Genomic DNA, 56,904 nt, shown 5'->3' with positions numbered 1-56,904 from the left:
CAACTGGATAGAGCAGCCCCCTCCTAAGGGGCAGGTTACAGGTTCAAGTCCTGTCGGGATCACCATATAGCTTGCAGAACGTTGTTTTTGCTGACTTATATTTACCATTTACTGGTATTTTTCAGATCGTTTACAGCGTTCTGTTCTTGTTCCACCCCAATCACGACCGCCTTTCGATTTGCGGATCGGGTATAGGCTTCGGCTTCCGAGAGACTCGCGTGACCTCCCCAGGCCATGATTGCATGAGCCGACCCGCCCGATTCTGCGATTGTGGAAAGGCGATACTTCCTAAGCCCGTGAAGTGTCTTGCCGTGTTTTCCAGCAGCCACGGCCGCCGCAGTGATGAGGTTCGACAGCCCTTTTGCGGTTCTGGCTTTGCCCAATGACGTTTCGAGCAGGGTAAAGCCGGCAGTTGCCATTGCGATGGCGCGCACCTCTACCCGTTCCGCGTCCCACGCTCTCGCCCATGCAGGCAGGGGTGAGGTCCAGGGCACATGGGCAAGACCGCCGGTCTTCTGTTGGCGGAACGAAATCAGCCCATCGCTTGCGATATGTGATCGGCACATGGTTGCTGCATCACTCACGCGCGCGCCCGTCCATGCGAGAAGCTCGAAGGCGGCACGCTGACGGGTGCCGGGGCGCCAGTGCTCGCGGAACCTGTCCACGTCATGCTGCGACCACGCCGCGTGGCCGGTGCTTTTGGTCTGCGCCTTTTTGATCCCGAGGCTCGGATCGGTCTCGATGGCATTGTCGACCTTTGCCTGCGCAAAGATAAGCCGCCAGCATTTAAGGCTGCCATTGGCGGGATTGGGGTCGAGCGTTGTGAGATCTGCGGCAATGTGTTTCTCGCGCAGACCTTTGACGGGTATGTATGGCAGGGGTCGGGGCGCCGGGCCGGGCCACACAAGGCTTTGGGTGGTGAAGGACAGTGTCAATCCCGATCAGCGGTGCAGGCGCTGGCCTGCGGCGCCGCCAGAGCTATTGTCGGGGGCGACCGGTCGCTGGTCCGGGATCCGCGCGATAGCAGTTGTTCGGGCGGCGGCAATCCGGCGCTGATCACCTCTGATGCGCTGCTCGCCTCCCCGTGGCGTCCGGTTTGGAGGCAAGGGCAATGTTTGTAACACGGGCAGCGACACAGATCCGCGAGTGACATTCCGGTTCGGATCCTGCGCTATGATCTGAGGCCCGCATCCTTTGCGTTGCGCGGGTGGGCCAGAGCTTGCGAATTTGACCGCAAGGATCGGAGTGGGGATGCCGGATGACGGGGTTAATCTGATCCTGTAATGAACAGGACCATGAGGGGCATCATGATGACGACCCGAACTGCATCTGTCGCAACCACTTCTGCGACCGAACAGGATCCGCGCTGGCAGAGCGTGGTGGCGCGTGAGGCGGCGGCGGATGGCCGCTTTGTCTATGCGGTCAGGACCACGGGCGTCTATTGCCGCCCCTCCTGCCCGTCGCGCAGGGCGAAGCCGCAAAATGTGCGCTTCTTCGACCTTCCGGATGAGGCGGAAGCGGCTGGCTATCGCCCCTGTCAGCGCTGCGCGCCGCGCGGGCCCTCGGTGGCCGAGGCAAATGCCGCGCTGGTCGCCGCCGCCTGCCGGCTGATCGAGGCCGCCGACGAGGCGCCGAAGCTGCAGGATCTGGCGGCAAAGATCGGCATGAGCCCCTGGTGGTTCCACCGTCAGTTCCGGGCAGTGACCGGGCTGACCCCGGCACAATGGGCCAGCGCGCATCGCCGGCGGAAGGTCCGGGCCGGGCTGGCAGACAAGGGCAGCAGCGTGACCGGCGCGATCTATGGCGCGGGCTTTGGCTCCGGCAGCCGGTTTTACGAAGGCTCGGACGCGGCGCTCGGTATGACCCCGACCGCATTTCGCAATGGCGGCAAAGATGCCGAGATCCGGTTTGCGGTCGGGGCGAGCAGCCTTGGTGCGATTCTGGTTGCGCAAAGTGACCGGGGGATCTGCGCCATCACCCTGGGCGATGACCCTGAAACGCTGATCCGGGATCTGCAGGACAGCTTTCCCCGCGCCAGGCTGATCGGCGGCGATCCGGCTTTCGAGGCGCTGGTGGCCCGGGTTGCGGGCCTGGTTGAGGCGCCGCAGAGCGGGTTTGATCTGCCGCTCGATATTCGGGGCACCGCGTTTCAGGAACGGGTCTGGCAGGCCTTGCGGCAGATCCCGCCGGGTGAGACCGCCTCTTACGCCGATATCGCCCGCCGCATCGGCGCGCCAAAAGCGGTGCGCGCGGTCGCCCAGGCCTGCGGCGCCAACCGGATCGCGCTCGCCATCCCCTGTCATCGCGTGATCCGCAATGATGGCGCGCTGTCGGGCTACCGCTGGGGCATTGCCCGCAAACGCGCGCTTCTGGAAAAGGAGGGCGGGATATGAGTGGCCTGCCTGAGATCAGCGCATCGCCGGATGTCGTGCCGGAGGTCGCGTCCGGCGCAGCGCCTCATATAACAGACAGGCTGCGCCACTATAACTGGGCCGCCTTTGCGGCCGGGATGGACAGCTTTGGCTGCGCGATTCTGCCGGGGCTCCTTTCACCCGCGGAATGCGCGGATCTCGCCGGGGCCTACGGCGCAGAGGCGCCGTTTCGCAGCCATATCCACATGGCGCGGCATGGCTTTGGCCGGGGCGAATACAAGTATTACCGCTACCCGCTGCCGGATCTGATCGCGGGGCTGCGGAGCACCCTTTATCCGCATCTCGCCGGGCTCGCGAATGGCTGGAGCGCTCGTCTGGGGGCAGGGCGGGTCTATCCGGATCGTCATGAGGATTTCCTGCGCGACTGCCATGCCGCCGGCCAGACACGTCCGACGCCGCTCCTCCTGCAATATGGGCCGGGCGATTTCAATTGCCTGCATCAGGATCTCTATGGCGATCTGGCCTTCCCTATCCAGGTGGCCTTCCTTCTGTCCGAGCCGGGGCGCGATTTCACCGGCGGCGAGTTTGTGCTGACCGAGCAACGCCCCCGGATGCAGAGCCGGGCCGAGGTGGTGCCACTGGCGCAGGGGGATGCTGTCGCCTTTGCGGTGCATAACCGGCCGGTCGAGGGTGCGAGAGGCAGCTACCGCGTCAACCTGCGCCATGGCGTCAGCCGCATCCGCTCGGGGCAAAGGCATACGCTTGGGATCATCTTCCATGACGCCCGGTGATCTGACCAGTGATCCGGCCAGTGATCTGACCAGTGAGCATGCCGCTGCACTGACCATCGGCAGCGTCGCGACCCCGCTGGGTGCGCTGATCATGGTCACAGATGCGACGGGCGGGCTGATGGCATCGGAATACGCAGACCATGAGGACCGGCTGCACCGGCTGCTCTCGCGCCGCATCGGGCCGGTCGATCTGCGGCCCGGCGCGATTCCGCCCAGGCTGGCTGCGGCGGTGGAGGCCTATTTCGCGGGTGATCTGGCAGCGACAGACCGGATCCCGGTCCGGCTGACGGGCAGCCTGTTCCAGAACCTCGCCTGGGCGGCCTTGCGCCGCATCCCGCCCGGCAGGCCGGTGACCTATGGCGAACAGGCGCTCCGGATCGGCAGGCCGGGGGCCGCGCGGGCGGTGGGGCATGCGAATGGCAGCAACCCGTTCAACCTGATCCTGCCCTGCCACCGGCTTGTCGGTGCGGATGGCGCATTGACGGGCTATGCCGGCGGGCTGGAGCGCAAACGCTGGCTCTTGGATCATGAGGCGCGCTTTACCGCGCCAGGGTGATGTCACAGCAAGGCTTCACCTCATCGGCAAATGGCGGCAAGGTCCGCCGGTCAGATTCCCCGACCGCCCGCGCTTTCCGGCAGGCCGCGACAGGGGTCTGCGCCGCAAAGGAGAGCATGATGACCGATAAAAACACCGCCGCGCTGGATTTCCTGGCCACCCGCCTGTCGCAGCCGGCCAAGATGTTTCGCCCGCCGGTGCCGTCGCGGGACGAGCTGACCGCGATGCTGCAGCTGGCGCTGCGGGTGCCCGATCATGGCAAGCTGGAGCCCTGGCGCCTGATCGTGCTGGAGAGATCCGATTTCACCCGCCTCGCCGACCTCGCCGAGGCACGGGCGAAAGAGCTGGGGGCGGATGCGGAAAAGCTTGAAAAAGGTCGCGGCCAGTATGATCGCGGCCATCTGGCGGTGGTGGTGATTTCCGCGCCGAAAGCCTCGGACAAGATCCCTTTGGAAGAGCAGGTTCTGTCTGCGGGCGCGCTGTGCATGTCGCTTTTGTCGGTGGCGACGGCCTCGGGTTGGGGGGCGAACTGGCTCAGCGGCTGGCCGGCACATGATGCGGTGTTCCGGGCGCGGGCCTTTGGCTGCGAGGGCGCCGAGACTGTGGCGGGCATCATCCATATCGGGACAGCCGCCCATGTGTTTCCGGACCGTCCGCGCCCGGATCCCGCGCGGGTGGTGCAATGGGGGCTCGGGCCGAAATGATCCCGGCCTGATCCCCCTCAGACGCTGCTGGCCGCGCTGATTTTTGTCCTGTCTGCGCTGATCCAGGCCGCGCCCGTCATGGGCCTGGCCTGGATCACGTCTGCTTTCCACCGGTTGCGCGCGGTGTGGGCCTGTCAGGATGCCGGCGTTTCCACGCTGTCTTTCGGATCCAGAATGCCCCGGAAATCAAGGTCTTCGATGGTGATGCCTCCCCAGAGGATCACCGCCGCCATCGCCCCCCAGATCACCAGCGCAAAGCCCGTGGCAATCAGGGCCGAGCGGCCGATGTTTTCCTCGGCCGGCGCCCCGGCGGGGGTGCCCGGCACGATCTCGCCCGCCTCGGCCTGGGTCCGGGTGCGCAGCATCAGCACGATGTAAAAGGTCAGAAACCAGGTGACCGCGAAAAGGACGATGCCAGAGGTGAGGTTCATACCTGTTCAAGCTCCACAAGGCAGCCGTTGAAATCCTTGGGATGCAGGAAAAGGACGGGCTTGCCATGCGCGCCGATCTTCGGCTCGCCGCTGCCCAGCACCCGCGCACCCTGCGCCTTCAGCCGGTCACGGGCCGCGATGATATCCTCGACCTCATAGCAGATATGGTGAATGCCGCCCGAAGGGTTCTTTTCCAGAAAGCCATTGATCGGGGAGTTTTCGCCCAGCGGATACAGCAGTTCGATCTTGGTATTCGGCAATTCGATGAAGATCACCGTCACGCCATGATCGGGCTCATCCTGGGGCGCGCCGACTTTTGCGCCGAGCGTATCGCGATACTGACGCGCGGCGGCTTCAAGATCGGGCACGGCAATGGCGACATGGTTCAGACGTCCGATCATCGGCTTCTCCTGCTGCATGTAGGGTCTCCTGGACTTATGCGCGCGGGGGCGGGGCTGGGCAAGGGGGAGAGAGGCCTCTGTTAACGCAAGCTTCACCAGAGTTCTGCGAGGCTGGAGGCCGCGAATCATCCCCGACCGCTGCCGCGAAAGGATCAGCCCCATGGCCAGCCGCCTCCCCGCCAGTCCGGTGGAACTGCCCGGCCTGCTGCCTGTCGCCCTGTCGCTGCCGCTGCGGGGGCTGACGGTGCTCGCGGTGGAAGACAGCCGCTTTGCCAGCGAGGCGTTGCGGCTGATGTGCCAGCGCTCGGGCGCGCGGCTCAGGCGGGCGGAAAGCCTGGCGGTTGCAGCCGCGCATCTGGGGATCTACCGGCCGGATCTGGTGATTGTCGATCTGGGCCTGCCCGATGGGCGGGGCGAAGATCTGATCAGCGGCCTGGGCCGGACAGGCGGGCCGGTGGTGCTGGGAACCAGCGCCGACAGTGACGGCAGGCTGCGGGCGATGCGGGCGGGGGCTGCGGGCTATCTCGGCAAGCCGCTGCCCGATCTTGCCGGGTTTCAGGCAGCGGTGCTGGCGCATCTGTGCGACCGGCATCTGCGCGGCGCGCCTGGAAGCGGGGGAGGCAATGGCGCGGTGGCACCCGACCCGCTGGCGCTGCGTGACGATCTGCGGCTTGCCGAGGCCGCGCTGCAGATTGCCCCCACGGCGCAGGCCACCCGCGACTGGCTGCGCGGATTTCTGTCAGGCCTCGCGCTGCAATGCGGCGATGAGGCGCTGAAATCCGCAGCTGAAGCGGTCAGCCGCAACGGCGATCCCAATCGCATCCGGGCGATCCTGAGCGAAAAGATCCGCCAGATGCCGGCCTTCCTTCCGCCTGGTAAAAGCTCCGGCAGCGCGGGGCAGAGCCGGGTCTGAGGGGGGCGGACATCCGGCGCGGTTTGCTGCGAGAGCGGGGCGGATGAGTGCTGCGGCACTGAACGCCCTTCCGGTTTGGGCGGCACCCCGGGTGGTCTATCGCGCGCCCGCAGACATGTCTGTCGCGGAGCCAGTCCGGCCCCCGCCGCGACACAGTCACTGCCAGGCAGGGCCGGAAAGAAAGCCGAAACAATTGTAAAGCGGCACGGCGTTTCTAACGGCGCGCCGGCTCAACGGCGCTCCGGCAAGAGCGGGATGGAACAGGCGCGCCGCCTGGTGCAGACCTGCCCAGGGGCAGACCTGCCCGACCGGAGCTTTCGCGTTATGCCCCGTCCCGGTTCACAAAAGCCCGGGATCGCGGACTGCCAGCAAAAGACGTGTCAGATCCGAGAGGCGGGTCTTCTGCCGGCCTTCCATGTCGAAATTCGACGGATCAAGCCAGGCCATATGCGCTGCCTCCAGCGCCGGCCATTCCTTGTCGATCACCGAGAGCCAGGCCGTATCGCGGCTGTGACCTTTCACGATCATATGCTGGCGGAAAACGCCCTCAAAGCCAAAGCCCAGCCGCTGCGCCGCGCTGCGCGAGGGCAGGTTCAGCGCGTTGCATTTCCACTCATAGCGACGATATCCGGCGGCAAAGGCCCAGCCCATCATCAGATGCATCGCTTCGGTCACCGCCACCTTGCGCTGCAAAGCGGGCGAAATGCAGATATGGCCCACCTCGACCGATCCGCTGTCCGGGGCGATCCGTAGGAAAGAGGCAACCCCACCGGCCCGTCCGGTCTCCAGATCGCGCAGCACAAGGAAATACGGATCCCTGTCGCCCTCAGAGGCTTCGGTCCAGCGGTGATAATCCGCAGCCGTGGCGAAAGGCCCATAGCCCATATAGTCCCAGAGCCGGTCATGGCCGGCGAAACTGTCATGAAGCTCGGCCGCATGGTGCCAGGCCGAAAGCGGCTCAAGCCGCACGCTCCGCCCTTCAAGCGCGAGACCCGCGGGCAAAGGCGGCGGCGTCCAGTCGGGCAGGGCTTCGCCCCAGACCGGTCCCGTCCTGGTCTGATCATTCTGCATTGCTCGCCCTCCATTGACTGACCAGAGCGACGCTAGGCAGCGTCCTTGCTGCGGGCAAGCGCCCCTGCGATCTGGACTGATTTCCAGCGTGTGACTGGCCTTAGAGTAGCGGAGGGCCGAACCCGTTGAAATCCGCCTCGCTCAGCGCAACACCGGCCGCGCGCAGCCCGGCATAACCAAGCGTGATCTGAAAGAAAAACGACGGCATGCCAAAGAGATGCAGGAAGTCACCGGCCGAAAGATCCAGCAAGATCCCGTTGATCTGCCGCCGGATCCTGCGAGACGGGTCGGGGTCAAATTCGCTCGGCTTCATACCGCCCAGCAAGGCCCGCGCCACCGCAAGACGCGGCCCGAGCGCCTCTGGCAAATCCGGCAGATCACGCCCCGCCAGCGGAAAGCTGATCTCAAGGGAAAGGCCCGCCGCGATGGAAAATCGCTGGCGGGCCGTCATGTCCTGGAAGGGCTGGTCCAGCGCTTCGGGCCCCGCAATCGCCACCATATCCGCAATGCGCGAAAGGGAATGGCGAAAGACGGGGACCGTGGCCTGATACATCATGCGTCCTTCGGGATCACCCTGAGCCGGAGTTCACGCAGCTGATCATTGGTCGGATCAGAGGGCGCGTTCATCAGCAGGTCTTCGGCGCGCTGGTTCATCGGGAACATGATGACCTCGCGGATATTGGTGGTATCCGCCAGCAGCATGACCAGCCGGTCGATCCCCGCCGCACAGCCACCATGGGGCGGCGCGCCGTATTTGAACGCCTTGACCATGCCGCCAAAACGCTTGTCGACCTCGGAATTCGGATATCCGGCGAGTTCAAACGCCTTATACATGATTTCCGGCTTATGGTTGCGGATGCCGCCCGAGATGATCTCATAGCCGTTGCAGGCCAGATCATACTGATAGGCATAGACGTTCAGCGGATCGCCCGACAGCGCCTCAAGCCCGCCTTGCGGCATCGAGAAGGGGTTGTGCGAGAAGTCGATCTTGCCCTCCTCGGTCTTCTCATACATCGGGAAATCGACGATCCAGGCAAAGCGGAAGCTGTTTTCTTCGGTCAGTTTCAGCTCGCGGCCGATCTCGTTGCGGGCGCGGCCTGCAACGGATTCGAACACATCGGGCTTGCCGCCGAGGAAGAAGACCGCGTCGCCGACATCAAGACCAAGGCTGGTGCGGATTGCTTCGGTGCGCTCTGCCCCGATGGCTTTCGCGATGGGGCCGGCGGGTTCGGTCGAGCCATCTTCGGCCTTGCGCCAGAAGATATAGCCCATGCCCGGCAGGCCCTCTTTCTGGGCGAAGGCGTTCATGCGGTCGGCGAATTTGCGCGATCCGCCGGTCGGCGCGGGGATGGCGCGGACCTCGGTGCCCTCATTTTCCAGGAGGCTTGCGAAGATCGCAAAGCCCGAGCCCCGGAAATGCTCCGACACATCGACCATTTTAATCGGGTTGCGCAGATCCGGCTTGTCCGAACCATACCATTTCAGGCTGTCGCGATAGGAAATCAGCGGCCAGTCGGCATAGACCTTGCGGCCCCCCCCGAATTCTTCGAACAGGCCCTGCAGCACCGGCTGTACGGTGGCGAAAACGTCTTCCTGGGTGACGAAAGACATCTCGATATCGAGCTGGTAGAAATCGGTCGGCGAGCGGTCGGCGCGCGGGTCCTCATCGCGGAAGCAGGGCGCGATCTGGAAATAGCGGTCAAAGCCTGCGACCTGGATCAGCTGTTTGAACTGCTGCGGTGCCTGGGGCAGGGCGTAGAACTTGCCGGGATGCAGGCGCGAGGGCACGAGGAAGTCGCGCGCGCCTTCGGGCGAGCTTGCCGTGATGATCGGGGTCTGGAATTCGTTGAACCCCTGGTCCCACATCGCGTTGCGCAGCCAGCGCACGACATTAGAGCGCAGGATCATGTTCTTATGCATCGTCTCGCGACGCAGGTCGAGGAAGCGGTAGGTGAGACGGGTTTCCTCGGGGTATTCGGTCTCGCCAAAGACCGGCAGCGGCAGGTCGCCGTCAACCGAGCCAAGCACCTCGACGCCGGTCGCATAGACCTCGATCTCGCCGGTCGGGATCTTTGCGTTCACGAGGCTTTCGTCACGCGCTTTCACACGGCCATCAATGCGGATCACCCATTCCGAGCGCACCTTGTTCAGCTCGGCAAAAGCCGGGCTGTCGCTGTCGGCCAGCACCTGGGTGATGCCGTAATGGTCGCGCAGGTCGATGAACAACACGCCGCCATGATCGCGCACACGGTGTACCCAGCCCGAGAGACGCACATTTTCGCCGACATTGGCGCGTGCGAGGCCCGCACAGGTATGGCTGCGATAGGCGTGCATCATCAGTCCCCTTTCCGAGGTGTTTTTCCAGGCCCCGGTAAAACGCGCCTCATGCGAAGAAGTCAAGCCCGGCCCCGTTGTCGCGGCCGCATCGGGTGGCAGTCGCGCAGCGCGCGGCGCCAATGAAAAGGCCCGCCGGAGCGGCGGGCCTTTGGGGAGAACCCCGATCAGTTCTGGTTCGGGATGTCGCCGGTGATGCCTTCGACATAGAAGTTCATCGTCGCGAGCACGCCGTCATCGGCCACTTCGCCCTCTGCGAGCCAGGCCGAGCCATCCTGTTTGTTCAGCGGGCCGGTGAAGGGGTGGTAGGTGCCGGCGGCGATATCGTCGCGGACTTTTTCGGCAGCGGCTTTCACCTCGGCCGGGACGGCTTCGGTGATCTCGCCGATCTCGACTTCGCCGCCCGCGATGCCTTCCCAGGCCGCCGATTGCTCATAGGTGCCATCCATCAGCGCGCCGACGCGCTTGATGTAATAGGGCGCCCAGTTGTCGATGATGGCCGAGACGCGGGGGCTGGGCTTGTAGGCCGACATATCCGAGGCCTGACCAAAGCCGATCACGCCCGGAACCTTGGCCGCTTCGGCCAGCGGTGCGGTGGAATCGGTGTGCTGCAGGATCACGTCGACGCCCTGGTCGATCAGGGCCTTGGCGGCATCAGCCTCTTTCGCCGGATCGAACCAGGTATAGGCCCAGACCACCGACATGGCGACATCGGGGTTCACCTTCTTCGCATGGATGAAGGAGGCATTGATGCCCTGGATGACCTCGGGGATCGGGAAGGATCCGATATAGCCGATCTTGTTCGATTTGGTCATATGGCCCGCGATGGTGCCCATGACGGCGCGCCCTTCATAGAAGCGTGCGTCATAGGTCGAGACATTCGGCTGGTCGCGCTTGAAGCCGGTGGCGTGCTCGAATTTGATATCGGGGAACTGGGCCGCGATGGCCTGGGTCGCATCCATGAAGCCGAAAGAGGTGGTGAAGATGATATTACAGCCATCCAGCGCGAACTGGGTGATCGCGCGTTCTGCATCGGCACCTTCGGGGACCGATTCCTGCCAGGCGATCTCGACCTTGTCACCATATTCCTCGACCAGGGCCAAGGCGCCCTGATGGTGCTGATAGGTCCAGCCGCCATCGCCGATCGGGCCGACATAGATGAAGCAGGCCTTCACCTTTTCCAGGCCCTGGGCCATGGCGGCGCCGCCTGACAGCGCGAGGCCAAAGGTGAGGGCGGCAGTTGCCAGCAGGTTTCTGCGTTGCATGGGTAGTCTCCCCGTTCGGGCCGGGGCGGCAGGCCCCGGCAAGAGATGCCTCAGCGTGAGGCGTGAAAATTCTGTCCCAGAGAGGCCGGCGCGCCAAAGCTGCGGCCGCGACCCGAGGACATGATGACAAGCACGATGATCGTGATGACGTAAGGCGCCATCGTCAGATATTCGACCGGAATGGCATAGCCTGCGGCCTGGAGGTTCGGCCCCAGCACCATCAGCCCGCCAAAAAGCCAGGCACCAAAGAGCACGCGTCCGGGCCGCCAGGAGGCGAAGACCACAATCGCCAGTGCGATCCAGCCGACGCCATTGGTCATTTTGTCGGTCCATTGCGGCACCCGCACCAGGCTGACATAGGCACCGCCCATCCCGGCCATGGCGCCGCCAAACAGGATGCAGAACAGCCGGATCCGGTTGACCTTATAGCCAAGCGCATGCGCGGCTTCGTGATTCTCGCCCACCGCGCGGATGATCAGCCCGGCCCGGCTGCGGTTCAGCAGGATCCAGGTGACGAGCACCATGAACAGCGAGAAATAGACCACCCAGTCATGGCGAAAGAGCATCGGGCCGAGGAAGGGAATATCGCGCAAGGGCCCGAGGTCTAAAGGCGTGGTGACCGGCGGCTTGATGCCATTATAGCCCTGACCCGCCAGCGACGAGACTCCGATCCCGAAAAGGGTCAGCGCAAGGCCGGTGGCGACCTGATTGGCCTGGAACACCAGGGTCAAAAGCGCGAAGACCAGCGAGAAGGCGGCGCCGCAGGCCGCTCCGGCGGCAAAGCCCGCCACCGGGCTTTGCAAGGTCACGGCGGCGATAAAGCCGCTGACCGCGCCGATGATCATCATCCCCTCTACACCGAGGTTGAGGACGCCCGAGCGCTCTACCACCGTCTCGCCAAGGGCCGCGAGCAGGATCGGCACCGCGCCCACCATCAGCGAGGCGAGCAGGATCGCCACATCAAGACCACCGATGATCATGCGCCCGCTCCTGTGCGAAGGCTCCGGCCGATGCGGATGCGGTAATTCGTGAGCATATCAACTCCCAGCAGGAAGAAGAGCAGCATGCCCTGGAAGACCTGGATCGAGGCTGCGGGCAGGTTCAGCCGCGACTCGGCCAGGCTGCCGCCGACATAGGTCAGTGCCATCAAAAGCCCGGCCAGGATGATCCCCAGCGGGTTCAGCCGGCCCAGGAAGGCCACGATGATCGCGGTGAACCCGTAGCCGGTGGCGAATTTATCGGTGATCTGTCCGGAGGGGCCGCTGGCCTCGAAGATCCCCGCAAGACCCGCCAGCGCGCCGGCAAGGCCGAGGCAAAAGATCACCAGCCGGGCAGGGCTGACACCGTGGAACCGTGCGGCGCGCGGCGCCTGGCCCGCGAGGCGGATGCGAAAGCCGATGCCGTGGCGGGTCAGCAGCACATAGGCCGCCACCGCCACGCCAAGCGCTGCCACCGCCCCCCAGTGGAACCCGCTGCGCTCGATCAGATCGACATTGCGCGCGGCCGGGTAGGTCGAGAAATTGCGGCTGCCGGGAAAGCCCATGCCGTCGGGATTTCTCAGAAAGCTGAACGCCGCCTTGGCGAGGATTGCCTGGGCGACATAGACCAGCATCAGTGAGACGAGGATCTCATTGGTGTTGAATTTCGTTTTCAGGATGGCCGGGATCATGGCCCAGGCCCAGCCGCCGAAGGCGCCTGCCGCAACCATCACCGGAAAAATCAGCCGGTTTTCTGTCGGGTAGAAGGCGAGGCCAACCGAGGCGCCGATGATCGCGCCCATGATATACTGGCCCTCGGCGCCGATATTCCAGATGCCGGCACGAAAGCCCATGGCAAGCCCGACCGCGATCAGGATCAGGGGAGCCGCCTTGATGAAGAGCTGGGCGCGGAAATAGGCGGCATTGGCCCCCGCGAGCGGCTCCCAGAAAATGGTCCGGATCACGGTAAAGGGGTTCGAGCCGAGGGCTGCAAACAGCAGTCCTCCCGCCAGCATGGTCAGGAAAACCGCCAGAACCGGCGTGAACCACAGCCAGAACTGCGACGGAGTGGCGCGCCGCTCGAGCCTCAGCATGGGACGCCCCCGCCCGCCTGCCGCACCGACCAATTCCTGCACAGGAATTGGCACGATTTCTGTGCAGAAATCGGTCCTCTGGCCGATGCCGGCGCTTCAGGTCGCATGATGCGCCTCCTCCATCCCATGGGCCCCGCCCATCATCAACCCGATCTCTTCGGTGCTCAGCCCCTCGACCGGGCGCGGCACCGAGAGACGGCCCTCATTCAGCACCGCAAAGCTGTCGGCGATCTCCATCAGCTCGTCGAGATCCTGGCTGATCACCACCACGGCCGCGCCATGGCCCGCGCAATCGAGGATCTTCTGCCGGATCGCGCTTGCTGCTGCGGCATCGACCCCCCAGGTCGGCTGGTTGATCACGATGACATCGGCCCCCTGTTTCAGCTCGCGCCCCATCAGGAATTTCTGCAGATTTCCCCCCGAAAGCGCCCGCGCTGCCACATCTGGCCCCGGTGTCCGCACATCATAATCGCGGATCACCTCTTCGGTGAAGGCGCGCGTCCTGGCGCGGCGGATAAAGCCGCGATCCGAGAGGTCCATCCGCACCGATGCGGTCAGCCAGGCATTGTCGACAAGGCTCATATCCGGGGCTGCCGCATGGCCGTAGCGGTCCTCGGGCGCGGCCACGAGCCCCGCCGCGCGCCGCCGGGCCGGGCCGAGCGTGCCGATCCCGGTTCCGCCAAGCCGGATCGCGCCTGCCGGCGCCAGTATTTCGCCCGACAGCGCCAGCAAGAGCTCGTCCTGGCCATTGCCCGCAACCCCGGCGATCCCCAGAACTTCACCCTTTCGCACGCTGAAGCCCACTGCTTTGAGGGAAGTGCCGAAGAGGATCGGCGAGGCCAGAGACAGATCTTTCACCTCCAGCGCAATCTCGCCCTTCTGGCCCTTGCGTCGCGCCGGCACCGCCAGCGAGGCGCCCACCATCAGCTCCGCCATCTCACGCGCCGACCGCTCGCGCGGCGTGCAGGTTGCCACCACCCGGCCACGCCTGAGGATCGTCGCCTCATCACAGAGCGTCCGGATCTCTTCCAGCTTATGGCTGATATAAAGGATCGAGGTCCCCGCCGCCGCCAGCTGCCGGAGCGTGCGAAACAGGATCTCCACCTCCTGGGGTGTCAGAACCGAGGTCGGCTCATCCATGATCAGAAGCTTCGGATCTTGCAGCAGGCAGCGGATGATCTCGACCCGTTGCCGTTCCCCCGCCGAGAGGTCGCCCACATTGCGGCCCGGATCAAGCGGCAGGCCATAGGCTTCGGAAACCTCGCGGATCCGCGCGGAAAGGGCGCGCATCGGCGGCGGATCCTCCATCCCGAGGGCGACATTCTCGGCGACTGTCAGCGCCTCAAAGAGGCTGAAATGCTGGAAGACCATCGCAACGCCAAGACGCCGCGCCTCGGCGGGCCGCGCCGGCGCATAGGGCTGGCCGCGCAGGGTCATCCGCCCCTGGTCGGGCCGCACGAGGCCATAGATCATCTTCACCAGCGTCGATTTTCCGGCGCCGTTTTCGCCCAGAAGCGCGTGAATCTCGCCCGCGCGGATGGTGAAAGACACATCGCTGTTGGCGATGACACCCGGATAGGCCTTGGTCAGACCCTCCAGCCGCAGAAGCTCATCCGAACCGGCTGTCATCCGTGATCCCCGCCCTTTCCACCGCGCCCGACCCGGAGGTCAATCCGGATTCCCGTTTCCGTTTCAATAGTTGCACCGCCACACCAACCGCAATGGCCTGAGGGTGTTTGCCAAGGCTCATATCACCAATCGGCGAGGTGATGCGCGATATTTCAGCCGCACTATGCCCAAGGGCCAGGAGCCTGCTGCGAAACCGCGCTCCTTTCGTCGCCGATCCGATCAGCCCGATTCCCGCCACCTCCTGCCCCAGCAGGAGATGGCAGAGATCGAGATCCAGGGCATGCGAGAAGGTGACGATCAGATGGTCGGCGCCCGGTGGCACGTGACGCACCAGCTGCGCCGGATCCTCCGCCCAGACCGCATCGACGCCTTCGGGCAGGGGGGCCGGAAACCGCGCGCGCGCCGTGTCGATCCAGGTCAGCGCAAAATCCGGAAGCGGTTGCAGCACCGCGACCAGTGCCCGTCCGACATGGCCCGCCCCCCAGATCCAGAGCGGGCTGGCCGCCGGGCTCAGGGGCTCTGCCAGCCATCCGCCGGCGCAGATCGGGCCGCCCTCCCAGCCCTGGCCATTGCGCGCCCGGGCCAGGGCACGACGAACCCGGAAAGGCATCGCGCCCGCTTCCGGACTGAAAGGGCGCGCAACGACCGGGCCGGCCACACCGGCAAGCCGCGTCTCATCCCAAAGCTCGCTGACAAGATCGACCACGCCGCCACAGCATTGCCCGAGGCCCGGCCCAAGCGCATGGCGCCTCAGCCCGCCATTCCCGGCCCCCGCCAACATCTGCCGCGCCCCGCTCACGGCGAGAAATTCCAGCGCGCCGCCCCCGATCGTGCCTTGCTGGCCGCCCTCCCAGACCAGCATCGCCGCCCCGTCCTCGCGCGGGGAAGACCCCTGATGTCCGGCGATCACCACCCGGATCACCGGCCCATGGTCCGCAATTGTTGCCCGCAGGGCGCCTGCGTCAAACATCGCGCCTGACCCTTTCCACCGCTGCCAGCACCGCCTCCGGCGTCGCCGGCGCCGCCAGATCGGGCCAGACCCGTTCATCCCCGCCATCTGCGCCACAGGCCGCCACAGCCGCCGACAAAGCGGCATGGACCGAGATCCCCAGCATGAAAGGCGGCTCGCCCACTGCCTTTGATCGCCCCACCGTCGCTTCACGATTGGGCCGGTTCCACAGCTCCACATTGAAGACAGGCGGGCGGTCGGAACAGGCCGGGATCTTATAGGTCGAGGGCGCATGGGTCATCAGCCGGCCCTTGCCGTCCCAGACCAGTTCTTCGGTCGTGAGCCAGCCCGCGCCCTGAACATAGGCGCCCTCGATCTGGCCGATATCAATCGCCGGGTTCAGCGGCGATCCGGTGTCATGCAGGATGTCGGTGCGCAAAATCCGGTTTTCGCCGGTCAGGCAATCGATCACCACCTCGCTGACCGCAGCGCCATAGGCGAAGTACAAAAACGGCCGCCCCTGGCCCTTCACCCGGTCCCAGGTGATTTTCGGCGTGGCATAGAAGCCGGTCGAAGACAGCGGGATTCGCGCCTGATAGGCCCAGGCCGCGACCCTGGCAAAGGGATATTCCTCGCCCGCCACCCGCACCAGCCCGTCCTGGAACCGCACCGCCTCCGGCGCGACCTGGTGCTTTTCGGCCAGAAACGCGGCCATCCGCCCCCGGATCACCAGCGCCGCCTCGCGCGACGCCATCCCGTTCAGATCCGACCCTGACGAGGCCGCCGTAGCCGAGGTATTGGGCACTTTCGCCGTGTCGGTCGCGGTGATGCGGATATCGCCTGCCTCAAGTCCGAAGACCGCTGCCACCACCTGGGCCACCTTGAGGTTCAGACCCTGGCCCATCTCGGTGCCACCGTGATTGAGATGCACCGAGCCATCCTGGTAGACATGTACCAGCGCGCCCGCCTGGTTCAGCCATGTCAGCGTAAAAGAGATGCCGAATTTCACCGGCGTCAGTGCAATCCCGCGCCTGAGAACCTGTGACCCCGCATTCCAGGCGGCAATCTCCGCCTTCCGCGCCAGATAATCCGAACTCTGCACCAGCCGCGCCACCAGCTCCTGCCCGACGAAGTCCTCAACCGGCATCTGATAGGGCGTGGTCTGAATCTCTCCCTTCCTCTTGAGCGAAATACTCCGGGGGGCCCCGGGGGGCTGGCCCCCCGGCTCCTGGTAAATGCTGCGGGGCTGGCCCCCCGGCTCCTGGTTCATGCCGCGGGGCTGGCCCTCCGTCTCCGCTGCCGCGACAGCCGCCTCGTAGAAATTGACCCGCCGCACCTCCAGCGGCTCGCGCCCGAGGGTAAAGGCGATATGATCCATCACCCGCTCGATCCCGATCATCCCCTGCGGTCCGCCAAAGCCCCGAAAGGCGGTGGCTGAGGCTGTATTGGTCTTCAGCCGATGGCTCTCGATGCGGATATCGCGCAGGAAATAGCAGTTATCGGCATGCAGCATCGCCCGGTCCGCCACCGGCAAAGACAGATCCTGACTCCAGCCGCAGCGGAAGAGATGCGTGACCGAGATCCCAAGCACCCGGCCTTCATCGTCAAATCCCGCCTCGTAGCGGATCTCGAGATCGTGGCGCTTGCCGGTGATGACCATGTCATCATCGCGGTCATAGCGCATCTTGCAGGCCTGGCCGGTCAGGCGCGCGGCCACCGCGCAGGCAATCGCCAGCGCATTGCCCTGGCTTTCCTTGCCCCCGAAACCGCCGCCCATCCGCCTTGTCTCGACCCGGACCGCGGCCATCGGCAGATGGAGCGCATGGGCGACCTTGTGCTGGATCTCGCTTGGATGCTGGGTCGAGGACAGGATATGCATCCCGTCTTCCTGCGGCAGCGCCGCCGCGATCTGGCCCTCAAGGTAGAAATGTTCCTGGCCGCCGACCGGGAAGCGGCCCGCGATCCGCTGCGGCGCCGCTGCGATCGCCGCCGCCGCATCGCCCCGCGCCCAGATCACTGGCCCCTGTTCAAAGCGGCTGTCAGCTTTCAGCGCCTCTTCAATGGTCAGGATCGGGATTTCCTCGTGATAGTCGATGCGGGCCAGCCGCGCCGCCCGCCGCGCCGCGAGATGGCTTTCCGCCAGCACGATGAACAGCGGCTGGCCGTGGAAATGGATCGCATCCGGGCTCAGCAGCGGCTCGTCATGGGTCGAGGGCGAGCAATCCGGCACAGCGCCGAAAGCGGCGATCAGCTCTTGCGCCGTAATCACCCGGACGACACCGGGCGCGGCCAGCACCGGCGCGAGGTCGATGCTTTCAACCCGCCCGCGCGCGATGCCGGCCAGGCCAAAAGCCAGATGCAGCGCGCCTTGCGGCAAGGGGATGTCGTCGAGATAACGCGCGGTTCCCGCCACATGCAAAGGCGCAGAATCATGGGGGAGGGGTTTGCCGATGCTCATGGTGCCACCTTCAGCACCGAGGTTTCCACGCCGGAACGCTCAAAATAGCAACGCAGCAAGAGGTTTTGCGCGACGGTAAGCCGGTAGCCGGCCGAGGCGCGCATATCGGAAAGCGGCTGGTAATCCTCTGTCATGGCCCGCATCGCGCGGCGGATGGTCGTCTCGTTCCAGTCCTGGCCGATAAGCGCTGCCTCCGCCACGCGCGCGCGTTTCGGGATGGCGGCCATGCCGCCAAAAGCAATGCGGGCAGAGGAGATGCGGCCCCCGGTTACCGTGATATTGAAACAGCCGCAAAGCGCGGAAATATCCTGGTCGAAGCGTTTCGAGACCTTGTAGCAGCTCAGATCCGGGGCGGCGGGCAGGGTGATCGCCTCGACAAATTCGCCGGGGCGCCGGTCTTGTTTGCGGTAATCGAGGAAGAAATCCTCAAGCGCGAGGCTGCGGCGGGTGTCGCCCTGGCGCAGATGCAGCATTGCCCCTGCGGCGATCAGCGCGGGCGGGCCGTCGCCGATGGGCGAGCCATTGGCGATATTGCCGCCGATCGTGGCGGTGTTGCGAATCTGGGCCGAAGCGAAGCGGCGCAGGAGCTCTGCGAGGCCGGGGTGGCTGGTTTTCACCGCTTCACGCAGGCGGGTAATGGTGACCATGGCGCCGATTCGCATCCCTTCGGTCGTTGCCGTGATGTCTTGCAGCTCTTTGATCTGGTTCAGGAAAATGACCGGCGAGAGCCTGCGCAGCTGTTTGGTGACCCAAAGGCCGATATCGGTGGCACCAGCGATCAGGGTGGCCTCGGGCGTGGCGGCGTAAAGCGCGGCGAGGGCGTCTGTGGTTGTGGGCGAGAGGGGGGCTGTCTGCCCCCCTCGGCCCGGACGGGCCTCACCCCCCGAGGATATTTCCGGACAGAAAATATTGGCGTCTTCTTCGAGCCATTGCGGGATTTCTGCGGTTTCGGCCGCACGGGCCGCGCGGATGATGGGGGCATAGCCGGTGCAGCGGCAGAGATTGCCGGCGAGGCTGTCATCGTGGTTCCGGTCGCCATTCAGATGGGCGGCTGCCATCGAAGCGATGAAGCCCGGCGTGCAAAAGCCGCATTGGCTGCCGTGATGGGTGATCATGGCCTGCTGGACGGGGTGCATCTCGCCTTTGGGGCCGGTGATGCCTTCGACGGTGCGGATGGCTTTGCCTTTGAGTTGTGGCAGGAAGAGGATGCAGGCATTGACCGCCCGGGCGCCGGTCTCGTCGCGCAGGATGACGGTACAGGCGCCGCAATCGCCTTCGTTGCAGCCCTCTTTCGTGCCTTTCAGCCCGCCTGTATCGCGCAGCCAGTCGAGCAGCGTCCGGGTGGGGCTTTCGGCCTCCGGGATTTGGGTTTCAACTCCGTTCAGCCAGAAACTGATACCGGTCATTCTTCAATCCGCCGCGATACTCCCTGTGGCGGGGTCTGTGCCTGCCGGCCCGATGCGGCGTAGGGCCAGGCGGTGCGCCCCTTTGCTTATGATTTCATCAAGCCGGGCTGCGGATGGGCTGGCAAGAGGAATTATCAATCGGATGATGGAAAGAGTTTATCGCGACAGGCGAAAGCGGCTGCCGGTTTTCCGTGCAGGCCGTCGCGCGCGTCTTTCGACCCTTCCTTGCGCGGCAGGGCGGGGTTAGACTGGCGCCATGTCACGCGCCCCCAAATTCATCCATCTTCGCACCCATACTGAACATTCGCTGCTGGAAGGCGCGATCCCGGTCAAGAAGCTTGTGAAACTGGCGGCAGGCGCCGGGATGCCGGCCATCGCGGTCACCGATTCCAACAATATGTTCTGCGCGCTGGAGTTTTCCAGCCATTGCAAGGATGCCGGGGTCCAGCCCATCGTCGGCTGCCAGGTGGCGCTGGAATATGATCCGGCGGCGCCGGGCGAAAAGCCGCGTTTGCCGGCCTCGCTTGTGCTGCTGGCGCAGACCGAGGCGGGATATGAGAATCTGATGAAGCTGAATTCCTGCCTCTATCTGGGCAAGGCGGGGCAGCTGGTGCAGGTGACCGTGGATCAGCTGGCGGCACATAGCGCCGGGCTGATCTGTCTGAGCGGCGGGCCGGACGGGCCTTTGGGGCGGCTGTTGCAGGGCGGGCAGATGCCGAAGGCGCGGGCGCTGGTGGAAAAGCTGGCGGCGATCTACCCCGACCGGCTTTACATCGAAATGCAGCGCCATCCGGGCGAGGGCGGGCGGCTGCCGCCGGCGGAAGCCCTTTCCGAGCGCGGCCATATCGAGCTGGCCTATGATCTGAACCTGCCGCTGGTGGCGACAAATGACGTCTATTTCCCGAAAACCGACATGTATGAGGCGCATGACGCGCTGATCTGCATCGCGGAAGGCGCCTATGTCGACCAGCTGGAGCCGCGCCGCAGGCTGACGCCGCAGCATTATCTGAAATCCGAATCCGAGATGTGTGCGCTGTTTGCCGATTTGCCGGAGGCGCTGGAAAACACCGTCGAGATCGCGCGCCGCTGTGCCTTCATGGCCTATAAGCGCAAACCTATCCTGCCGGTTTTCGCGGAAGATGAGGTCGAGGAACTGCGTCGCCAGGCCTGGGACGGGCTTGAGAAGCGGCTCGCTGTTATTCCGCTGGCAGCACCGCGCGAGGACTATGAGGAACGGCTGAAATTCGAGCTGTCGATCATCGAGCGGATGGGGTTCCCCGGCTATTTCCTGATCGTGTCCGATTTCATCAAATGGGCGAAGGATAAAGACATTCCGGTCGGGCCGGGGCGGGGTTCGGGGGCGGGCAGCCTTGTCGCCTATGTGCTGCTGATCACCGACCTTGACCCCCTGCGCTATGCGCTGCTGTTCGAGCGGTTTTTGAATCCCGAACGGGTCTCGATGCCCGATTTCGACATCGACTTCTGCATGGATCGCCGCGAGGAGGTGATCCGTTATGTGCAGGACAAATACGGCCATGACAAAGTGGCGCAGATCATCACCTTCGGCGCGTTGCTGTCGAAAATGGCGGTGCGCGATGTCGGGCGTGTGCTGCAGATGTCCTATGGCCAGGTCGACCGTCTGGCGAAGATGATCCCGGTCGAAGGGGTCAAGCCGGTCTCGATCACCAAGGCACTGGCGGATGAGCCGCGTCTGCGCGAGGCGGCGAAAGAAGAGGTTGTCGCGCGGCTGCTGAAATATGCCGAACAGGTCGAGGGGCTCTACCGCTCCGCCGGCACCCATGCCGCCGGGGTGGTGATCGGCGACCGGCCGCTGGACGAGCTGGTGCCGCTCTACCAGGATCCGCGTTCCGACACGCCCGCCACCCAGTTCAATATGAAATGGGTCGAGGCGGCGGGGCTGGTGAAATTCGACTTCCTCGGGCTGAAGACGCTGACGGTGATCAAGGATGCGATCCGCCAGGTGCTCGAGGCCGGGCGGCCTTTGCATATCGGCCCGGATGGCACGCAGCTTTACGAGCCGCCAAAGGGCGCGGAAAACGACATCGGGCATATCCCGCTGGATGACAAACCGACCTACGATCTTTATTCCGCCGCGCGCACGGTTGCCGTCTTCCAGGTGGAAAGCTCAGGCATGATGGATGCGCTCCGGCGTATGAAACCGACCTGTATCGAGGATATCGTGGCACTGGTGGCGCTGTATCGCCCCGGCCCGATGGAAAACATCCCGACCTATTGCGAGGTGAAGAACGGCACCCGCGCGCTGGAATCCATTCACCCGACCATCGATCATATCCTGAAGGAAACCCAAGGCATCATCGTCTACCAGGAACAGGTGATGCAGATCGCCCAGGTCATGGCGGGCTACTCGCTGGGTGGCGCCGATCTGTTGCGCCGCGCGATGGGGAAAAAGATCGCCGAGGAAATGGCGAAAGAGCGGCCCAAATTCATCGAGGGCTGTACCGCCACCCACCAGATCGACACCAAAAAATCCGGCGAGGTCTTTGACCTGCTGGAGAAATTCGCGAATTACGGGTTCAACAAATCCCACGCGGCGGCCTATGCGGTGGTCAGCTACCAGACCGGCTGGATGAAGGCGAACCATCCGGTCGAATTCATGTCCGGCGTGATGAATTGCGATATCCATCTGACCGACAAGCTCGCCGTTTACAAACGCGAGCTGGACCGGATGGAGGTCAGGGTCGTGCCGCCCTGCGTCAACCGCTCGCTCGCGGTGTTTTCCGTCAGGGATCAGCAACTGGTCTACGGCCTTGGCGCGCTGAAGAATGTCGGTGTCGAGGCGATGCGGTCGATCGTCGAGGCGCGTGGCGACAGGCCTTTCGCCACGATCTTCGATTTCGCGCGCCGGGTGGATCTGAAAAAGATCGGCAAGCGCCCGATGGAGATGCTGGCCCGCGCCGGCGCCTTTGACCAGCTGGACCCCAACCGCGCCCGGATGTTCGAGGCGCTCGATGGGCTGGTCGCCTATTCGGCGGCGGTGCATGAGGCGGCGGCTTCCGCCCAGGTCTCGCTGTTTGGGTCTTCGGGCTCGGATATCCCCGAGCCGCGCATCCCCTTCCGCGATGACTGGCTGCCGGTGGAACGGCTGGGCCATGAACATCAGGCGGTGGGCTTCTACCTTTCCGGCCATCCGCTTGATGATTACATGCCGGCGCTGAAACGCCAGAAGGTGAAAACCCTGACCGAGATCACCCGCGAGGCGCTGGCCAAGGGCCCGATGATTGCGAGGATCGCGGGCTCGGTTTCGGCCCGCCAGGAGCGCAAATCGGCCAAGGGCAACCGCTTTGCCTTTGTCTCGCTTTCCGATCCGACCGGGCTTTACGAGGTCACTTGTTTCTCGGATGTGCTGGAGGCCTGCCGCGAGTTTCTGGAACCCGGCTGCAATGTGGTGCTGACGGTCAAGGTCGACCCGGAAGGCGAGGGGGTCAAGCTTCTGGCCAATGGCGTCGAACCCATCGACCGCGTGGCGGCCAAGGCCGAGGCGGCTGACATCCGCATCCATATTGACCGGCCAGAGGCGGTGAATTCCATCGCGCTCCTGCTGGGGAAATCCGAGGGAAGGATGCGCGGTCGCATCACGCTTTGTGTGCCGGATGAAGACGGGCGCGAGATCGACCTCCTGCTGCCCGACCCTTACCCGGTCAGCCCGCAGATACGGGGCGCGATCAAGGCGATGCAGGGCGTGGTGATGGTCGAAGAGGTCTGAGACCTATTCTGCCAGCACCGCCCAGCCCGCATTGTCCCAGAGCTGTGGCCCGATGCGGGTCATGAGATCGGCTGAGAGATTCTGGATGATGATCAGTCGGGGGGGAAATCTGTCGGGTGACGCGGCATGCCGCGCCCAGAGATCGGCCTTGTATCTGGCCTGGACTGCATCGGCGTCCTTTGCGTAGCTCATGGCCCACCCCGTGAGTTGCCGCAGATCGGCAAGATCATTCCCGTCAGGATCCGTGACCCATAAGATCAGATCTGTGCGAGGCATTGCGGCGACGATCCGCGAACCAGGGGCTGCGTTCGACTCCCAGAACGCGTTTTGCAGCATGAGGCTCCAGGCGTCGTCGCCCATAACCATGTAGATACGCCCCCCTTCCAGGATCTGTGCAGACAGGCCGGCTGTCATCGCCGTAAGATTGGCCAGCCCTGCATTGACGGTTTCCCTGCGATTGCAGGTCGAATGTCCGACGCGCCTTTTCAGACATTCAGGCGTAAAATGATAATTGTATCCCTTGTCCGAAATGCGCTGCCACATCCCCCAGTGCACCTGAAACTGTTCCGTGAGGGCTGTGCTGACGCCATTCTTCCTCTTCCAGGGCTTTGCGTCCCAGGCATCAAGGTCACCCTTCAGCATGATCCGGGGCACGATCAGCCCGGGCTGTGGTGGCGTGGGCGCAGGACGGGCCCTGCTGCGGGCGGTGTTCTCCTCGTATTGCTGCAGCAACTCTGACGCGAAGGCCTGTGCCAGCTGTTCGCGCATGGCTCCGTCCGTTTCCTCGCGCAGGCTGACTGTCAGGTCCTGCAACCCGATAATGGGAATTTTTCCAGGAATTATGCGTCGGTTCAGGTTTTCGGCATAGCGCTCCGCCAGATCCGGCGCCTGCTTATGCATCTCATCCAGCACCATCCGCATCATGTGCCGATCATCCAGCGGGCGCGGCAGATCGGCCATGCCGGGGGCGGGCAGGGCGCTGATAAGGAGGGCGAGGCAAAGGAAAAATGGGCGCAGCATGGTTACAATCACCGGATCAGATCACGGGGAGAGCTTTCCGCCCAAATGTGTTAGAATTCAGACCAAAGTTCAGGCCAGAGTTTCAGGCCAGCCGATGTCTGCGCGCCTGTGCCCCCATATGACAATGGCCCGGCAGACCTTCCTGCCCGCAACGCTTTTGCCCGCAATGCTTCTGCACCGGGTCAGCGCAGCTTTCCCCCGCCATCACCAATGCGGCGGCGGCTGGTTCGCGGCCGGGGCCTCGCCCGCCATCTGCTCGCGTTCGGCCTCGCGCTCCATCAGCATATGCACCCGGCGGTTCAGCTGGGTGATCTCGCGATCCTGGCGCGCCACCACATCCGACAGGTCATCCACCGCCCGGATCAGATGCGCGATCCGCTCCTCCACCGCCTCTGTCACTGCCATACCATCCCCCGCTTGTCGCGTCTTGCCCCATCCGCTAGAGGATGCAGCAACTGTCGCCGGGCTGCAATCGCCCGCAAAGGCTCCTCTATCCGAAGGCAAGACCCATGGCTGAAGGCAAGATCCGCCGCCCCCGGGCCGAGACCCCCAAGGGATTTCGTGATTATTTCGGGGCCGAGGTCACCGAACGCAAGGCGATGCTCGACGCCATTGCCGGGGTCTATCATCGCTACGGGTTCGAGGCGCTGGAGACGTCGGCGGTGGAAACCGTCGAGGCGCTTGGCAAATTCCTCCCCGATGTCGACCGCCCGAATGAGGGGGTTTTCGCCTGGCAGGATGAGGACGAGGCCTGGATGGCCTTGCGCTACGACCTGACCGCGCCTCTCGCGCGGGTTGCGGCGCAATATCGCAATGATCTGCCCTCGCCCTATCGCCGCTATGCGATGGGGCCGGTCTGGCGCAACGAGAAACCGGGTCCGGGCCGGTTCCGCCAGTTCTACCAATGCGACGCCGATACGGTCGGCACCGGGTCGGTGGCCGCCGACGCCGAGATCTGCGCCATGCTCTCGGATGCGCTGGAAGTGGTCGGCATCCCGCGCGGCGATTATGTGGTCAAGGTGAACAACCGCAAAGTGCTGAACGGGGTGATGGAGGTCGCGGGCGTTCTCGACCCGTCCGACGCCACCCGGTTCGAGGCCGAGCGCGGCATTGTGCTCCGCGCTATCGACAAGATCGACCGGCTGGGCGATGCGGGGGTGCGCGCGCTATTGGGAGAAGGCCGTAAGGACGAGAGCGGCGATTTCACCAAAGGCGCCGGGCTGTCGTCTGAGCAGGCCGAGGTGGTGATGGGTTTCGTTTCCGCCAAACGCGACAGCGGCGCGGAGACGGTCGCGCGGCTGCGCGAGCTGGTCGGTGCCTCAGCGCTTGGCGCGGAGGGCGTCAATGAACTGGAAACCATCGCGGCGCTGCTCGATGCCCAGGGCTATGGGCCTGACCGGATCGTGCTCGATCCAGGCGTGGTGCGCGGCCTGGGCTATTACACTGGCCCGGTGTTCGAGGCCGAACTGACCTTCGAAATCCTTGATGAGAAGGGCCGCAAGCGCCAGTTCGGCTCGGTCGCCGGCGGCGGGCGTTATGATGATCTGGTGAAACGCTTCACCGGCCAGGCGGTGCCTGCGACCGGCGTGTCAATCGGGGTCGACCGGCTCCTTGCGGCGCTGCAGGCGAAAGGCCGTGTCGCGGCGGATACCACCGGCCCGGTCGTCGTGACCGTGATGGACCGTGACCGCATGGCCGATTACATGTCGATGGTCGCGGATCTCAGGAATGCCGGCATCCGCGCCGAGGTCTATCTCGGCAATCCGAAGAACTTCGGCAACCAGCTGAAATATGCGGATAAACGGCAAAGCCCGGTGGCGGTGATCCAGGGTTCGGACGAGGCGGCGCGCGGTGTTGTGGTGCTGAAAGACCTGATCCTCGGCGCGAAAATCGCCGAGAATGCCACGCTGGAAGAATGGAAGGACCGTCCTGCCCAGGTCGAAACCCCGCGCGGCGATCTCGTCGCGACTGTGCGCAAGATGCTGGGGCAATGATGCTTTCCGCCAGTGACAGGGCCGCCATCCGCGCGGTTGCCGATGAACTTTACACCCGGCTTCTCGCCGCCGGTGCCGTGCCGGTCGAGACCGAGATCCTGCAACCCGCCGGCCCGCTCCTTGATCTCTACGGAGAGGATATCCGCGCCCGCGCCTATGTGACCGCCGATCCGGGCCTTGGCGAAATGATGCTGCGCCCCGATTTCACCGTGCCGGTGGTCGAGGCCCATATGCGCGACGGGGCCGAGCCTGCGCGCTATGCCTATATGGGCGAGGTCTTTCGCCGCCAGGAAGACCCCGATGCCCGCGCCCGCGAATATCTCCAGGTGGGTTTCGAGATTTTTGATCGCGCCGCGCCCGAGGCCGATGCCGAGGTCTTCGCGCTGTTTTCCGACCTGCTGGCGCCGCTGAACCTGCGCCCTGCGACCGGCGATATCGGCATCCTGATGGCCGCCGTGCGCGGGTTATCAACCTCGGACCGGCGCAAGGCGGCCCTCTTGCGTCATATCTGGCGCCCTAAGCGGTTTCGCGCACTGCTCGACCGTTTTGCGGGGCGTGCGGCACCTTCGCCGGCCCGGGCCGCGCTGCTCGATCGCCTGAAATCCGATACGCCAGAGGCGCTGATCGAGGCCGCAGGCCCGCTTGTCGGCCTGCGCTCACCCGAAGATATTGCCGGACGCGCCGCCGCGCTGATCGAAGATGCGGCCACGCCCCCCATCGCCGCGACCGAGGCCGCGCTGCTCTATGACCTGCTGACGCTCCAGGCGCCCTCGCTGGCGGCGCTGGCGCATCTGCGCGGGATTGCGCCCATGCTGCCTGCGATCACCCCGGCGATCGAGCGCTTTGCGGCGCGGCTCGAGGCGCTGAAGGCGCGCGGCGTCAATGTCGAAACCCTGCCTTTCGAGGCCAGCCATGGCCGCACCACGCTGGAATATTATGACGGCTTCGTCTTCACCCTGGCGGCGGCCGATCCCGGCCTGCCGGCAGTGGCCTCGGGCGGGCGCTATGACGCGCTGACGGCGCATCTGGGCCAGGGCGGCTCGATTCCGGCTGTCGGGGGGATCATCCGCCCCGAACTGGTCGCGCGGCTGAAAGGGGCAATCTGATGCTCAAGATCGGGGTGCCGTCCAAGGGCCGGCTGATGGAGAAAACCTTCGACTGGTTCGGTGCACGTGGGCTGAGCATGGCGAAGACCGGGAATGAGCGGGAATATTCCGGCCGGATCGACGGGATCGACGGGGTCGAGCTGGTGATGCTTTCCGCCGGCGAGATCCCGCGCGAGCTGGCGGCGGGCCGCATCCATCTGGGCGTTACCGGATCGGATCTGGTGCGCGACAAGCTGGCGGCGTGGCGCGCCCAGGTGGCCGACTGGCAGCCGCTTGGCTTTGGCCATGCCGATCTGGTGATCGCGGTGCCCCAGGCCTGGGTCGATGTCGATACGCTGGATGATCTGGATGCCGCCGCCAGCGCCTTCCGGGCGCAACACGGGTTTCGCCTCAGGATCGCGACGAAATATCACCGTCTCGTGCGCGAATTCCTGACCGCCAATGGCGTCGCCGATTATGCGCTGGTGGACAGCCAGGGCGCGACCGAGGGCACGGTGAAGAACCTCACCGCTGAGGCGATTGCCGATATCACCTCTTCAGGCGAGACGCTGCGCGCCAACCACCTGAAAATCCTCCCGGAGGGGCTGATCCATCAAAGCCAGGCGACCCTGTTTCTGGCCCGCAATGCGGATTGGGCGCCCGATCAGACTGCGACCCTCACGGCCCTTGCGACCAGGCTGGGTCTCCTGATGCCAGGGATCTGATCTTCCTCTTGACCTAAATACTCCGGGGTGCGGGGTGGAACCCCGCTTTCACCACGAGCCAGGGGCGCGGATAGCGGTATTCCTCGAGATTGCGGCTCTCCCCGATCCGGTCCACGACCGCAAACAGCCCCGGCGCGCCGAGCGGCGTCAGCACCCCGTGCCAGGTGCCGCGATGCAGGTTCACGCCCTGCGCGCCATTGGTCAGAAACGCGCGCGGCACCGCGCCCGGGTCCGTTGCGACAATCACCAGGAAGGGCTGGTCCGACATCGGGAGGAAGGCCTGCGAGCCCTCAGGATGGCGCTCGATCAGGTCGAATTCATAGGGCAGGGCGCGCGGGACCGCGCTGAAAACCGAGATGCCGGCGCGGCCGGGCGGGGCGGTCCCGGCTCCGAAATCCAGACGGGCAAGGTCATGATGGCGCTGGCAGAGCCCGTCATTGATCAGGCGGTGGGGGCCGGTTGCCTCAAGAACGTCGCCGAAGGGGGCGAAGGCGTCCGGTGTCAGGGGGTCTGGGTGGATCTCCATGGCGGCCTTTACGCTTGTGGTGAGCGCCGGGGGCTTTCCGCCCCCAGCCGGCTGGCTTTTTGAACCAATGGCAAAACCAGCTGCTCCCCGAAGGTGTTTTCAGACAGAAAATGCGAGCAGTCAGCGCCCGAAGGCGCCAGGGCCGCGCAGTTTCGCGTGGCGGTTGACGTCCTTGTAAAGCAGGTAACGGAAGGGACCCGGGCCGCCGGCATAGCAGGCCTGGGGACAATAGGCGCGCAGCCACATGAAATCGCCCGCCTCGACCTCGACCCAGTCCTGGTTGAGTTTATAGACCGCCTTGCCCTCAAGCACATAGAGCCCGTGTTCCATGACATGGGTCTCTTCAAACGGAATCACGCCGCCGGGCTGGAAGGTGACGACGGTGACATGCCCATCATGGCGCAGATCGTCGGGCGCGACGAAACGGGTGGTGGCCCAGACGCCACCGGTTTCGGGCATCGGGGTGGGGGCGATATCGCGCTCATTGATCACGATGGGGTCGGGGGGCGTCAGGCCCGGGGCGGGCTCCCACAGTTTGCGGATCCAGTGGAACCGCGCGGGGCTGCGGCCTTCGGCAAACAGCGTCCATGAGGTGCCGGGCGGGATATAGGCATAGGCGCCTGCCTCCATCTCATAACCCTCGCCGTTCAGCGTCAGGGTGGCGAGGCCGCCGGTGAAGAAGAGCCAGCCTTCGGCGCCGGCATCGGGTTCGGGGGTCGCGGAGCCTCCGCCGGGCGCGACCTCCATCACATATTGGCTGAAGGTTTCCGCAAAGCCCGACATCGGGCGGGCGATCAGCCAGAGCTTTGTTTTATCCCATCCCGGCAGGAAACTGGTGAGGATGTCGGAGAAACAGCCCTTCGGGATCACCGCATAGGCATCGGTGAACACGGCCCGTCCGGTCATCAGCCGGGTCTGCGGGGGCAGGCCGCCTTCGGGAGCGTAATAGCTGCGTGTGGTCATGGCAGGAGGTCTTTCAGACGAAGGGTGGCAATGCGTTCCACCTGGGTGCAGGCGGCCTTGAACTCGGTCTCGCTGTCATTGGCGAGGCGGGCCTCAAACGCGGCGAGGATCGAGGTTTTGGTATTGTCACGGACCGCGATGATGAACGGAAAGCCGTGACGCGCGGTATAGGCGGTGTTGAGGCGCTGAAAGGTTTCGCGCTCGGCATCGGTCAGGGCATCAAGCGCCGCCGAGGCCTGTTCGGAGGTGCTTTCCGCCGTCAGCCGTTTCGCGGCGGCCAGTTTGCCGGCGAGATCGGGATGGGCGCGCAGCACCTGAAGCCGTGCCTCGGGGGATGCACGGCGGAAGGCGCGGGCCAGTACAGAGGCCAGCCCCGCAGCACTGTCATGGGCGGGGCCAAGCTCCAGCTCCCAGGCCTGATCCGCGATCCAGGGCGAATGTTCGTAAATGCCGCCGAACCGGGCGACAAATGCCGCGCGCGACATCTGCGAGGGGCGGTCCTGCGCGACCGGTGGATGGATGCGTCGCCAGTGATCGGCAATATCGATGCGGCGGGGGAACCAGACGCCCTCATGACCCTGCGCGTAATCGAGAAATTTCTGCAGGCCGGCAAATTTTCCGGGCCGTCCGATCAGCCGGTTATGCAGGCCTATGGAAAACATCTTCGCATGACCCGCGAGGCCTTCGGCATAAAGCACATCAAAGCTGTCCTTCAGATAGGTGAAGAACTGCTCGCCGGTGATATAGCCCGGCGCAGTGGCAAAGCGCATGTCATTTGCCTCGAGCGTATAGGGGATCACCAGCTGATCATGGTCGCCGGTGGTCAGCCACCAGGGCAGATCGTCGTCATATGTGTCGGAAATCCAGGCGAGGCGCCGGGTCGCGGCGGTCAGCCGCACCGTGTTCATCGAGCAGCGTCCGGTATACCAGCCCGAAGGCGGCGCCCCGGTGACCTCTTCATGCAGGCGGAAAGCCTCGGCAATCGCTGCGGCCTCATCGGCCTCGGGCATATCGCGATGTTCGACCCATTTCAGCCCGTGGCTCGCGATTTCCCAGCCCGCCTCCTGCATCGCGGCCACCTGTTCGGGGTTGCGCGCCAGGGCAGTCGCGACGCCGTAGATCGTGACCGGAATCCCCCGCCGGGTGAACAGGCGGTGGAGCCGCCAGAAGCCCGCCCGCGCGCCGTAATCGTAAAGCGATTCCATATTCCAGTGGCGCAGGCCAGGCCAGGGCTGCGCGCCCGCGATATCCGAGAGGAAGGCTTCGGACCCGGCATCACCATGCAGGATGTTATTCTCGCCGCCTTCTTCATAATTCAGCACCAGCGAGATGGCGATCTTCGCCCCCCCAGGCCAGGCCGCATCGGGAGGATTGGGGCCATAGCCTCGGAAATCGCGGGGGTAGCGGGTCATGAATACGGGCTCCGGCAGTGCTGTCACACAGGAGAATAGCGCGTGGCGGGCGGCAAGGCTTTTCTGTTTTGCGCGAAACTCCTTCCTGGTCTTACGGGTCTTGTTGCAAGAGACTCGCCTGCGCGGCGCTGCCATGCTTTGCTGGCGGCACTGATCAGGAGAGGGGCGGCAGATGGGTGGCAGGCTGACGACACATGTGCTGGACACCGCGCGGGGCCAGCCGGCAGCGGGGCTTGCGATCAGCCTGTGGCGCATCGAAGGGAACGGGCGCGCGCTGCTTGCCCGGGTGGTGACCAATGCGGATGGCCGCTGCGATGCACCGCTTCTGGCGGGGGAGGCGATGCGGGCCGGGGAATATGAGCTGGTCTTTGCCGCGGGCGATTATCTGCGCCAGAGCGGCCAGGCCCAGGGCGATGGGCTGTTTCTTGACCAGATCCCGATCCGCTTTGGCATTGGCTGCGCTGACCAGCATTATCACGTGCCACTGCTGCTGAGCCCCTTCGCCTATTCAACCTATCGGGGCAGCTGACCGCCGGGCCTTTTTCCCTGGATTGCGGCCCTTCCGGATGCTATTTTTGCAGGGCCCGACAAATTACGTAGAATTCCGCCGGTCGGGAAAGGCTGACTTGCAGTCTGCCCCTAACCTTGGCATGTCACTCGCGTAATTGCATTGTTCCGGAGAGATCACATGGCGTTTCTGAGGCATGGCTTTGCCGTTCCCGCAATGGTCGTTCTGATGAGTGGAAGCGCCCATGCGGCGCTGACCGCTGATCAGGTCTGGCAGTCCTGGAAGGACGGCGCCGGCCTGATCGGGCTGACCATCAATGTCGCGACCGAAGCGAATTCGGGCGGCACTCTGACCCTCAACGGTCTGAGCATCGCGCCGGAAGGCGCGCCGGATCCGCTGACCGTCTCGGCGCTGACCCTGACCGAGAACAGCGACGGCACCGTCACCATCACCCCCGGCGACGCGATCGGCTTCCAGACCGGCACCGCCGAAGAAGGTGGCACGGCCAAACTGACCCATGACGGTCTGTCCATCATCGCCCGCGAAGGCGATAATGGTGGCATCATCTATGATTATTCGGCGAAAAAGCTCGATATTGCCTATGATTTCACCACCCCGGGCTTTGCTTATGGCGAAGATGAAACCCCGGCACCGGGCAAAGATAACGGCAACTTCACCTTTGAAGGGCTGAAGGGCAGCTACAGCGATATCCCGGGCACCAACCGCGTGTTCTCGGTGGCGCTTGAGACGGCGAAGCTGATCTATTCGGTCAATTCGGACCAGCCATCGATCGAGACGAAAAGCATCTCGAGCAGCGAATCCGTCGATCTGGCGCTGACCGCTGAATTCACCCTGCCGACCACGATCACCCTTGGCGAGATCCAGTCGCCGGCTGATTTCGGTACCGCGCTGCAACAGGGTCTCCAGCTCAAGCTGAACACCACCAACGGCGCCTCCACGGGCAAATCCAGCGAGAAGTCGATGTTCATGTCGTTTGACATGGATATGAAGGCCGGCCCGGCTACGGCGGATGTGCTGTTCAACAAGGATGTCTTCAGCCTTGCCTCCAAAGGCAATGACGGCATGGAGATCATCGTGACCTCCGAAGGCCTGCCGGCCCCGGCAAAGATCAACATCGCCAATGTCGAGATGAATCTGCTTTCGCCGGTCATGTCGGGGGAAACCGCTGCCGATTACGGCCTGAAGCTGATCCTTGGTCAGCTGACGCTGAATGACGAAAGCTGGGGCCTCTTTGACCCGAATTCCGCGCTGAAGCGTGATCCGATCGATCTGGCGCTTGATCTCAGCGGCAAGGCGAAAGTCGACTGGATCGCGATGGCGGTTGCAGATGAAACCGGCGGTGAGCCGGTGATCCCGGAGCCGGAATCGCTGAACATCACCCAGGCCGCGCTGAAACTGGCCGGTGCCGCCCTTAACGCAACCGGCGCGCTGACCTTCGACAACAGCATCGGCTTCCCGGCTCCGCTGGGCGAAGTGAATGTGAACCTCACCGGGGCAGAGCAGCTGATCAACGGCCTGATCGCCATCGGCGTCATCGCGGAACAGGATGCAATGGGCGCGCGGATGATGATGGGCATGTTCATGGTGCCGGGTTCGGAACCCGACAGCCTGACCTCGAAAATCGAGTTCAAAGAAGGCTTCAGCATCTTCGCAAATGGCCAGCAGCTGCAATAAGCTGAGGCCTTGGCCCGACAATCCGGAACGCGGCCCTTCGGGGCCGCGTTCTGCATTTGCGGGACTGCATTTGCGGGAAAGCGGTTTACAAAAGAGCAGCCGACGGGCCATCGGTCTCGCGCCGGATTGCCTCGCGGATATGCGTTACGATGTAATCGGCAAAGAGCTTCAGCTTCGGGTCTTTCAGCCGCCGGTGCTGCATCAGGATTGCGAGCTGGGTGTCGAGCGGCGGCGTGGCCACCGCCACCGGCACCAGCCGGCCCTCGCGCAGATGCGCCGCCACCTCAAACAGCGGTTTGAGCACAATGCCCCGCCCATCCAGCGCCCAGCCGGTCAGCACATCGCCATCATCACTTTCAAACGGGCCGCTGACGGCGAATTGCTGCGGCCCGTCAGGGGTTTCCAGCGTCCAGCGATATTCGCGCACGCCCGGATAGCGCAGGATCAGGCAGTCATGCCCGTCTCTGATCAGCGCCGCGCCATCCGCCGGCATCCCGCGCCGCGCGACATAATCCGGCGCGGCACAAAGCACCCGCGGCGCCCCTGAGATCAGCCGCATTTTCAGCGAGGAATCCTCGGGCATGCCAAGATGGAAGGCGAGGTCGATCCCCTCGGCCAGGATATCCACCGGCCGGTCCGAAAGCCGCAGCCGCAGCTCGATCTGCGGCCAGAGATCCTTGAAGGCGGGCACATGTGGCGCGATCAGCCGCCGCCCGACCCCCAGCGGTGCCGAGATGACAATGGTGCCGCGCGGATTCTGCGTCGCGGTCATCAGGGCCGCTTCGGCCTCTGCAATCGCCTCAAGCACCGTGAGCGCGCCATCGTAAAACAGCCGCCCGTTCGAGGTCGGTTGCAGCGAGCGCGTGGTGCGGTTGAAGAGCCGGGTGCCAAGATGCTTTTCCAGCTCGGAGATCCTGGACGAGGCGACGGCGGGCGAACAGCGCTGATCCCGCGCCGCCGCTGACATCGAGCCAAGGTCATAGACCCTGACGAACATCCTCAGATTGTTGACATAGCTCATCCTGAAATCCGGATTGGCGCAGAAGCGGAGAGAGTTTGATTGTTCGGCCCTGTTTGAAAGTGCCCAGAGATTATCCCGGTTAACAGGAAAGCCGGCTTCGGTATAGCCTGGCATTCAGGCAGAAGAGGCGACGGCAATGTATGATTTCACAGTACTCTGGGACTGGATGCAACTGGCGGCGCGCTGGCTGCATGTGATCACGGCCATCGCCTGGATCGGATCGAGCTTTTATTTCGTGGCGCTGGATCTGGGGCTGAGGAAATCCCCCGACCTTCCGCCGGGGGCCTATGGCGAGGAATGGCAGGTTCATGGCGGCGGCTTTTACCATATCCAGAAATACCTCGTCGCGCCCGAACGCCTGCCCGAACACCTGATCTGGTTCAAATGGGAAAGCTACGCCACATGGCTGTCGGGTTTCCTGATGCTGGTGCTGGTCTATTACATGGGCGCCGAGCTTTTCCTGATCGACCCCCGGGTGATGGAGCTGCAGGTCTGGCAGGCGGTGGCGATCTCGGTCGGATCGCTCGCCTTCGGATGGCTGGCCTATGATGCGATCTGCCGGGTCTTTGTGAAATCCAATCAAAGCCTTGTCATGCTGGCCTTGTTCGGCGTTCTGGTGGCGATGTCGTATTTCTATGCCTCGGTCTTTTCTGGCCGGGCGGCGCTTTTGCATCTGGGTGCCTTTACTGCGACGATCATGTCCGCCAATGTCTTCCTGGTGATCATCCCCAATCAGAAGATCGTGGTGGCGGATCTGAAGGCGGGCCGCAGCCCCGATCCGAAATATGGCCGCATCGCCAAGCAGCGCAGCACGCATAACAACTACCTGACGCTGCCGGTTTTGTTCCTGATGCTGTCGAACCACTACCCGCTGGCCTTCGCGACCGAATATAACTGGATCATCGCGAGCCTTGTTTTCCTGATGGGCGTCACCATTCGCCACTGGTTCAACGCCCGCCATGCCGGGCGCGGCAATCCGCACTGGACCTGGGGCGTGACGGTGGTTCTGTTCCTGATCATCGCCTGGCTCTCGACCGCGCCCCTGCGGCTGGTGGCCCAGGATGCGGCGCTGAAAGGCGAGGCGCTGCGCTATGCGAGCGCGCCCGGCTTCGGGGATGTGGTCTCGATCGTGCAGGGGCGCTGCTCGATGTGTCACGCGGCGGAACCCGCCTGGGAGGGAATGCTCTGGCCCCCGAAGGCGGTGGTGCTGGAAAGCGAAGCGCAGATCGCGCATGAGGCACGGCGGATCTACCTCCAGGCGGGCGTCACCCATGCGATGCCGCCAGGCAATCTGAGTTTCATGGAAGAGACCGAGCGCCGCCGGATCATCGACTGGTACCGCGCGGCAAGTGTCCGGCCTGATCCGGTGTGACGGGTCCGGCCTGACTTCCGCCGATGCGGCCGGGGCGGGGGATTCCCGTCTCGACAAAGCCAGCCCCTCAAGAAAGACTTGCCGCATCCCTGCCTGATCCCGGGTGCCCGATGCTGCTGAAATCCCTCCTGATCGCTGTTGCCCTGACGCTGCCAGCCGCGGCCGCGCGGGCCGAGCTGCGCCAGCACGGGAACACCATCTTCACCCTGCCCGAAGGCTGGAGCATGGGCCAGCGCGAGGCCAATGGCACCCTGACCCTCTGGTCGCGCCTGCCCGATGACGAATGCGAATTCTGCCGGATGTGGATCGCGCGCTCGCAGGTGAAGACCGGTGCACCGGACAAGCTTCTGGCGCGCAATCTGCGGCTGTTTCTGGACCCGGACGAGCCGGAGCCGGAGCGGATCGGCGAGGTATCGCTTTCGCAGGAGGGCCGCCACAAGGTCGCGATGCAGGCGCTGAAATCGGGGCGCGATGTGCAGATCCTGCTGGCGGTCGAAATCGCGGATCGCACCGAATTCTATGGCTTCGAGGCCGACAGCCGGGATGAGGCGCGGATTGCCGCCAGTATGGAGATTTTCGCCCGCGACATCGTGCCGATGATCCTCACGGCGCGCTATCTGACCGAAGGGGCAGCCCCGCTTCTGGGTGCGCCTGATCCGGGCGGGATCTCCGGCGTCTGGCAGGGCACCGGCACCCGCTGGTCGCTCGGGATCGACATGATGATGAAGATGACGCTTGAAAGCGAGATCTTTGTCTTCTGGAAGGATGGCACATTCTACGATGGCACCCCGCCAGGCGGGCTGCAGAGCTTTGACCGCGCGGCGGCGCTCAGGGCAGGGGATATGTCCTTTGGCAATTACCGGATCCGGGGGGATCAGCTGCTGCTGGACTATGCCGATGGGCAAAGCGACACGCGCAGCATCGCGCAGGGCGATATGGAACAGGGCTTTGACTGCACAGACAGTGCGACCTGCACCCGGGTGCAGACATTGCCCGATGGCACAAAAATCAACGGCAGGATCGAGAGCTTTTCCCATACCGGGTTTTCCCCGGGCAGCGGGATCACCGGCGGCACCACATTTTCCAGCACGCTTTATTTCGCGCCGGACGGGCGCTGGAGCTATGACAGCTTCGGCGGTGCAAGCGCCAGTTTCGAGAGCGGCGGCTATGCCGGCAGCAGCAGCTCGGCGCAATCGGGGCGCTACCGGGTTGAGAATGGCACCGTCATCCGCAGCTTTGAGAATGGCAGCCCGGATCTGGTCCAGATGATCTTTCTCGACGCTGCGGGCAATGTGATGATCGGCGGCGATTACCTGAAAACCGGACCCTGAGGACACGCCCGGGACTGGGTTTCCTGAACGGTGCCGCCGCTGAGGGGCGATGCCCGAGGGGGGGCGGGCCTCAGTTCCCCAGCTTGGCGTGAACCTCGTCAAGATCGACCTCGTCCTTTGGCAACTTGTTGCCGGGATTGTCGAAATCATAGCGGAAGAGCTGGAAGTCGCGTTTGTAGATCTCCCACATCAGATGCATCGAGAGATCGTCGAAATAATCTTCGACCGGGTGCAGGCGTTTCGGCCCGTGACCTTCGGATTCGTTAAAACGCGGGATGGTTTTCAGATCGACGGGATGTGCGACCTCGATCCTGTCGAGCACCGATTGCATGCCTTCGTTGAATTTCTCGGTAAAGACGATGCGGTCATAGCGGCCGCCATTCACGATAAAGGTCGAGACATGGCCGGCCATGGCTGACCAGTGAATATCCGGCTCCATTGGTTTTTTCCAGCGGATGGTGTCGCGCGCGAACAAAAGGAACCGGCGGAAGCTCCTGATCTGGTCGAACTCCTGCTTGCCGTCCTCGCCGCCGACCTCGATCCCGTATTTCTGGATCAGAAGCGGCACCAGATTGCCCCGGTAGCGGCGGCCATTCCTTTGAATGCCGCAGATCTTGTCGAAAAACGACGACAGGATCCGGGTATAGGGATTCCGAACGCAGGTGAAGGCATAGCTCTTATGCGCCTTCACATTGGCCTCGATCTTTGGCTGGCTCGCCTCCAGCGCCCATTTATGCATATCGGCGGTGGCATCATGGATATCGCCGTCAAAGAAGCGGCCATGATCGGAATAGAACATGATCTGACCAATGGTCGAACAGGCGCATTTCGGCACCACGCGGTAAACCACGCTTTCACTTTCGGTCATCCAGGTGCCGGGAAAGCCCATTCACATCATCCTTTTTCCGAACTGCAGCGCGATGCCCCGTTCCGGGCCCACCACAAAAATACCCCTGCGGGCATGCGTGCCAGGTGCCGGGATGTACCACAAGAGCTTCGCCTGGAAAAAGCAAAGAAATCCGACCTTTTCAAGGAAGTATGAAGCCCTTTATCAGATAGTCTGGTAAGAGCGTAGCGCCGGCCCGCAAAGCCGGCGGCACAGTAAGACGAGACCCATGGCGACGATTGCCTATATCCTGTTATGTCACAAAGATCCTGCCGGGATCATCGCCCAGGCAGAGCGGCTGACCGCTGCCGGGGATTGCATCGCCATCCATTTCGACGCGAGCTCGTCGCAGGCCGATTTCGATCAGCTGCGCATGGCGCTTGCCGGCAATCCGCTGGTGGTTTTCGCGAAACGGCGCATCCGTTGTGGCTGGGGTGAATGGAGCCTTGTCGAGGCCACGCTGCTTGCCCTGCGCGCGGCGGTCGCGGCCTTCCCCAGAGCCACGCATTTCTACATGCTCTCGGGCGATTGCATGCCGGTCAAGACGGCGGAATATGCCCATGACGTCCTCGGCCGTGCGGATGTGGATTATATCGAGAGCTTCGATTTCTTCCGCTCGGACTGGATCAAGACCGGCATCAGGGAAGAGCGGCTGATCTATCGCCACTGGTTCAATGAACGCAGCAGCAAGACCTGGTTCTACCGGTCACTGGAATGGCAAAAGCGGCTCGGGCTGGAACGTAAGATCCCCGCCGATCTGGTGATGCAGATCGGCAGCCAGTGGTGGTGTCTGCGCCGCCGCACCGTCGAGGCCTTGCTGGATTTCATGCGCAGGCGCCGGGATGTGATGCGGTTTTTCCGCACGACCTGGATCCCGGATGAGACCTTCTTCCAGACCCTCGTGCATCATATCGTGCCGGAAAACGAGATCCGCACCCGGACCCTGACCTTCCTTCTGTTCACCGATTACGGGATGCCGGTGGTCTTCTATAACGACCATTATGACCTGCTCTTAAGCCAGGATTATCTCTTCGCGCGCAAGGTCAGCCCGGAAGCCACCGATCTGAGGGCGCGGCTTGGCGATCTCTATGCGCAAAAAGGCAAAACCTTTCATATCTCGGATGAGGGGCGCAGTCTGTTCCGCTTCCTGAGCGCGCGCGGCAGGGTGGGGCGGCGCTACGCCCAGCGGTTCTGGGAAACCGAGGCCAGCCTCGGGCGCGAACGCACGCTGATGATGGTCACCTGCAAGAAATGGCATGTGGCAAAACGGCTGGTCGAACGCGCGCGGAATGTCAGCAGCCTCCAGGCCGTGGATTACCTCTTCAATGAGGACAGCACGCCCTTGCCTGATCTGGGGGGCATCCAGTCGACGCTGGAGAAACGCACGCGGCACCGGCGTGCGCTCGTCCGGATGCTGTACGACTATTGGCAGACCGACCGGCTGGTCTTCTGCATCGACCCGGCCTCGGTCGAACTGATGCAGGATTTCTACAATGACAAGGCGCGGGTGAAACTCCTTGAGATCGACTGCGATTTCACCGATGACTATCTGATCGGGCATGCGAAACGGGTGGGGCTGGCTGGGACCAGTTCTCCGCGCGAGACGCTGGAGCGGCTGTTGCCGACCATCCGCTATGACGTGAAATTCGAGAGTGACCGTATACGCGAGAATGACTTCCCCGAATTCCACCGCATCCGCCAGCGCGGCACGGCGGCAGAGAATGCCCGGGTCTTGCAGGATTTCTTCGGCATCCCGCTGAGCGAGGCGGAAGAAATCGCCGGCACATCCTATCTCTTTGTGGACTGAAGATCCGCAATTTTTCCAAACCGGAGCCTGCCCATGAGCTGGAATTACGATCCGCAGAATATTTTCGCCCGCATCCTGCGCGGTGAGATCCCGAACAAGACCGTGGCGGAAAGCGCGCATACGCTGGTGTTTCACGACATCGCGCCGCATGCGCCGGTGCATGTGCTGGCGATTCCAAAAGGCGCCTATGTCAATTTCGACCATTTCGCCGCTGAGGCGCCAGAGGCCGAGATCATCGATTTCCACCGCACGGTCGCGAAAGTGATCGCCGATCTGGGGCTTTCCGGGCCGGAAGGCTACCGCGCCATCACCAATGCCGGCACGTCAGGCATGCAGGAAGTGCCGCATTATCACCTGCATATCCTCGGTGGCCGCGTCCTCGGCCGGCTTGTCGAAAAAGCGTAACCGCTTCACCCGCGCGACCGGAATTTTAAGTAAAATTCCGGGCCGGTTTCTGTGCAGAAACCGGCCTCGTGCCGGGCGCGGCGTCAGGATAGGGTGATCTGTCGCCCGGCCTCTGCGAGGACACCATGCTGATCGGTCCAGGTCATTTTCAGCACAGCGCTTTCGCGCGCTTTGAAGGTGAACTCGATATAGGGATTTTGCGAGATTGCCGTTTCCGGCAACCAGTCCAGCACCAGGGTCTCCCCCAGCCTGGCCTCGAACCGCGTCAGCGTGTCGCGAGGGATCGGGGCGCCTGCCGCATCAAGGCGCAGACCGCTTTCCATGATATGCACGACCTGGGCGCGCACCCGGACGATCTCATCTTTTGCGGGCGTCTCATTGCTCAGCCAGATCCGGGGGGGATTTGCCATCTTATGCCCTCCTTAAAGGCCGCAGCCGCCGGCGGCGACGGTGATCTGGCCGCGGGTGTCGAACACCCGGCCATCCTTCATCCGCGCCAGCGCGCGCACATGCATCGTCTCGATCAGCCGCAGCCTGACCGCCACATCTGCCGCACCACTGGCCTGAGAAAAGCGGAACCGGCAGGCCAGCGGCATCGGGTTCCGCTCGGCCAGCACGATCAGTTCCTCACACCAGCTGTCATCGGTGATTGCTTCCGTTACATGCACCCGCACCGGCACCGCCGAAGGGTTGTCGCCAAGAGCCGGCAGGTCAAGCGCGAGGCCCTCGCTCACCGCGTCCGCCGCGCCGATGAAGTCCGCCGCGATGCGGTCGGATTCGGCGGTATCGGCGCGTGCGGCTGCGGTCGAGCTTTGTGCTGCCGCGGCCGTTCCCAGAAGCGGCGAGACGCCAAGCGCCGCCCCCATTGCTGTCCCCATGATCATCACCTGACGGCGGTTCAGTTCAGCGCAGGAAGTCATTGAACATCCCATCAATCCAGACAAAATCCTCGGCCATGAGATCTGGTGTCCGCACATCGATGTCGATCTGCGTCTGATGTACCAGACCGTCCTGGCCGACCGCATAGGTGAACTCGACCGAGATCGCCTCCTGCGGATCGCCATTCACCAGCATATAGCACAGATTATCGGGCAGTTCCGCCACCACATCCTCGCCCCTGACCCGCTGGCCGATATTCCCGGCCACGATCCGCCCGATATAGTTCGCGACATGGCCCGATTTCGGGTAATGGCCGAAATGCGGGGAAATCGCGCCCATGGAATCCCCGATGATATAGACGCTGTCATCGCCCCGCGCGGTGAAGAAACGTGGATCCATATCGGCCCAGCCGGTCGGCCTGCCGTCTTCACCCTTGCCGATCAGGTCGGCATACCAGACCATGTCTGACGCCTGATGCGGCGGCATGAAGACCGCATCGTCAAAGTCGAAATCCCCGGCCTCGGTCATGATCCGCTTGTTATAGGGATCGACCTCTTTCACCTTCGCATTCGGCACATGGGTGATGATATCGGGGTAAAGCTCCTCAAACGCCGCTTTATAGCCGGCGCCGATCGGCGCGATTTGCGGTTTCGGATCAAGGATGAGGATCTTCGCCGGGATCTTGTTTACCTTGAAATGCCAGGCCATCACGCAGGCGCGCTCATAGGGCGAGGGCGGGCAGCGATGCGGTGGCGGCGGCAGCGTCATCACGATGGTGCCGCCCTTGAAATTGTGGATCTTGTTTTTCAGCGCGAGATGCTCGGAGTTCGGGATATAGGCTGATCCGAAATTCTGGCGGGTATATTCGGCGGCCTGTCGGTCCTCGCCGAACCAGGCCTCATAGGCGTTGCGGATCCCCCCGGCGAGGATCAGGAAATCGTAATCGACCTTGCCCTTTGAAGTATGGACGGTCTTTGCCGCCCGGTCGATATTCGTCACCTCGCATTGCACGAGGGAATAGCCCCATTTCTGCGCCGGGCGCAGCAGGTCCTGGGTCAGGAAGGCGGTATCGACCACGTCGATCAGCCATTTGTTCGACATCGGGCAGGACCAGAAGATCGGGTTCCTCTCCAGCAGGATGATCTCGGCCTCGGGGAGTTCTTCGCGCAGATGGCGCGCGGCAGAAAGCCCGCCCCAGCCGCCGCCACAAATGACGATCCTCGGGCCCTTGCCCTGGCGCGACATCAGGAGCGTCTCGGATGTCAGACCTTCGGGCGCGGCCAGGGCGGCCCCGCCGATCCCGGTCAGAAGCGCCAGTGACGGCGCGGCGGTCAGCAATTTGCGGCGGGTGAAATGCGGGCTTTTTATCATTGGCTGGAACTCCTCCCGAGAGTTGTCTGGCGCATCACAGCCAGACCAGCCACAATCCCCGCGAGAATACCGGCGCTTGCGACCAGACTGGCCAGCGAAAGTGTCGAGACACCGCTCAAAGCTTGCCCGATAGAACAACCCATTGCAAGAACGCCGCCAAAGCCCATCAAAATTCCTCCAAGGGCGGCAATAAGGGAATGGCTTCCCGAGGTGAAACTTTCCAGCGCAAAGCTGCGGGTGACAAGCGCGGTGAGGAAGGCTCCCGCGAGCGTGCCTCCGACCACGGCGAGGCCGAAGGCGACCGCGCGGCCTGAGGACAACATCAGCCACAAAAGCCCTTCGCCCATGGGCGCGACAAAGCTGATGGAAGACAGGATTTTCGGGTCGAACGGGTCATCGGTGGTGAAACTGATCCACCAGCCCGCGACCACGCAAAGCCCGATCAGAAGGGCAGAAAACGCCTCGACCGGCCGTTTGAAAACCGGGCGCGCGAACCAGATCAGGGTCAGCACCGGCAGGCCCGCCGCCAGCATAAGCGCGATCATCGGCGAAAGGCCAAACCCGCGCAGGAGCCCGGTCAGGCTCAGCGCTTCAGGGCTGATCTGGCCCAGTTGCAGCGTCTGGCGCCAGGGGGCTAATACGCCGGTCAGGCTGGCCTGGGCCGCCAGCCCAAGGCATAACAGCACCAGAAGCGACCGCAGATTGCCCCCTGCCAGCAAGACCAGCGCGCGCGCGCCACAGGCATTGGCCAGCACCATGCCCAGCCCGAAAATCGCGCCGCCGATGAAGAGCCCGCCTGCGGCAAACGACCCCCGCAACGGCAGCGAGCGCGACAGATCGGTCAGCCCGAGGAAATTCAGTGCCTGGGTGCCGGAAATCGCCACCGCCAGTGCCAGCGCGAATGCGCGAAGGGGCGAGAGATCCCCCCCGCCCATCAGCCCTTTCATTCCCCGCAGGAGGCAGAACTTCCCCGCCCTGGCCGCGACCCCGAACACAAAGCCGAGACCCAGACCGAGAGTTACCGCATCCATTGAGCCGTCCTTAACCTGTTTATGCCCTCATACCGTACCCCAGGTATCGGCGCTGATCGAGGCATACCAGCCCGCGCCGTAAACCGCTTCGGCCTGGCGGAAGCTGGCATCGGCCTCAAGCGGGCTGACCCCGCCGGAGCCTTCGCGCTCGGCGAGCTTCTCGCCGTCGAAATAATAGACCCCGGCGACCGAGATCCCCCATTCCGGGCCTACAAGGCTGTAACAGGTGTTGACGAAACTCGCCGGCGCCGGCGCGGCGCCTGCCAGATCGGCGATGATCGCGGCGGCCGCGATCTTGCCCTGCGCATTGGCACAGAAACCCGATTTCGGCATGGGGGCGGCGATGGTGGCGTCGCCGACCACATAGATCCCGGGCACCTGCGCAGATTCGAACGTGTTGCCCTTCACCGGCACCCAACCGGTGTCATTGGTGACCCCGGCACGGTCCGCGATCCAGCCAGCTTTCTGCGGCGGCACCACATTCAGCACATCGGCCTTATGTGTCACACCAAATGCGGTCTCCACCGTCAGGGCACCGGCATCGACCTTTGCGACCTTGCCGTCATTATCGGCGCTGATCCATTCGATCATATCGCCGTAAAGCGCCTCCCATCCCTGTTTGAAGAGGCCCTGTTTCGAGAAGGTCTCTTTGCTGTCCAGAAGCAGGATCTTCGATTTCGGCTTGTTGGTTTTCAGGTAATGCGCCACCAGCGAGGCACGCTCATAGGGCCCCGGCGGGCAGCGGAAAGCACCATCGGTGATCGACATCACGAATGTGCCGCCATCCTCCATCGCCTCGAGCTGCGATTTCAGCAGCTGCGTCTGTGGCCCGGCCTTCCAGGCATGCGGCGCGCGGTCTGACGCGGCCTCGTCATAGCCCTCCAGCGCGCCCCATCTGATGTCGATGCCCGGCGACAGGACAAGCCGGTCATAATCCAGCACAGTGCCATCCGAGAGCGTCACTTTCTTCGCCGCGCCGTCGATCTGTTCGGCCCTGGCATGGATGACCCCGATCCCCTCGGCGCTATGAGCGGCGTAGCCATGGGTGATGCTGTCCCAGGTCCGGAGCCCGCCGAGATAGAGGTTCGAGAACGGGCAGGTGACAAATGTTTCCGAGGGTTCGACCAGGGTGATTTTCAGATCGGGGCTGTAGCGGCGCAGGTAGCGCGCCGCCGTGGCGCCGCCAAAGCCGCCGCCCACGACGACGACATGTGCCGAGGCGTTCTGCGCCCGGATCAGGCCAGGAAGCGCGAAAGTGGCGGCGCCGGCGCCAAGGCCTGCGATGAGGGTTCTGCGGGTCGTATTCATCCTTCCACCTCCGCGAAATACTTCGCCAGGGCGGCGATCTGACCGTCATCATAGCCTTTCATATGGCGGGTCATGACGGTGGTGCCCGCGGGCGGGCTGTCGCGAAACGCGGTCAGTTTCGCCGTCAAATCGGCTTCCGTGAGACCGGCGATCGAGGGGATGGCGCCCGGCGACTGGCCGGCGGGGCCGTGGCAGCTGGCACAGGGGCCGGCGAGGATCTGGGCCTCGGATACCGTGCTCTGCGCAAGCGCAAATCCGGGGGCGGCGACTGTGGCAAAGGTCAGGGCGGCAAGCAGCCCTCTCAGGGTGGGGTGCTGGGGGGGCGGAAGCATGGTCGGGTCCTCTTTCCTGGCCATCTGGCTTGGGTATGGGCTGATGCGGGTCTCACGCCGCGCGACACGCCATTCTTGCGGCCATGTCCCTGTCGCGCAAGAAAATATCCCAGGCGCTTCGCAGGGGGCGGGCAGGTGAAATCTGCTCCCATAGTGGGGGGAAAGAGGATTTATCCGGTCTGACGCGATGTGCCAGCGGCCAGCACCAGGTCAATCGCCGCAAGGGTTCGTGCGCTGGCGCCCTGCTGCTGATCGAGGAAGGCCCGGATCTGCGCCGGATCAGTCTGGTCGGGCTGCGACAGCGCGGCGGTCAGCCTGTCCGCAAGTGCGGGGGGCGCGTCGGCCTGGTCGCCCAGACTGACCGCGACCCCGGCAAAGGCGGCCTCTTCGAACGGGAATTCGATGGTCCAGGTCCAGGGGCCGGTGACCACCGGCTTCATCAGCATCAGCGCCTCGGAAATATTATGTGCGCCGCGCGGGTTGAAGCCGCCGCCGACCACGACCCGGTCCGCCGGGGCGAGGCAGAAGAACATCTCGCCCAGGCTGTCGCCGAGAAGGATATCGGTGCCGCTGTAATCACCGCCGGGGAAGGAGGTAAAACCAGCAGGCTCGGGCGGCAATGCCGTGCTGCGACGGATCACCCGCAGCCCGGCCGCGGTCAGCCCGTCACAGACGGCTGAAAAGCGTTCGGGCGCGCGCGGGACATAGATGAAGAACGGGGCCGGGCGGGAGGCGCTTCGCGCTGCGTCCCGAAGACGGAGAATGACATCGGTATAAAGCGGCTCCTCGACCTCGACGCCGCTGGCGATGGTGATGATTTCGCGCCCCTGGCCGATGGCTGCGCGGATGGCGCTTGCGGCTTCATCAAGGCCGGGCGGCAGCGGCTGATCGAACCGCAGCTCGCCGGTGACGGTGATATTGTCGAGGCCGATGCTTTCAAACCGTGATTTTTGCAGGTCGGATTTCACGAAAGCCCCGGCAAAGCCCCGGATTACTCTTTGCCGCAGCCTCAGCCCCTTGCTGTCACGCGCCAGCGAGGGCGAGGGGTATTGCGCATTGCACATGAACAAAGGCACGCCCGCGCGCCGCGCTGCAAAGATCATCGCGGGCCAGATCTCGATCTCCAGGGTCAGCCCGATCCGGGGGCGGCAGGCCCGGAAAAACCGGCGCCAGCACCAGAACATATCCAGCGGCACCCAGACCGCCGCGAGCTGACCCGAGGCGATCTCGGGTGCGAAAAGCCGGGCGGATTCGCGCCTTCCGGCAGGGGTGAAATGGGTCAGTACGACCTGGTCTCCGCGCGCAAGGCACAGGCGGATCAGCGCGGTGGCCGAGCGCGTCTCGCCAAGGCTTACGGCGTGAAACCAGATCGCGCCCTGCGGCAGCGGACGGGAATAGATGCCGAAGCGCTCGGCCAGGTGGCGGGTGTAATCGGGATCGCGGCGCCCGCGCCGCCAGAGATAGACCAGCAAAAGCGGCAGAAGCGGAATCCACAAAAGCCGCCAGAGGATCAGGAAGAGATGCAGGATCATGGGCTGTCTCCGATCAGGGCGACCAGATCGGCGGCGAGCGGCTGCAGCGCGGCGCGGGCCTCGCTGACAAGGGTTTCCGCCTTTGCGGCGGCGTCCGTCAGGGGCGCGGCAAGGGCGGCGCTCAGGGCATCCGGATCGGGCGGCATTTCGGTGGCAAGGCCGGCGGCGTGAAGCCCGGCATAGTCATGGGCGAAATTCGCCACATTCGGCCCGTGGATCACGGGCAGGCCAAGGCAGACCGCCTCCCACGGATTATGACCGCCGGTCTCGCCCATCGCCCCGCCGATAAAGGCGCGGGTGGCGAGGCGATACCAGAGGCCCAGCTCGCCGAACGTGTCGGCAAGCCAGACCCGGGTGGCGGGCCAGGGGGTCTCGCCCAGGCTGCGCCGCGCATGGCTGAGATGCGCCGCGTCAAGCGCGGCGGCGATCTCATCCGCGCGCGCGGGCAGGCGCGGTGCGAGGATCAGCAAAGCGGCAGGATCCTGCGCGGCGATGTCGCGGAAGGCAGGGATCAGCACCGCCTCATCGGCGGGATGGGTCGAGGCGGCGATGATGATGCGGCGCCCCGCCAGCGTGGCCTGCAGCGCGGTCAGCGCATTTAGGTCGACGCCCAGCGGTTCGGCGGCGGGTTTCAGCGAATGGCCTTCGCGTACAAAGGTCGCGCCCAGCTTGCGCAGGTTCGCGGCGCTGCGGGCATCCTGTGCCTCGATCAGGGCGAAACGCGCCATGACATCGCGGTAGAGCCCGCGCAGGCGGCGGCGTTTTTTCAGGCTCCCGTCATTCATCCGCGCATTGACCCAGGCCAGCGGAATGCCACGCCGGGCGGTGTCGCAGATCAGGCCAGGCCAGAGATCCTGTTCCGACCATACCGACAGCGACGGCTGCCAGTGATCCAGAAACCGCGCGCCGAAATCCGGCCCGTCCAGCGGCAGGAACTGATGCTCCGCGCCTTCGGGAAGGTTCTGCCCGATCACCCCCGCCGAAGACCGCGCGGTCGAGGTGATCAGAAACCGCAGATCCGGCGCCAGGCCCCGCATCTGCGCGATCAGCGGGCGCAGAGCCATCACCTCGCCAAGCCCGACCGCATGCAGCCACACAAGGCGGCCCGGCGGGCGGGGCAGGGTGGCTTCGCCCAGTTTCTCGCCCATTCGCTGCGGATCCTCGCGCCCCTGCGCCAGGCGCTTTCGCAGGACCCGGCGCATCAGCGGCTGCAAAAGCGGCCTGAGCCAGAGCCAGAGCCGGAGTTGCCAGCCGTCAGCCTTTGGGCTCTGGTCATTCACGAAGGGCATCAGGCGGGGTCCGGGCTCAGGTCGGGGGCAGGTGAGAGCCACGGCATTGGCTCAGGTCTGGCCCATAGCTTTGGCATAACGCCACCGCCAGTGCCAGCAATCCGCAGCATCCGCCTCAAAGCCCCCATACTGCTCTTGCGGAAAGGTCTTTCGCACTGGCAGAATAACAGCGCTTGAAACCGGACCATGTTCGGCATACAATTGCATACAATAGGCTCGCCGCCGCCTGCCAGAGTTTCTGTGCGAACTTCTGAGAGACCGGTGTTCCAGCTTGTCGCACCATGGAATCGCAGGGATCGTCATGAGCTTGTACACAGACTACCTAACCGAGATCGAAACCCGTAAGACCCAGGGGCTGCACCCCAAGCCCATCGATGATGGCGCGCTGGTGGCCGAGCTGATCACCCAGATCGAAGTGCCGGGCAATGCGTATCGGGACGATTCCCTCAAATTTTTCATCTACAACACGCTTCCCGGCACCACCAGTGCGGCAGGCGTCAAGGCGGCTTTCCTGAAGAAGATCGTGACCGGTGCGACGGTCGTTCCCGAAATCACCCCTGATTTTGCACTGGAGCTGTTGTCGCATATGAAGGGCGGACCCTCGGTCGAGGTGCTGCTGGATGTGGCGCTTGGGACGGACGCCGCCATCGCCGCGAAAGCAGGCGAGGTGCTGAAGACCCAGGTCTTCCTTTATGACGCCGATATGTTCCGCCTGCGCGATGCCTATAAGGCGGGCAATCCGGTCGCGAAATCGGTGCTGGAAAGCTATGCCCAGGCCGAATTCTTCACCAAACTGCCGCCGGTCGAGGATGAGATCAAGGTCGTGACCTTCATCGCCGCCGAAGGCGATATTTCGACGGACCTCTTGTCCCCCGGCAACCAGGCGCATTCGCGGTCTGACCGCGAATTGCATGGTCAGTGCATGATCACGCCGGCCGCCCAGGCCGAGATCGTCGCGCTGCAAAAGGCGCATCCCGATGCCCGCGTGATGATGATCGCGGAAAAAGGCACCATGGGCGTGGGGTCTTCCCGGATGTCGGGCGTGAACAATGTGGCACTCTGGACCGGCAAACAGTCGAGCCCCTATGTGCCCTTCGTCAATTTCGCGCCCGTGGTGGCGGGCACCAATGGCATTTCGCCGATTTTCGCGACCACGGTCGATGTGACCGGCGGCATCGGGATCAACCTGAAGAACTGGGTCAAAAAGACCGATGAGAATGGCAAGCCGATCCTGAACAATGACGGCAACCCGATCCTCGAACAGAAATATTCGGTCGAGACCGGTACGGTTCTGAACATCGATGTCAAAAACCGCAAACTGAAATCGGCTTCGGGCGATGAGCTGGTCGATGTGGCAGGGTCTTTCACGCCGCAGAAGATGGAATTCATGAAGGCGGGGTCGTCCTACGCCATCGTTTTCGGCAAGAAACTGCAGACATTCGCCGCCCAGACCCTCGGCGTCGAGGCGGTGCCGGTCTTCGCTCCGAACAAAGAGATCAGCGTTGAGGGCCAGGGCCTGACCGCGGTTGAAAAGATCTTCAATCGCAATGCGGTCGGCGTCAGCCCGGGCAAGATCCTGCATGCAGGATCTGACGTGCGGGTTAAGGTGAATATCGTCGGCTCCCAGGATACAACGGGCCTGATGACCGCGCAGGAGCTGGAGGCGATGGCGGCGACCGTCATTTCGCCGCTGGTCGATGGCGCCTATCAGTCGGGCTGCCATACGGCATCGGTCTGGGATAAAAAGGCCCAGGAGAATATTCCGAAACTCATGAAATTCATGAACAATTTCGGGGTGATCACCGCGCGCGACCCGAAGGGCGTCTATCACGCGATGACCGATGTGATCCATAAGGTGCTGAATGACATCACCGTGGATGACTGGGCAATCATCATCGGCGGTGACAGCCATACCCGCATGTCGAAAGGCGTGGCCTTTGGCGCAGACAGCGGCACCGTGGCGCTGGCACTGGCGACCGGCGAGGCGACGATGCCGATCCCGCAATCGGTGAAAGTCACCTTCCGGGGCAAGATGAAGCCCTGGATGGATTTCCGCGATGTGGTGCACGCGACCCAGGCCCAGATGCTGAAACAGCATGGCGACAACGTCTTCCAGGGCCGCATCATCGAGGTTCATATCGGCACGCTTCTGGCGGACCAGGCCTTTACCTTCACCGACTGGACGGCCGAGATGAAGGCCAAGGCCTCGATCTGTATCTCGGAAGACGAGACCCTGATCGAAAGCCTCGAGATCGCGAAATCGCGCATCCAGATCATGATCGACAAAGGCATGGACAATGCGGCGCAGGTGCTGGCCGGTCTGATCGCCAGGGCCGATGCCCGCGTCTTCGAGATCCGCTCGGGCGAGAAGCCCGCGCTGACCCCGGATGACAACGCGAAATACTTCGCCGAAGTTCTGGTCGATCTCGACATCATCGACGAGCCGATGATCGCCGACCCCGATGTCAACAATGCCGATGTCTCGCGCCGCTATACCCATGACACCATCCGGCCCGTGTCCTATTACGGCGGCACGAAGAAGGTGGATCTGGGCTTTGTGGGCTCGTGCATGGTGCATAAGGGCGATATGAAGATCGTCGCCAAGATGCTGAAAAACGTCGAGAAAGCAAAGGGTAAGGTGGAGTTTAAAGCGCCTCTGGTCGTCGCGGCCCCCACCTATAACATCATCGACGAGCTGAAGGCCGAGGGCGACTGGGAGATCCTCCAGCGCTATTCCGGTTTTGAATTCGACGACCTGCTGCCGAAGACGAAAAACCGCACCGAATATGAGAATATCCTCTATCTCGAACGCCCGGGCTGCAACCTTTGCATGGGGAACCAGGAAAAGGCCGAGAAGGGCGATACTGTGCTGGCAACCTCGACACGCCTCTTCCAGGGCCGCGTGGTCGAAGACTCCGCCGAGAAAAAGGGCGAGAGCCTGCTGGCCTCGACCCCGGTTGTGGTGCTTTCCGCGATCCTCGGGCGCACCCCTTCGGCCGAGGAGTATAAGGAAGCGGTCGAGGGCATCGACCTGACCCGTTTCGCGCCGCCGCTGGAAAAGCCGGGCCTCGCACGGTCGGTTCATTTCTGACCGGAACCCTGGTCCGCTGAGACAGGGAAGGGCAGTGCCGGTCGCCGGTGCTGCCCTTTTCCTTTGGCTTTGCTCCCGTGGGGCGACGAATAGCATCTGGTTAAGCGGGCCGTTGCGCAGGTCAAATGTCGCGGCCTCGCCCGCGAGGCGCGGCGGCGGGGCAAATGCGACATCCCGGTCATGTGCTTGCCTGATCTCGCCGGTACAGACTTGCGCGGGCAATTGTCATCCGGAAATGTGTCTGCGCCCTGGATCAGCGGGATGCCCCGGACCGCCGATCGCCAAAACCGCGAAAGGATGCGGCGCTTTGGTCAGGAGGCGGGCACCGCGCCGCCAAGATAGGCCTCGCGGATATCCTCGCGGCTGGCCAGATCGGCAGCAAGGCCGGAGATGGTCGAACGCCCGTTCTCGATCACCACCGCATGCAGCGCGTGTTTCAGCGCGACCGAGGAGTTTTGTTCCGCCACCAGGATCGTCAGCCCGGTCTCGCGGTTCAGCCGCGCCAGCGTCGCGAAAATCTCGGCCACCACCAGCGGGGCAAGCCCCATCGAAGGCTCATCGAGCAGGAAAACCGTCGGGCGCGCCATCAGCCCGCGCCCGATGGCGGCCATCTGTTGCTCGCCCCCCGAGGTGAGGCCGGCGCGCGACTGGCGGCGTTCGCGCAGGCGCGGGAAGAATTCATAGACCTGATCAAGGCCCTGGCGGATCGCAGACTGGCACAGACCGGCGCCGATGCCGCCGGTGATCAGGTTTTCCTCGATGGTCAGCGATTTGAAGAGCCGCCGCCCCTCCAGCACCGGAACGAGGCCCTTTCGGATATGGTCATCGGGGCTTTTGCGGGTCACATCTTCGCCCCGGAAGGTGATGCGCCCGCCGGTGATGCGGCCGCGTTCGGCCGGCAAAAGGTTCGATGCCGCTTTCAGCAGCGTTGTCTTGCCCGCGCCATTCGCGCCCAGGAGCGCCGCGATCTCGCCCTGGCGGACTGTCAGGCTGACCCCGCTCAGCGCAGTGATCGAACCGGAATAGCGCACCGATACGTCGTCGAATTGCAAAATCACGTCAGACATGGCGGCACCTTTCGGGAATGGCGGCCCCGGTTATCCGGGGCCGCTTCAGGGTCAGTTCGGGCCGATCACCGTGTCAACATCGGCCTCGGTGCGGATCGTCAGACCTTTTTCTTTGGCATAGGCTTCGGAGGACGCCTCGATGATCGGGCGCAGCAAGGCCCAGTCCGGCGCGATCCAGTCCGAGACCACGTTCCATTTCTTGCCATCCCATTGCTGGAAGGTGACGTAGCCTTCGCCCTCGTGGTTGTCCCAGGTGACGTTGATCGAATGGAACAACCCTTCGGCGCCAAGTTCCTTCACCCGTTCCGGGGACAGCCGGAGATGCTCAAATCCCCAGCGGACCTCGTCACCGGTCAGGGTCCGGTTGCCGAACCTGGCCTGGGCGATGCGGATCGCCTCGACATTCAGGATGCCGTTGACGATGCCGAGATTGTGGTAGACCGAGCCGATCCGCGCCTTGTCCGACAGGTTGCCCTGGCCTTTGTCATAGACCCCGGCGATCACCTCTTTCAGCACCGGATAGTCCTGGCCCGAGGCCTGGGTGGTGATGGCAGTATAGCCAATCGCGGCCTCACCGGCCGGAAGCACGTCTTCCTCGGAATTCGACCAGACATTGCCGATGATCCTGTCGGCGGGGAAGCCGTTCCTCTGCGCCGTGGTCAGCGCCACCGGGTTCATCACGCCCCAGCCGCGCAGCACGACATAATCCGGGCGCTCCCGCCGGATCTGCAGCCATTGCGCCTGTTGCTCGGATCCCGGATGCGGCACCTCGATCTGGATCAGCTGAAAGCCGTATTTCTCGGCCAGCAGCTCATAGATCGGGATGGTTTCCTTGCCATAGGGCGAGCCGTGATAAAGGACGACGATCTTCTTGCCCTTCAGCGCCTCGAGCCCGCCTTCTTTCGCGGCGATGTAATTCACGATGCCCGAGCTTTCCGACCAGGGGTTCAGCAGAAGCGGGAAGACGTAAGGAAAGACGCGGCCATCTGTGGTATCGGTGCGGCCATGGTTCACCGTCAGGAGCGGTACCTTGTCTTCGGTCACGCCGTCGATCATGGCATAGGCGATGCCCACCGAAAGCGGGTTCCAGGCGGCGATGCCGGGGGTGGATTTCAGGCGCTGATAGACCTCGACGCCCTTTTCGACCTCATATTCGGTCTCGCCCTCGGCCCAGGTCAGTCTCACACCATTCACGCCGCCGTCGCGGTCATTGATCAGGGTCAGATAGTCGATGAAGCCACCGAAAAACCCGGTGCCACCGGCGGCATAGGGGCCGACGCGATAGGATTGCAGCGGGAAGAACTGCTCATCCGCATGGGCGGGGGCGATAGCGCCCGTCAGGATGGTTGCGGCCAGGAGGGCAGGCGCGAGGCGACGGAAGAAGGACATGATTGCTCCGGTTTAAAAGGGGACGGGCGCGCGGCTCAGGTGCGGCCCATGAGGCTTCTGACGCGGGCGGTGACCCGGTCGAGAATGGAGGAGAGCCCGTTCGGCTCGAGGATCAGGAAGGTGACGATCGTTGCACCAAGGACGATGCGCTGCGTCAGCTGGACCGAGCCGGCATCCAGCCCGCCGTCAAAGATCCAGGCCGAGCCGCGTGAAAGCAGCAGCGGAAAGACCACGATCAGCCCGGCGCCAAGGAAAGCGCCGCGAAGGGTCGCCAGCCCCCCGATGATCGCGATGAACAGGATCTGGAAGGATCGGTCGAGGTTGAACCCCTCGGGCTCGATGGTCCTGAGATATGTGAAAGACCACAGCACCCCGGCAATCCCGATGATGGCTGAGGACAATGCAAAGGCCGCCAGTTTGGTGCGCAAAACGGGCACGCCGATGACCTTAGCGGCGGTCTCATTGTCGCGCACGGCGATCAGGTTGATGCGGGCCGGGCCGTTCACCAGGCGATGGACGAAGATGGTGATGAGGGTGACAGTGGTCAGCGCCAGCAGGTAGCGGCTTTCGCGGCTGTCAAAGGTGATGCCGGCAAAGCCGAGGACCGGGGCCGAGATCACGCCCGAGGCGCTGTAATTCGAGAACCAGCCGAATTTGTTGAAGAGCCATTGGAGGAAGAACTGCGCCGCCAGGGTCGAGACTGCGAGGTAAAAGCCCTTAAGCCTCAGGGATGGCAGGCCAAAGATCACCCCCACCGCCGCCGCCGTGGTCGAGGCGAAGAGGAAGGTCAGCGGCAAAGGCAGGCCAAGCCGCAGCTGAATGTTGAACGCGGCATAGGCACCGACCGCCATGAAGGCAGCCGACCCCAGCGAGACCTGACCCGCATAGCCCGTGAGCAGATTAAGCCCCAGACCCGCCAGCGAGAGCGCCAGGAACGGCAGCAGGATCGCCTCAATCGTCCAGGGCGAGGCGAAGGCCGGCACGCCAAGGAATGCCAGGGCCAATAGGGCCAGGATCGCCAGTCTCTGGCCAGTGAGAAGCGGGCGCGCGGGCGCCTCAACCGCGAGTGACATGGCTCAGAACCTCTCGGTGATCTTGCGGCCGAAGAGGCCCTGCGGCCGGATCAGCAGCACCGCAAGCGCCACGACATAGGCGAACCAGCCCTCGATCCCGCCGCCGACATAGGGGCCAAGATAGACTTCGGCGAGTTTCTCGGAAGCGCCGATGATCAGCCCGGCGACAATCGCGCCGGGGACCGAGTCGAACCCGCCCAGCACCAGCACCGGCAGCGCTTTCAGCACGACGAGAGACAGCGAGAACTGAACCCCGAGACGCGCGCCCCAGAGAAGGCCGGCGACCAGTGCGACCACGCCGGCCGCGGTCCAGACCGCCGCCTGGATCCGGTTCAGTTTCAGCCCGATGGCAATTGCGGCGAAAGTGTCATCGGCCACGGCGCGGAAAGAAAGCCCGGTGCGGGTGAAGCGGAAAAAGCTCGTCAGGACCACGACCAGCGCCAGCGCAAGTGCCGCCGCCACCAGGTCGAAATTCGAGATGAAGATGCCGCCGATCTCGAAGGGCGCGTTCGAGATGCCAAGATCCAGCGCATGGACCTGGGTGCCCCAGATCAGCTGTGCGCCGCCTTCGATCACCCAGGCCAGCCCCAGCGTCGCCATGAAGAGCGTCATCGGCGAGCGATTGGCCAGCGGGCGCAGCACCGTGCGTTCAATCGCCAGCCCCAGCAGCCCCATGATCAAAAGCGTGATCACAAGGGCAAGGGCAAAGGGCACCCCACGCTCCACCAGGCTCACGAAGGTCAGCGCCGCGAACAGCACCATCGCCCCTTGCGCGAAATTCAGCACGCCCGAGGTTTTGTAGATCAGCACGAAACCGATGGCGACAAGGCTGTACATCACCCCCGACAACAGCCCGCCCACCGCAACCTCGATCACGAAGAGAAATTCATACCAGTCCATCACGCGGCCCCCGCCAGTGGCGCGGCGTCAGGCCCGAGATAGGCCCGGATCACCTCCGGGTCGCGGCGCACCTCATCGGGGCGGCCATCTGCGATCACCTCGCCATGGTCGAGCACGACGATACGGTCGGAAAGCCCCATCACGACACCGATGTCATGCTCGATCAGGATCACCGACAGGCCAAGCCGGTCGCGGATTGCGCGGATATGGGCCGCCATCGCGGCTTTCTCGGTGCCGGTCAGCCCGGCCATCGGCTCGTCCAGCAGCAAAAGCCGCGGATCTGCGATCATGGCGCGGGCCAGTTCCACCTGTTTTTGCAAGCCGAAGGGCAGGGTCGAAACCAGGCGCGGCAGATGTGCCTCAAGCCCCAGGAATGCCGCGATCTCGCGCACCCGGATCGCAGTCGCCCGCCCCTCGCGCCGTGAGGCCGGAAGAAAGGGCAGCCAGGCAAAGGCGGGCCTGCGGAACACAAGGCCGGAGGCGATGTTTTCGGCCACGCTCAGCCCCGGAAACAGCGCAAGATTCTGGAAGGTCCGCGCCACCCCGAGGCCCGGGAGGCGCCCGGGCGGCACATGGGCAAAGCTTTCGCCGCCAAGCACGATCCGGCCAGTGTCGGCGCGGTAGAGCCCGCTGATCACATTGACCAGCGAGGATTTCCCCGCCCCATTCGGCCCGATCACCGCCCGGATCTCGCCGGGGCGAACATCGAAGGACACGTCTTTCAGCGCACGGATGCCACCAAAAGCCAGCGAAATGCCGCTGAGCTGCAAGGCAGGCGCGGCGCTGGCCGTGACCGGCGTCACGGGGGCGATCCGGGACGCAAAGCTGCGCCGCTCCGGCTGCAGGGCCGGTTCGCTCAGGGCAAGGCCTGTCATTTCTGTCTCCGGAGGGAAGGGCGCCGCGTTATTCGGCGGCGAGGGTTTGTTTTTTGCGGGCTTCGATGGCGCGGACGCGGGGGAGGACGTGTTTGCCGAAGTATTCGACCTCTTCCTGGAAATGCAGGAAGCCCAGCAGCACGAGGTCGGCGCCGGCCTCTTTCAGGCCGGTGATGCGTTCGGCGACCTGGTCGGGTGTGCCGATCAGGTTCGGGCGGAAGCCGTCATTATATTGCACGAGGTCCTCGAGTGAGGATTTCGCCCAGTTGCCCTCGCCCTCGGGGCTGGCGCGGCCGGCATTGACCACCTGTCCGGCAAAGCCCCGGACGGCTTCGGGATTGGCCTTCGCGATGATCTCGCGCAGCACCGCCTGGGCCTCGGCTTCGGTCTCGCGCACGATGGCGAAGGCGTTGATGCCGACCTTCACCTTATGCCCGTTGGCCGCCGCTTTGGTGCGGATGTCTTCGACCTGGGCGCCGAGCCCTTCCGGCGTATTGCCATTGGTGAAATACCAGTCCGAGACCCGTGCCGCCATGTCGCGCGCCGCGCGCGACGAGCCGCCCTGGAAGATTTCCGGTTGCGGATCAACGGGTTTGGGCTTCAGGCTATAGTCGTTGAAGCGGTAGAAATCGCCCCGGAAGGTAAAGCTTTCCTCAGACCAGATGCCGCGCAGCGCCCGGATGAATTCCTCGGACCGGCGGTAGCGCTCGTCATGATCCAGCCAGGGCTCGCCGATCGCCGCGAACTCGCCCCTGAACCAGCCCGAGACCACATTGACCGCGATCCGCCCGCCCGAGAGATGGCTGATCGTGGCGATTTGCTTTGCCGCCAGCGCCGGGTTCCAGGGGCCGGGCAAAAGCGCCGCAATCACCTTCAGCCGTTCGGTATGGGCCAGCAGATCCTGGCTGAACGAGACGGATT

At 63.9% G+C, this 56,904-nt stretch carries 50 protein-coding genes and 1 tRNA gene (1 of these 51 only partly in view); 17 read left to right on the top strand and 34 right to left on the bottom strand.

The window, feature by feature from the left end; translation table 11 throughout:
- Nucleotides 1-65: transfer RNA gene (locus JC607_RS11185), tRNA-Arg, on the top strand; it begins 12 nt to the left of the window's first position.
- Between the two features lie 36 nt (nt 66-101).
- On the opposite strand, the gene JC607_RS11180 is transcribed toward JC607_RS11185, so the two are convergent.
- The gene (locus tag JC607_RS11180) at nt 102-935 is read right to left on the bottom strand and encodes a tyrosine-type recombinase/integrase (RefSeq protein ID WP_198837005.1); all 834 of its coding nucleotides are present in this window, start codon (nt 933-935) and stop codon (nt 102-104) included.
- A gap of 372 nt (nt 936-1,307) precedes the next feature.
- Here JC607_RS11180 and ada point away from each other — a divergent pair, with 372 nt between their 5' ends.
- From ada to JC607_RS11160, 4 genes are all read left to right on the top strand, one after another.
- A complete protein-coding gene (gene ada, locus JC607_RS11175) occupies nt 1,308-2,393 on the top strand; it encodes a bifunctional DNA-binding transcriptional regulator/O6-methylguanine-DNA methyltransferase Ada (RefSeq protein WP_304612928.1) in 1,086 nt (361 codons plus the stop codon).
- Nucleotides 2,390-3,163, top strand: coding sequence for a 2OG-Fe(II) oxygenase (locus tag JC607_RS11170; RefSeq protein ID WP_198837004.1), 774 nt, complete (start codon nt 2,390-2,392; stop codon nt 3,161-3,163). The genes ada and JC607_RS11170 overlap by 4 nt, the downstream gene beginning before the upstream one ends.
- Nucleotides 3,150-3,719, top strand: coding sequence for a methylated-DNA--[protein]-cysteine S-methyltransferase (locus JC607_RS11165; protein WP_198837003.1), 570 nt, complete (start codon nt 3,150-3,152; stop codon nt 3,717-3,719). The genes JC607_RS11170 and JC607_RS11165 overlap by 14 nt, the downstream gene beginning before the upstream one ends.
- A gap of 119 nt (nt 3,720-3,838) precedes the next feature.
- On the top strand, nt 3,839-4,423 hold the full coding sequence (locus tag JC607_RS11160) for a nitroreductase (RefSeq protein WP_198837002.1): 585 nt from the start codon (nt 3,839-3,841) through the stop codon (nt 4,421-4,423).
- Nucleotides 4,424-4,557: 134 nt separating this feature from the next.
- Here JC607_RS11160 and JC607_RS11155 read toward each other — a convergent pair whose 3' ends face one another.
- Both JC607_RS11155 and mce read right to left on the bottom strand, forming a co-directional pair.
- Nucleotides 4,558-4,854: a DUF1467 family protein gene (locus JC607_RS11155; RefSeq protein WP_198837001.1), complete on the bottom strand. Its 297-nt coding sequence runs from the start codon at nt 4,852-4,854 to the stop codon at nt 4,558-4,560.
- Nucleotides 4,851-5,255: a methylmalonyl-CoA epimerase gene (mce, locus tag JC607_RS11150; RefSeq protein ID WP_198837049.1), complete on the bottom strand. Its 405-nt coding sequence runs from the start codon at nt 5,253-5,255 to the stop codon at nt 4,851-4,853. The genes JC607_RS11155 and mce overlap by 4 nt, the downstream gene beginning before the upstream one ends.
- Nucleotides 5,256-5,415: 160 nt before the next feature.
- Between mce and JC607_RS11145 the strand changes: the two genes are divergently transcribed.
- Nucleotides 5,416-6,168, top strand: a complete 753-nt coding sequence (locus tag JC607_RS11145; RefSeq protein ID WP_198837000.1) for a response regulator — start codon at nt 5,416-5,418, stop codon at nt 6,166-6,168.
- A 339-nt stretch (nt 6,169-6,507) separates the two neighbouring features.
- Here the strand turns inward: JC607_RS11145 and JC607_RS11140 are convergent, their stop codons facing one another.
- The 10 genes from JC607_RS11140 to xdhA all read right to left on the bottom strand — a co-directional run bounded on the left by JC607_RS11140 (nt 6,508) and on the right by xdhA (nt 19,351).
- Nucleotides 6,508-7,239 (bottom strand): GNAT family N-acetyltransferase, encoded by a 732-nt coding sequence (locus JC607_RS11140; protein WP_198836999.1) that lies wholly within the window; start codon nt 7,237-7,239, stop codon nt 6,508-6,510.
- A gap of 100 nt (nt 7,240-7,339) precedes the next feature.
- Complete coding sequence (locus tag JC607_RS11135) at nt 7,340-7,795, bottom strand: DUF1993 family protein (protein ID WP_198836998.1); 456 nt, start codon at nt 7,793-7,795, stop codon at nt 7,340-7,342.
- The gene (aspS, locus tag JC607_RS11130; RefSeq protein ID WP_198837048.1) at nt 7,792-9,573 is read right to left on the bottom strand and encodes an aspartate--tRNA ligase; all 1,782 of its coding nucleotides are present in this window, start codon (nt 9,571-9,573) and stop codon (nt 7,792-7,794) included. Before aspS ends, JC607_RS11135 begins: the two co-directional genes overlap by 4 nt.
- 167 nt (nt 9,574-9,740) lie before the next feature.
- The gene (locus tag JC607_RS11125; RefSeq protein ID WP_198836997.1) at nt 9,741-10,838 is read right to left on the bottom strand and encodes a BMP family ABC transporter substrate-binding protein; all 1,098 of its coding nucleotides are present in this window, start codon (nt 10,836-10,838) and stop codon (nt 9,741-9,743) included.
- A 50-nt stretch (nt 10,839-10,888) separates the two neighbouring features.
- Complete coding sequence (locus JC607_RS11120; protein ID WP_198836996.1) at nt 10,889-11,818, bottom strand: ABC transporter permease; 930 nt, start codon at nt 11,816-11,818, stop codon at nt 10,889-10,891.
- The gene (locus tag JC607_RS11115) at nt 11,815-12,909 is read right to left on the bottom strand and encodes an ABC transporter permease (RefSeq protein ID WP_198836995.1); all 1,095 of its coding nucleotides are present in this window, start codon (nt 12,907-12,909) and stop codon (nt 11,815-11,817) included. Before JC607_RS11115 ends, JC607_RS11120 begins: the two co-directional genes overlap by 4 nt.
- Nucleotides 12,910-13,005: 96 nt before the next feature.
- Nucleotides 13,006-14,538 (bottom strand): ABC transporter ATP-binding protein, encoded by a 1,533-nt coding sequence (locus JC607_RS11110; protein WP_198836994.1) that lies wholly within the window; start codon nt 14,536-14,538, stop codon nt 13,006-13,008.
- Entirely contained in the window at nt 14,519-15,508 is a 990-nt protein-coding gene (gene xdhC / locus JC607_RS11105) for a xanthine dehydrogenase accessory protein XdhC (RefSeq protein ID WP_198836993.1), read from the bottom strand. The genes JC607_RS11110 and xdhC overlap by 20 nt, the downstream gene beginning before the upstream one ends.
- Nucleotides 15,501-17,945 (bottom strand): xanthine dehydrogenase molybdopterin binding subunit, encoded by a 2,445-nt coding sequence (xdhB, locus tag JC607_RS11100; protein WP_198836992.1) that lies wholly within the window; start codon nt 17,943-17,945, stop codon nt 15,501-15,503. Before xdhB ends, xdhC begins: the two co-directional genes overlap by 8 nt.
- Nucleotides 17,942-19,351: a xanthine dehydrogenase small subunit gene (gene xdhA / locus JC607_RS11095; protein WP_198836991.1), complete on the bottom strand. Its 1,410-nt coding sequence runs from the start codon at nt 19,349-19,351 to the stop codon at nt 17,942-17,944. Before xdhA ends, xdhB begins: the two co-directional genes overlap by 4 nt.
- A gap of 256 nt (nt 19,352-19,607) precedes the next feature.
- Between xdhA and dnaE the strand changes: the two genes are divergently transcribed.
- Nucleotides 19,608-23,096 (top strand): DNA polymerase III subunit alpha, encoded by a 3,489-nt coding sequence (dnaE, locus tag JC607_RS11090; protein ID WP_198836990.1) that lies wholly within the window; start codon nt 19,608-19,610, stop codon nt 23,094-23,096.
- 3 nt (nt 23,097-23,099) lie between these two features.
- Here the strand turns inward: dnaE and JC607_RS11085 are convergent, their stop codons facing one another.
- Nucleotides 23,100-24,116, bottom strand: a complete 1,017-nt coding sequence (locus JC607_RS11085) for a hypothetical protein (RefSeq protein ID WP_198836989.1) — start codon at nt 24,114-24,116, stop codon at nt 23,100-23,102.
- 204 nt (nt 24,117-24,320) lie between these two features.
- Nucleotides 24,321-24,521 carry a SlyX family protein gene (locus JC607_RS11080; protein WP_198836988.1) on the bottom strand — a complete coding sequence of 67 codons (201 nt, stop codon included), beginning with the start codon at nt 24,519-24,521 and terminating at the stop codon, nt 24,321-24,323.
- A 104-nt stretch (nt 24,522-24,625) separates the two neighbouring features.
- On the opposite strand from JC607_RS11080, the gene hisS reads away from it, so the two are divergent.
- Genes hisS through hisG form a run of 3 tightly spaced genes read left to right on the top strand, consistent with a single transcriptional unit; the run spans nt 24,626 to nt 27,920 of the window.
- Nucleotides 24,626-26,110 (top strand): histidine--tRNA ligase, encoded by a 1,485-nt coding sequence (gene hisS / locus JC607_RS11075; RefSeq protein ID WP_198836987.1) that lies wholly within the window; start codon nt 24,626-24,628, stop codon nt 26,108-26,110.
- Complete coding sequence (locus JC607_RS11070; RefSeq protein WP_233092860.1) at nt 26,107-27,216, top strand: ATP phosphoribosyltransferase regulatory subunit; 1,110 nt, start codon at nt 26,107-26,109, stop codon at nt 27,214-27,216. The genes hisS and JC607_RS11070 overlap by 4 nt, the downstream gene beginning before the upstream one ends.
- Complete coding sequence (hisG, locus tag JC607_RS11065; protein WP_198837046.1) at nt 27,213-27,920, top strand: ATP phosphoribosyltransferase; 708 nt, start codon at nt 27,213-27,215, stop codon at nt 27,918-27,920. The genes JC607_RS11070 and hisG overlap by 4 nt, the downstream gene beginning before the upstream one ends.
- Nucleotides 27,921-27,933: 13 nt before the next feature.
- On the opposite strand, the gene JC607_RS11060 is transcribed toward hisG, so the two are convergent.
- The 3 genes from JC607_RS11060 to puuE form a co-directional block, all read right to left on the bottom strand.
- Nucleotides 27,934-28,446 (bottom strand): ureidoglycolate lyase, encoded by a 513-nt coding sequence (locus JC607_RS11060; RefSeq protein WP_198836986.1) that lies wholly within the window; start codon nt 28,444-28,446, stop codon nt 27,934-27,936.
- A gap of 120 nt (nt 28,447-28,566) precedes the next feature.
- Nucleotides 28,567-29,409, bottom strand: coding sequence for a bifunctional allantoicase/(S)-ureidoglycine aminohydrolase (locus JC607_RS11055; RefSeq protein ID WP_198836985.1), 843 nt, complete (start codon nt 29,407-29,409; stop codon nt 28,567-28,569).
- Nucleotides 29,406-30,821 (bottom strand): allantoinase PuuE, encoded by a 1,416-nt coding sequence (gene puuE, locus JC607_RS11050; protein ID WP_198836984.1) that lies wholly within the window; start codon nt 30,819-30,821, stop codon nt 29,406-29,408. The genes JC607_RS11055 and puuE overlap by 4 nt, the downstream gene beginning before the upstream one ends.
- Nucleotides 30,822-30,993: 172 nt before the next feature.
- On the opposite strand from puuE, the gene uraH reads away from it, so the two are divergent.
- Both uraH and JC607_RS11040 read left to right on the top strand, forming a co-directional pair.
- Complete coding sequence (uraH, locus tag JC607_RS11045) at nt 30,994-31,350, top strand: hydroxyisourate hydrolase (RefSeq protein ID WP_198836983.1); 357 nt, start codon at nt 30,994-30,996, stop codon at nt 31,348-31,350.
- A gap of 159 nt (nt 31,351-31,509) precedes the next feature.
- Nucleotides 31,510-33,024, top strand: a complete 1,515-nt coding sequence (locus JC607_RS11040; protein ID WP_198836982.1) for a DUF2125 domain-containing protein — start codon at nt 31,510-31,512, stop codon at nt 33,022-33,024.
- Between the two features lie 85 nt (nt 33,025-33,109).
- Here JC607_RS11040 and JC607_RS11035 read toward each other — a convergent pair whose 3' ends face one another.
- Nucleotides 33,110-34,045: a LysR family transcriptional regulator gene (locus JC607_RS11035; protein ID WP_198836981.1), complete on the bottom strand. Its 936-nt coding sequence runs from the start codon at nt 34,043-34,045 to the stop codon at nt 33,110-33,112.
- Nucleotides 34,046-34,181: 136 nt separating this feature from the next.
- Between JC607_RS11035 and JC607_RS11030 the strand changes: the two genes are divergently transcribed.
- A complete protein-coding gene (locus tag JC607_RS11030; protein WP_198836980.1) occupies nt 34,182-35,417 on the top strand; it encodes a urate hydroxylase PuuD in 1,236 nt (411 codons plus the stop codon).
- A 110-nt stretch (nt 35,418-35,527) separates the two neighbouring features.
- Nucleotides 35,528-36,748 carry a hypothetical protein gene (locus JC607_RS11025; RefSeq protein WP_198836979.1) on the top strand — a complete coding sequence of 407 codons (1,221 nt, stop codon included), beginning with the start codon at nt 35,528-35,530 and terminating at the stop codon, nt 36,746-36,748.
- Nucleotides 36,749-36,818: 70 nt separating this feature from the next.
- Here the strand turns inward: JC607_RS11025 and JC607_RS11020 are convergent, their stop codons facing one another.
- Entirely contained in the window at nt 36,819-37,637 is an 819-nt protein-coding gene (locus tag JC607_RS11020) for a sulfotransferase family protein (protein ID WP_198836978.1), read from the bottom strand.
- A 226-nt stretch (nt 37,638-37,863) separates the two neighbouring features.
- On the opposite strand from JC607_RS11020, the gene JC607_RS11015 reads away from it, so the two are divergent.
- A complete protein-coding gene (locus JC607_RS11015) occupies nt 37,864-39,441 on the top strand; it encodes a DUF5928 domain-containing protein (protein ID WP_198836977.1) in 1,578 nt (525 codons plus the stop codon).
- Nucleotides 39,442-39,474: 33 nt separating this feature from the next.
- Nucleotides 39,475-39,846: an HIT domain-containing protein gene (locus JC607_RS11010; protein ID WP_198836976.1), complete on the top strand. Its 372-nt coding sequence runs from the start codon at nt 39,475-39,477 to the stop codon at nt 39,844-39,846.
- A gap of 83 nt (nt 39,847-39,929) precedes the next feature.
- Here the strand turns inward: JC607_RS11010 and JC607_RS11005 are convergent, their stop codons facing one another.
- From JC607_RS11005 to JC607_RS10970, 8 genes are all read right to left on the bottom strand, one after another.
- On the bottom strand, nt 39,930-40,256 hold the full coding sequence (locus JC607_RS11005) for a thiosulfate oxidation carrier complex protein SoxZ (RefSeq protein WP_198836975.1): 327 nt from the start codon (nt 40,254-40,256) through the stop codon (nt 39,930-39,932).
- A 12-nt stretch (nt 40,257-40,268) separates the two neighbouring features.
- Nucleotides 40,269-40,766: a thiosulfate oxidation carrier protein SoxY gene (locus tag JC607_RS11000; RefSeq protein ID WP_198836974.1), complete on the bottom strand. Its 498-nt coding sequence runs from the start codon at nt 40,764-40,766 to the stop codon at nt 40,269-40,271.
- Nucleotides 40,750-42,096 (bottom strand): FAD-dependent oxidoreductase, encoded by a 1,347-nt coding sequence (locus tag JC607_RS10995; protein WP_198836973.1) that lies wholly within the window; start codon nt 42,094-42,096, stop codon nt 40,750-40,752. The genes JC607_RS11000 and JC607_RS10995 overlap by 17 nt, the downstream gene beginning before the upstream one ends.
- Nucleotides 42,093-43,127, bottom strand: coding sequence for a YeeE/YedE family protein (locus tag JC607_RS10990; RefSeq protein WP_198836972.1), 1,035 nt, complete (start codon nt 43,125-43,127; stop codon nt 42,093-42,095). The genes JC607_RS10995 and JC607_RS10990 overlap by 4 nt, the downstream gene beginning before the upstream one ends.
- 27 nt (nt 43,128-43,154) lie before the next feature.
- Nucleotides 43,155-44,435, bottom strand: coding sequence for an NAD(P)/FAD-dependent oxidoreductase (locus JC607_RS10985; RefSeq protein WP_198836971.1), 1,281 nt, complete (start codon nt 44,433-44,435; stop codon nt 43,155-43,157).
- The gene (locus tag JC607_RS10980) at nt 44,432-44,767 is read right to left on the bottom strand and encodes a c-type cytochrome (RefSeq protein WP_198836970.1); all 336 of its coding nucleotides are present in this window, start codon (nt 44,765-44,767) and stop codon (nt 44,432-44,434) included. Before JC607_RS10980 ends, JC607_RS10985 begins: the two co-directional genes overlap by 4 nt.
- A 170-nt stretch (nt 44,768-44,937) precedes the next feature.
- The gene (locus tag JC607_RS10975) at nt 44,938-46,299 is read right to left on the bottom strand and encodes a 3-deoxy-D-manno-octulosonic acid transferase (RefSeq protein ID WP_198836969.1); all 1,362 of its coding nucleotides are present in this window, start codon (nt 46,297-46,299) and stop codon (nt 44,938-44,940) included.
- Nucleotides 46,296-47,588, bottom strand: a complete 1,293-nt coding sequence (locus JC607_RS10970) for a 3-deoxy-D-manno-octulosonic acid transferase (protein ID WP_198836968.1) — start codon at nt 47,586-47,588, stop codon at nt 46,296-46,298. The genes JC607_RS10975 and JC607_RS10970 overlap by 4 nt, the downstream gene beginning before the upstream one ends.
- 301 nt (nt 47,589-47,889) lie before the next feature.
- On the opposite strand from JC607_RS10970, the gene JC607_RS10965 reads away from it, so the two are divergent.
- A complete protein-coding gene (locus tag JC607_RS10965; RefSeq protein ID WP_198836967.1) occupies nt 47,890-50,679 on the top strand; it encodes a bifunctional aconitate hydratase 2/2-methylisocitrate dehydratase in 2,790 nt (929 codons plus the stop codon).
- A 311-nt stretch (nt 50,680-50,990) separates the two neighbouring features.
- Here JC607_RS10965 and JC607_RS10960 read toward each other — a convergent pair whose 3' ends face one another.
- From JC607_RS10960 to sfnG, 6 genes are all read right to left on the bottom strand, one after another.
- Nucleotides 50,991-51,746 (bottom strand): ABC transporter ATP-binding protein, encoded by a 756-nt coding sequence (locus tag JC607_RS10960; protein WP_198836966.1) that lies wholly within the window; start codon nt 51,744-51,746, stop codon nt 50,991-50,993.
- Between the two features lie 51 nt (nt 51,747-51,797).
- Entirely contained in the window at nt 51,798-53,135 is a 1,338-nt protein-coding gene (locus tag JC607_RS10955; RefSeq protein WP_198836965.1) for an ABC transporter substrate-binding protein, read from the bottom strand.
- A 35-nt stretch (nt 53,136-53,170) separates the two neighbouring features.
- Nucleotides 53,171-54,208 (bottom strand): branched-chain amino acid ABC transporter permease, encoded by a 1,038-nt coding sequence (locus JC607_RS10950; RefSeq protein ID WP_198836964.1) that lies wholly within the window; start codon nt 54,206-54,208, stop codon nt 53,171-53,173.
- Nucleotides 54,209-54,211: 3 nt separating this feature from the next.
- Entirely contained in the window at nt 54,212-55,108 is an 897-nt protein-coding gene (locus tag JC607_RS10945; protein ID WP_198836963.1) for a branched-chain amino acid ABC transporter permease, read from the bottom strand.
- Nucleotides 55,108-55,983, bottom strand: a complete 876-nt coding sequence (locus JC607_RS10940; RefSeq protein ID WP_198836962.1) for an ABC transporter ATP-binding protein — start codon at nt 55,981-55,983, stop codon at nt 55,108-55,110. Before JC607_RS10940 ends, JC607_RS10945 begins: the two co-directional genes overlap by 1 nt.
- A 28-nt stretch (nt 55,984-56,011) precedes the next feature.
- Nucleotides 56,012-56,904: dimethylsulfone monooxygenase SfnG (gene sfnG, locus JC607_RS10935; RefSeq protein WP_198836961.1), on the bottom strand; the 893-nt coding region annotated here is incomplete at its 5' end.

It is taken from the genome of Paracoccus sp. IB05, from assembly GCF_016405985.1.
In the GTDB taxonomy this organism is placed as follows: Bacteria; Pseudomonadota; Alphaproteobacteria; order Rhodobacterales; family Rhodobacteraceae; genus Pseudogemmobacter.
The sequence above is the reverse complement of the archived record's forward strand: the minus strand, read 5'-3'. Positions and strand labels throughout refer to the sequence as shown.

Bases quoted from the DNA above. Each gene is read 5' to 3' on its own strand.
- JC607_RS11125 (WP_198836997.1), bottom strand. From the start codon at position 10,838: ATGCAACGCAGAAACCTGCTGGCAACTGCCGCCCTCACCTTTGGCCTC.
- dnaE (WP_198836990.1), top strand. From the start codon at position 19,608: ATGTCACGCGCCCCCAAATTCATCCATCTTCGCACCCATACTGAACAT.
- JC607_RS10955 (WP_198836965.1), bottom strand. From the start codon at position 53,135: ATGTCCTTCTTCCGTCGCCTCGCGCCTGCCCTCCTGGCCGCAACCATC.
- JC607_RS11160 (WP_198837002.1), top strand. From the start codon at position 3,839: ATGACCGATAAAAACACCGCCGCGCTGGATTTCCTGGCCACCCGCCTG.
- JC607_RS11060 (WP_198836986.1), bottom strand. From the start codon at position 28,446: ATGGAGATCCACCCAGACCCCCTGACACCGGACGCCTTCGCCCCCTTC.
- JC607_RS10975 (WP_198836969.1), bottom strand. From the start codon at position 46,299: ATGATCCTGCATCTCTTCCTGATCCTCTGGCGGCTTTTGTGGATTCCG.
- puuE (WP_198836984.1), bottom strand. From the start codon at position 30,821: ATGACCCGCTACCCCCGCGATTTCCGAGGCTATGGCCCCAATCCTCCC.
- JC607_RS11055 (WP_198836985.1), bottom strand. From the start codon at position 29,409: ATGACCACACGCAGCTATTACGCTCCCGAAGGCGGCCTGCCCCCGCAG.
- JC607_RS11110 (WP_198836994.1), bottom strand. From the start codon at position 14,538: ATGACAGCCGGTTCGGATGAGCTTCTGCGGCTGGAGGGTCTGACCAAG.
- JC607_RS11020 (WP_198836978.1), bottom strand. From the start codon at position 37,637: ATGGGCTTTCCCGGCACCTGGATGACCGAAAGTGAAAGCGTGGTTTAC.
- JC607_RS10990 (WP_198836972.1), bottom strand. From the start codon at position 43,127: ATGGATGCGGTAACTCTCGGTCTGGGTCTCGGCTTTGTGTTCGGGGTC.
- JC607_RS11040 (WP_198836982.1), top strand. From the start codon at position 31,510: ATGGCGTTTCTGAGGCATGGCTTTGCCGTTCCCGCAATGGTCGTTCTG.
- ada (WP_304612928.1), top strand. From the start codon at position 1,308: ATGATGACGACCCGAACTGCATCTGTCGCAACCACTTCTGCGACCGAA.
- JC607_RS10965 (WP_198836967.1), top strand. From the start codon at position 47,890: ATGAGCTTGTACACAGACTACCTAACCGAGATCGAAACCCGTAAGACC.
- JC607_RS11030 (WP_198836980.1), top strand. From the start codon at position 34,182: ATGTATGATTTCACAGTACTCTGGGACTGGATGCAACTGGCGGCGCGC.
- JC607_RS11135 (WP_198836998.1), bottom strand. From the start codon at position 7,795: ATGATGTATCAGGCCACGGTCCCCGTCTTTCGCCATTCCCTTTCGCGC.
- JC607_RS11005 (WP_198836975.1), bottom strand. From the start codon at position 40,256: ATGGCAAATCCCCCCCGGATCTGGCTGAGCAATGAGACGCCCGCAAAA.
- JC607_RS11015 (WP_198836977.1), top strand. From the start codon at position 37,864: ATGGCGACGATTGCCTATATCCTGTTATGTCACAAAGATCCTGCCGGG.
- JC607_RS10985 (WP_198836971.1), bottom strand. From the start codon at position 44,435: ATGAATACGACCCGCAGAACCCTCATCGCAGGCCTTGGCGCCGGCGCC.
- JC607_RS11170 (WP_198837004.1), top strand. From the start codon at position 2,390: ATGAGTGGCCTGCCTGAGATCAGCGCATCGCCGGATGTCGTGCCGGAG.
- JC607_RS10960 (WP_198836966.1), bottom strand. From the start codon at position 51,746: ATGTCTGACGTGATTTTGCAATTCGACGACGTATCGGTGCGCTATTCC.
- xdhA (WP_198836991.1), bottom strand. From the start codon at position 19,351: ATGACCGGTATCAGTTTCTGGCTGAACGGAGTTGAAACCCAAATCCCG.
- JC607_RS11070 (WP_233092860.1), top strand. From the start codon at position 26,107: ATGATGCTTTCCGCCAGTGACAGGGCCGCCATCCGCGCGGTTGCCGAT.
- JC607_RS11155 (WP_198837001.1), bottom strand. From the start codon at position 4,854: ATGAACCTCACCTCTGGCATCGTCCTTTTCGCGGTCACCTGGTTTCTG.
- JC607_RS10940 (WP_198836962.1), bottom strand. From the start codon at position 55,983: ATGACAGGCCTTGCCCTGAGCGAACCGGCCCTGCAGCCGGAGCGGCGC.
- JC607_RS10995 (WP_198836973.1), bottom strand. From the start codon at position 42,096: ATGATAAAAAGCCCGCATTTCACCCGCCGCAAATTGCTGACCGCCGCG.
- JC607_RS11080 (WP_198836988.1), bottom strand. From the start codon at position 24,521: ATGGCAGTGACAGAGGCGGTGGAGGAGCGGATCGCGCATCTGATCCGG.
- hisS (WP_198836987.1), top strand. From the start codon at position 24,626: ATGGCTGAAGGCAAGATCCGCCGCCCCCGGGCCGAGACCCCCAAGGGA.
- JC607_RS11145 (WP_198837000.1), top strand. From the start codon at position 5,416: ATGGCCAGCCGCCTCCCCGCCAGTCCGGTGGAACTGCCCGGCCTGCTG.
- aspS (WP_198837048.1), bottom strand. From the start codon at position 9,573: ATGCACGCCTATCGCAGCCATACCTGTGCGGGCCTCGCACGCGCCAAT.
- JC607_RS10970 (WP_198836968.1), bottom strand. From the start codon at position 47,588: ATGCCCTTCGTGAATGACCAGAGCCCAAAGGCTGACGGCTGGCAACTC.
- mce (WP_198837049.1), bottom strand. From the start codon at position 5,255: ATGATCGGACGTCTGAACCATGTCGCCATTGCCGTGCCCGATCTTGAA.
- JC607_RS10945 (WP_198836963.1), bottom strand. From the start codon at position 55,108: ATGGACTGGTATGAATTTCTCTTCGTGATCGAGGTTGCGGTGGGCGGG.
- JC607_RS11140 (WP_198836999.1), bottom strand. From the start codon at position 7,239: ATGCAGAATGATCAGACCAGGACGGGACCGGTCTGGGGCGAAGCCCTG.
- JC607_RS11115 (WP_198836995.1), bottom strand. From the start codon at position 12,909: ATGCTGAGGCTCGAGCGGCGCGCCACTCCGTCGCAGTTCTGGCTGTGG.
- JC607_RS11010 (WP_198836976.1), top strand. From the start codon at position 39,475: ATGAGCTGGAATTACGATCCGCAGAATATTTTCGCCCGCATCCTGCGC.
- JC607_RS10950 (WP_198836964.1), bottom strand. From the start codon at position 54,208: ATGTCACTCGCGGTTGAGGCGCCCGCGCGCCCGCTTCTCACTGGCCAG.
- JC607_RS11085 (WP_198836989.1), bottom strand. From the start codon at position 24,116: ATGCTGCGCCCATTTTTCCTTTGCCTCGCCCTCCTTATCAGCGCCCTG.
- JC607_RS11000 (WP_198836974.1), bottom strand. From the start codon at position 40,766: ATGACTTCCTGCGCTGAACTGAACCGCCGTCAGGTGATGATCATGGGG.
- JC607_RS10980 (WP_198836970.1), bottom strand. From the start codon at position 44,767: ATGCTTCCGCCCCCCCAGCACCCCACCCTGAGAGGGCTGCTTGCCGCC.
- JC607_RS11035 (WP_198836981.1), bottom strand. From the start codon at position 34,045: ATGAGCTATGTCAACAATCTGAGGATGTTCGTCAGGGTCTATGACCTT.
- uraH (WP_198836983.1), top strand. From the start codon at position 30,994: ATGGGTGGCAGGCTGACGACACATGTGCTGGACACCGCGCGGGGCCAG.
- JC607_RS11165 (WP_198837003.1), top strand. From the start codon at position 3,150: ATGACGCCCGGTGATCTGACCAGTGATCCGGCCAGTGATCTGACCAGT.
- JC607_RS11120 (WP_198836996.1), bottom strand. From the start codon at position 11,818: ATGATCATCGGTGGTCTTGATGTGGCGATCCTGCTCGCCTCGCTGATG.
- xdhC (WP_198836993.1), bottom strand. From the start codon at position 15,508: ATGTTTGACGCAGGCGCCCTGCGGGCAACAATTGCGGACCATGGGCCG.
- xdhB (WP_198836992.1), bottom strand. From the start codon at position 17,945: ATGAGCATCGGCAAACCCCTCCCCCATGATTCTGCGCCTTTGCATGTG.
- JC607_RS11025 (WP_198836979.1), top strand. From the start codon at position 35,528: ATGCTGCTGAAATCCCTCCTGATCGCTGTTGCCCTGACGCTGCCAGCC.